The sequence below is a fragment of the Streptomyces atratus genome, assembly GCF_900119365.1.
Classification (GTDB): Bacteria; Actinomycetota; Actinomycetes; order Streptomycetales; family Streptomycetaceae; genus Streptomyces; species Streptomyces atratus_B.
On the sequence record NZ_FPJO01000016.1, the window covers coordinates 1 to 57671 of the forward strand.

At 68.3% G+C, this 57671-nt stretch carries 44 protein-coding genes and 1 tRNA gene (1 of these 45 running past the window's edge); 17 read left to right on the forward strand and 28 right to left on the reverse strand.

Translation table 11 applies throughout. The features are described 5' to 3' along the window. On the forward strand, positions 1–196 hold a 196-nt coding region (locus BT364_RS24160), incomplete at its 5' end, for a zinc ribbon domain-containing protein (protein ID WP_143166536.1). Between the two features lie 203 nt (positions 197–399). Here the strand turns inward: BT364_RS24160 and BT364_RS24165 are convergent. The 5 genes from BT364_RS24165 to BT364_RS24185 form a co-directional block, all read right to left on the reverse strand. Then, positions 400–1038, reverse strand: coding sequence for a sigma-70 family RNA polymerase sigma factor (locus BT364_RS24165; protein ID WP_072487337.1), 639 nt, complete (start codon positions 1036–1038; stop codon positions 400–402). Between the two features lie 256 nt (positions 1039–1294). After that, positions 1295–2062 (reverse strand): hypothetical protein, encoded by a 768-nt coding sequence (locus BT364_RS24170; RefSeq protein ID WP_072487338.1) that lies wholly within the window; start codon positions 2060–2062, stop codon positions 1295–1297. A gap of 243 nt (positions 2063–2305) precedes the next feature. Further along, entirely contained in the window at positions 2306–2530 is a 225-nt protein-coding gene (locus BT364_RS24175) for a hypothetical protein (protein WP_072487339.1), read from the reverse strand. A 179-nt stretch (positions 2531–2709) separates the two neighbouring features. After that, complete coding sequence (locus tag BT364_RS24180; protein ID WP_072487340.1) at positions 2710–3369, reverse strand: DUF5134 domain-containing protein; 660 nt, start codon at positions 3367–3369, stop codon at positions 2710–2712. Next, a complete protein-coding gene (locus BT364_RS24185; RefSeq protein WP_072487341.1) occupies positions 3366–4844 on the reverse strand; it encodes a PepSY-associated TM helix domain-containing protein in 1479 nt (492 codons plus the stop codon). Before BT364_RS24185 ends, BT364_RS24180 begins: the two co-directional genes overlap by 4 nt. A 1013-nt stretch (positions 4845–5857) precedes the next feature. On the opposite strand from BT364_RS24185, the gene BT364_RS24190 reads away from it, so the two are divergent. From BT364_RS24190 to BT364_RS24200, 3 genes are all read left to right on the forward strand, one after another. Then, positions 5858–6721 carry a hypothetical protein gene (locus BT364_RS24190; RefSeq protein WP_072487342.1) on the forward strand — a complete coding sequence of 288 codons (864 nt, stop codon included), beginning with the start codon at positions 5858–5860 and terminating at the stop codon, positions 6719–6721. A gap of 966 nt (positions 6722–7687) precedes the next feature. Further along, positions 7688–7960 (forward strand): hypothetical protein, encoded by a 273-nt coding sequence (locus tag BT364_RS24195; protein ID WP_072487343.1) that lies wholly within the window; start codon positions 7688–7690, stop codon positions 7958–7960. A gap of 118 nt (positions 7961–8078) precedes the next feature. Beyond that, positions 8079–8378, forward strand: coding sequence for a PIN domain-containing protein (locus BT364_RS24200; RefSeq protein WP_256260188.1), 300 nt, complete (start codon positions 8079–8081; stop codon positions 8376–8378). A 307-nt stretch (positions 8379–8685) separates the two neighbouring features. Here BT364_RS24200 and BT364_RS24205 read toward each other — a convergent pair. The 4 genes from BT364_RS24205 to BT364_RS24220 form a co-directional block, all read right to left on the reverse strand. Further along, positions 8686–8758, reverse strand: a tRNA-Arg gene (locus BT364_RS24205). A gap of 205 nt (positions 8759–8963) precedes the next feature. After that, entirely contained in the window at positions 8964–10469 is a 1506-nt protein-coding gene (locus BT364_RS43225; RefSeq protein ID WP_256260189.1) for a hypothetical protein, read from the reverse strand. Then, positions 10466–11380: a hypothetical protein gene (locus BT364_RS24215; protein ID WP_072487344.1), complete on the reverse strand. Its 915-nt coding sequence runs from the start codon at positions 11378–11380 to the stop codon at positions 10466–10468. Before BT364_RS24215 ends, BT364_RS43225 begins: the two co-directional genes overlap by 4 nt. 219 nt (positions 11381–11599) lie before the next feature. Next, positions 11600–12541, reverse strand: a complete 942-nt coding sequence (locus BT364_RS24220; protein ID WP_256260190.1) for a hypothetical protein — start codon at positions 12539–12541, stop codon at positions 11600–11602. A 125-nt stretch (positions 12542–12666) separates the two neighbouring features. On the opposite strand from BT364_RS24220, the gene BT364_RS24225 reads away from it, so the two are divergent. Further along, positions 12667–13029: a helix-turn-helix domain-containing protein gene (locus BT364_RS24225; protein ID WP_256260191.1), complete on the forward strand. Its 363-nt coding sequence runs from the start codon at positions 12667–12669 to the stop codon at positions 13027–13029. Positions 13030–13245: 216 nt separating this feature from the next. Here BT364_RS24225 and BT364_RS24230 read toward each other — a convergent pair whose 3' ends face one another. From BT364_RS24230 to BT364_RS24275, 9 genes are all read right to left on the reverse strand, one after another. Beyond that, positions 13246–13917, reverse strand: coding sequence for a hypothetical protein (locus BT364_RS24230; RefSeq protein ID WP_256260192.1), 672 nt, complete (start codon positions 13915–13917; stop codon positions 13246–13248). A gap of 1952 nt (positions 13918–15869) precedes the next feature. Next, entirely contained in the window at positions 15870–16343 is a 474-nt protein-coding gene (gene haaN, locus BT364_RS24240) for a cyclophane-containing RiPP N-acetyltransferase HaaN (RefSeq protein WP_072487349.1), read from the reverse strand. A 78-nt stretch (positions 16344–16421) separates the two neighbouring features. Further along, positions 16422–17573 carry an FxsB family cyclophane-forming radical SAM/SPASM peptide maturase gene (locus BT364_RS24245; RefSeq protein ID WP_072487350.1) on the reverse strand — a complete coding sequence of 384 codons (1152 nt, stop codon included), beginning with the start codon at positions 17571–17573 and terminating at the stop codon, positions 16422–16424. Positions 17574–17586: 13 nt separating this feature from the next. Then, on the reverse strand, positions 17587–17781 hold the full coding sequence (gene haaA, locus BT364_RS43965; protein WP_072487351.1) for a HaaA family cyclophane-containing RiPP peptide: 195 nt from the start codon (positions 17779–17781) through the stop codon (positions 17587–17589). A gap of 107 nt (positions 17782–17888) precedes the next feature. Next, positions 17889–20663: a cyclophane-containing RiPP biosynthesis TPR protein HaaT gene (haaT, locus tag BT364_RS24255; RefSeq protein ID WP_177328212.1), complete on the reverse strand. Its 2775-nt coding sequence runs from the start codon at positions 20661–20663 to the stop codon at positions 17889–17891. A 400-nt stretch (positions 20664–21063) separates the two neighbouring features. Continuing rightward, positions 21064–21900, reverse strand: a complete 837-nt coding sequence (locus BT364_RS24260) for a phosphoadenosine phosphosulfate reductase family protein (RefSeq protein WP_072487352.1) — start codon at positions 21898–21900, stop codon at positions 21064–21066. After that, complete coding sequence (locus BT364_RS24265) at positions 21897–25535, reverse strand: hypothetical protein (protein ID WP_072487353.1); 3639 nt, start codon at positions 25533–25535, stop codon at positions 21897–21899. The genes BT364_RS24260 and BT364_RS24265 overlap by 4 nt, the downstream gene beginning before the upstream one ends. After that, a complete protein-coding gene (locus BT364_RS24270; RefSeq protein WP_072487354.1) occupies positions 25532–26644 on the reverse strand; it encodes a DUF4007 family protein in 1113 nt (370 codons plus the stop codon). Before BT364_RS24270 ends, BT364_RS24265 begins: the two co-directional genes overlap by 4 nt. 52 nt (positions 26645–26696) lie before the next feature. Then, positions 26697–27872, reverse strand: a complete 1176-nt coding sequence (locus tag BT364_RS24275) for a cysteine desulfurase family protein (RefSeq protein ID WP_256260194.1) — start codon at positions 27870–27872, stop codon at positions 26697–26699. Positions 27873–28331: 459 nt separating this feature from the next. On the opposite strand from BT364_RS24275, the gene BT364_RS24280 reads away from it, so the two are divergent. Continuing rightward, positions 28332–30716: a DUF262 domain-containing protein gene (locus BT364_RS24280; protein WP_072487356.1), complete on the forward strand. Its 2385-nt coding sequence runs from the start codon at positions 28332–28334 to the stop codon at positions 30714–30716. A gap of 1251 nt (positions 30717–31967) precedes the next feature. On the opposite strand, the gene BT364_RS41055 is transcribed toward BT364_RS24280, so the two are convergent. Continuing rightward, positions 31968–32249 carry a hypothetical protein gene (locus tag BT364_RS41055; protein ID WP_143166537.1) on the reverse strand — a complete coding sequence of 94 codons (282 nt, stop codon included), beginning with the start codon at positions 32247–32249 and terminating at the stop codon, positions 31968–31970. A gap of 833 nt (positions 32250–33082) precedes the next feature. Between BT364_RS41055 and BT364_RS24290 the strand changes: the two genes are divergently transcribed. Together BT364_RS24290 and BT364_RS24295 are read left to right on the forward strand one after the other, a co-directional pair. After that, a complete protein-coding gene (locus tag BT364_RS24290) occupies positions 33083–36487 on the forward strand; it encodes a HelD family protein (protein ID WP_072487358.1) in 3405 nt (1134 codons plus the stop codon). 202 nt (positions 36488–36689) lie between these two features. Then, positions 36690–37802: an EcsC family protein gene (locus BT364_RS24295; protein WP_107408298.1), complete on the forward strand. Its 1113-nt coding sequence runs from the start codon at positions 36690–36692 to the stop codon at positions 37800–37802. Positions 37803–37874: 72 nt separating this feature from the next. Here BT364_RS24295 and BT364_RS24300 read toward each other — a convergent pair whose 3' ends face one another. Then, positions 37875–38840: a S1 family peptidase gene (locus BT364_RS24300; protein ID WP_072487360.1), complete on the reverse strand. Its 966-nt coding sequence runs from the start codon at positions 38838–38840 to the stop codon at positions 37875–37877. Between the two features lie 429 nt (positions 38841–39269). Here BT364_RS24300 and BT364_RS24305 point away from each other — a divergent pair, with 429 nt between their 5' ends. Both BT364_RS24305 and BT364_RS24310 read left to right on the forward strand, forming a co-directional pair. Continuing rightward, positions 39270–39857, forward strand: a complete 588-nt coding sequence (locus BT364_RS24305) for a TlpA family protein disulfide reductase (protein WP_072487361.1) — start codon at positions 39270–39272, stop codon at positions 39855–39857. Positions 39858–39997: 140 nt separating this feature from the next. Beyond that, positions 39998–41680: a class I adenylate-forming enzyme family protein gene (locus BT364_RS24310; protein WP_072487471.1), complete on the forward strand. Its 1683-nt coding sequence runs from the start codon at positions 39998–40000 to the stop codon at positions 41678–41680. 21 nt (positions 41681–41701) lie between these two features. On the opposite strand, the gene BT364_RS24315 is transcribed toward BT364_RS24310, so the two are convergent. Beyond that, positions 41702–42979, reverse strand: a complete 1278-nt coding sequence (locus tag BT364_RS24315) for a M6 family metalloprotease domain-containing protein (RefSeq protein ID WP_072487362.1) — start codon at positions 42977–42979, stop codon at positions 41702–41704. A gap of 295 nt (positions 42980–43274) precedes the next feature. On the opposite strand from BT364_RS24315, the gene BT364_RS24320 reads away from it, so the two are divergent. Together BT364_RS24320 and BT364_RS24325 are read left to right on the forward strand one after the other, a co-directional pair. Further along, positions 43275–43937, forward strand: a complete 663-nt coding sequence (locus BT364_RS24320; RefSeq protein WP_072487363.1) for a TetR/AcrR family transcriptional regulator — start codon at positions 43275–43277, stop codon at positions 43935–43937. Between the two features lie 193 nt (positions 43938–44130). After that, positions 44131–45663, forward strand: a complete 1533-nt coding sequence (locus tag BT364_RS24325) for an MFS transporter (RefSeq protein WP_072487364.1) — start codon at positions 44131–44133, stop codon at positions 45661–45663. Positions 45664–45798: 135 nt separating this feature from the next. On the opposite strand, the gene BT364_RS24330 is transcribed toward BT364_RS24325, so the two are convergent. Then, positions 45799–46311, reverse strand: coding sequence for a MarR family winged helix-turn-helix transcriptional regulator (locus BT364_RS24330; protein ID WP_177328213.1), 513 nt, complete (start codon positions 46309–46311; stop codon positions 45799–45801). 138 nt (positions 46312–46449) lie between these two features. Between BT364_RS24330 and BT364_RS24335 the strand changes: the two genes are divergently transcribed. Continuing rightward, positions 46450–47232, forward strand: coding sequence for a dioxygenase family protein (locus BT364_RS24335; protein ID WP_072487365.1), 783 nt, complete (start codon positions 46450–46452; stop codon positions 47230–47232). Positions 47233–47268: 36 nt separating this feature from the next. On the opposite strand, the gene BT364_RS24340 is transcribed toward BT364_RS24335, so the two are convergent. Beyond that, positions 47269–48303 (reverse strand): questin oxidase family protein, encoded by a 1035-nt coding sequence (locus tag BT364_RS24340; protein WP_072487366.1) that lies wholly within the window; start codon positions 48301–48303, stop codon positions 47269–47271. A 72-nt stretch (positions 48304–48375) separates the two neighbouring features. Continuing rightward, the gene (locus BT364_RS24345) at positions 48376–48915 is read right to left on the reverse strand and encodes a GNAT family N-acetyltransferase (protein ID WP_072487367.1); all 540 of its coding nucleotides are present in this window, start codon (positions 48913–48915) and stop codon (positions 48376–48378) included. 148 nt (positions 48916–49063) lie between these two features. On the opposite strand from BT364_RS24345, the gene BT364_RS24350 reads away from it, so the two are divergent. Next, positions 49064–50062 carry a sigma-70 family RNA polymerase sigma factor gene (locus BT364_RS24350; RefSeq protein ID WP_072487368.1) on the forward strand — a complete coding sequence of 333 codons (999 nt, stop codon included), beginning with the start codon at positions 49064–49066 and terminating at the stop codon, positions 50060–50062. Positions 50063–50185: 123 nt separating this feature from the next. Here the strand turns inward: BT364_RS24350 and BT364_RS24355 are convergent, their stop codons facing one another. Beyond that, on the reverse strand, positions 50186–51148 hold the full coding sequence (locus BT364_RS24355; protein ID WP_072487369.1) for a helix-turn-helix transcriptional regulator: 963 nt from the start codon (positions 51146–51148) through the stop codon (positions 50186–50188). Positions 51149–51239: 91 nt separating this feature from the next. Here BT364_RS24355 and BT364_RS24360 point away from each other — a divergent pair, with 91 nt between their 5' ends. Continuing rightward, positions 51240–52805 carry an MFS transporter gene (locus tag BT364_RS24360; protein WP_072487370.1) on the forward strand — a complete coding sequence of 522 codons (1566 nt, stop codon included), beginning with the start codon at positions 51240–51242 and terminating at the stop codon, positions 52803–52805. Between the two features lie 117 nt (positions 52806–52922). Here the strand turns inward: BT364_RS24360 and BT364_RS24365 are convergent, their stop codons facing one another. The 3 genes from BT364_RS24365 to BT364_RS24375 form a co-directional block, all read right to left on the reverse strand. Further along, positions 52923–53693 (reverse strand): DUF6227 family protein, encoded by a 771-nt coding sequence (locus tag BT364_RS24365; RefSeq protein WP_072487371.1) that lies wholly within the window; start codon positions 53691–53693, stop codon positions 52923–52925. A 134-nt stretch (positions 53694–53827) separates the two neighbouring features. Further along, positions 53828–55006: a P1 family peptidase gene (locus BT364_RS24370; protein WP_079179610.1), complete on the reverse strand. Its 1179-nt coding sequence runs from the start codon at positions 55004–55006 to the stop codon at positions 53828–53830. 47 nt (positions 55007–55053) lie between these two features. After that, the gene (locus BT364_RS24375; RefSeq protein WP_079179611.1) at positions 55054–56202 is read right to left on the reverse strand and encodes a low temperature requirement protein A; all 1149 of its coding nucleotides are present in this window, start codon (positions 56200–56202) and stop codon (positions 55054–55056) included. 133 nt (positions 56203–56335) lie between these two features. On the opposite strand from BT364_RS24375, the gene BT364_RS24380 reads away from it, so the two are divergent. Together BT364_RS24380 and BT364_RS24385 are read left to right on the forward strand one after the other, a co-directional pair. Continuing rightward, the gene (locus BT364_RS24380; RefSeq protein ID WP_072487373.1) at positions 56336–57490 is read left to right on the forward strand and encodes an MFS transporter; all 1155 of its coding nucleotides are present in this window, start codon (positions 56336–56338) and stop codon (positions 57488–57490) included. A gap of 2 nt (positions 57491–57492) precedes the next feature. Then, on the forward strand, positions 57493–57671 hold the start of the coding sequence (locus tag BT364_RS24385; protein WP_072487474.1) for a molybdopterin oxidoreductase family protein. Its footprint extends 2170 nt past the window's final position; 179 of the gene's 2349 nt are visible here — the first part of the coding sequence; its start codon is at positions 57493–57495; its stop codon lies beyond the right edge, outside the window.

Consider the following 57671-nt stretch of genomic DNA (forward strand, 5'->3'; position numbering starts at 1 on the left):
CGGGAAGATGCCGCTGAACGTCCGTACCTGGACGTGCGACTGCGGAACGACCCACGACCGGGACGTGAACGCAGCGAAGAACCTTCTGGCCGCCGGGCTGGCGGTAACAGTCTGTGGAGCTGGTGTAAGACCCCAACGGAGTTCTCCGGGCGGGCAGTCGGCGACGAAGCAGAAACCCCCACGGCGCGAGCCGTAGGAATCCCCCTCGTTCACGAGGGGGAGGAAGTCAACTCCCCGACTCTACGGAGGAGGTGTGCGGCCGGTTGACGCGGCCCGGACTCCGGGTCCTGGGCCGGCCCGGCCAGAAGCCCTCCCGTCAACTGGACCGAAGGGCTCCCGACTTGGTGTTTCTCCGTACTCCCGGCAGGGCCCCGCCGCAGCCGGCCCCGGGCCCGTCGGCTAGGCGGCCGGCGCGAGGCTCGCCCCGCCGGGAGCCTCTGCCTCGGCCAGTTGCTCGGTCAGCGCGTTCCGGGCGCGAGCCACTCGCGAGCGCACCGTCCCCACCGGGCAGTCCGTCACGCGGGCGGCCTCGGCGTAGGAGAGTCCGAGAACCTGGGTGAGCACGAACGCCTGCCGACGGTCGTGGGGGAGAGCGGCGAGGAGTTCCTCCAGCACCACCCCCTCCTCGAAGCCGGGCAGGGCGAGCGGCTGCGTGCGCTCGACGATCACGCGCCAGTCGTCGGTGTCGGCGAGCAGGGGGCGCGCGGCAGCCCTGCGGAAGTCGTCGACGACGGCGCGGCGCGCGATGGCGAGCAGCCAGGTACGGGCCGAGGAACGGCCCTCGAAACGGTGCAGGCTTCGCAGGGCCCGCAGGAACGTGTCCTGCGCCAGGTCCTCGGCCCTCTGCGGATCGGCGGAGAGGTGAGCGACATAGCGCACGACGTCGCGGTGCAGCGCCCGTACGAAGGCCTCGGCCGCCTCTGTGTCCCCGGCGCGGGCGGCGAGCGCCCAGCCGGTGGAGACCGTGTCCTCCTGGGTCCTGTCTTCGGGGGCGGAGGCGCGCTGTGGCCCGCGGCGGGCGGGCAGCATGGTGTTCATCGCCAGGTGTGTCCTTCACGGATCTGTCCGGCACCCGGGCATCCGGTCATGGCGCGCGTGCGGACGCGGTACCTGGTTCGGGCACGCCACAGTTCGCGGGAACGGTCCCGGGGTCTCCGGTGAATGGGGGCACCCGCACCCTTCGGGGCCGGATGTGCCGGAGGACACCCGCTTCGCGCGGGCACGATGGCCGGCGACCGGTCGTCGACGGGCCGTGTGCCATGGAAGTACGTCCTCCGGAATGCCTGCCGCGTAGTCAGAACGCGGCGAGCACCGCCGGAGGCCCGCGCCGGTCGAGCGCGCGGGCGCACCGGAGCCCCTGCGGCAGCCGGTCGCTGAGACCCCGGCTGGGGCGCAGGCGGCGGCGCGGGGGAGGGAGAGGCGCGGTGAACAGGGGGTGAAGGGGGCCGAGGAGCCGGCCCGCGACGGCGCGCAGGACCTGGAAGGTGGCCCGTTCGCCCTGGGCGAGCCACAGGCCGCAGATGAGCGCGGCGAGGAGGTGTGCGGCGAGCATTCCGGTCGAGGACATCCCGGCCATGTCGTGGCCCAGGGGACCCATCGAGCCCATGTGGTCCATGGCGCCGGATTGGTCCATGCCGGCCATGTGGTCCATGGCAGCGGAGTGGTCCGTCCCGGCCGCGTCCATCCCGCCCGTACTGCTTGTCGCAAAGACGCTGGTGCCCGCCCGAGAGCCGTACGTCCTGCCGTCCGCCGAGCAGAGGTTGTCGACGAGGAGGCGCGCGGGCGAAGACGTGGCGAGGGAGCCGAGCGAGGTCTGTGCGGCAGCGAAGGCACTGTGCAGCACGGACTGTGCCGCCACGGCGAGGCCGGTGACGAGCCAGGGGCCGCGCTCCCGGGCGGCGAACCACCAGCCGGGGACCGCGATCGCCGCGAAACCGGCGGTGAGCACCCAGAAGGGAAGGGGGCTCTCGGACATGAGGACGTGTCCTGTCGCGGCGAGCGTGACGGAGACGACGGCGAACATCGCCGCCCTCACCGCCCGTCCGACCGGCCCCGCCTCCATGGCGACTCATCCTCCCATCGCGGGGCGCCGGTGAACATGGCGCGGTGTCCGACTCGGTGCCAATGCCGGAAAAGCCCCTGCCGGTAGCGGAATCCGGCATATGCGGGAGATGCTGCCTGCCGGGGCACGCATGGTGCCAACCGCGCCTCGGCCGCGCTTTTACGCCGTCACCGTGCCAGGCCGGACGACAGTTTCGCCTCGACGGGGTCGTGGCGAGCGGCTGCGGCGCGGTCTCCTGGGGTATCAGTGACCGCCTCCATGCCCCATGCCGCCCATGTCACCCATGCCGGGGTCGTCGTCGTGGTGCGGTACCCCGTGCATGCCGGGAGCGACCGGCCCGGCGAGTCTGCCCACGCCGTACGAGACGGCGAAGAGGGCCACGAGCAGGAGCAGAGAGCCCCCGAACAGCACGTATGGCAGCGAGGAGGCGGAACGCCGGCCGACGGAGGGCGTCACCGAGTGGTCCATGAAGAGGCTCCGGCGAGAGTGCGGGCTTTGCGGTCCAGAGGTCGGCCATACCCACTCGCGAGTTCCCCGGCATATGAGTGGCGTGCGCCACATGACCAACACCTGCTCCACGCGCCTCCGTCGTACCGGAGGCATTCGCCCTCGTCGGGACGGCGAGGGCTCGCAGTGCGCTCCCGTGCTCAGATCATCACGACGAACATGACCGCCATGCCCAGGGCCATCACCCCGTGGCAGCCCAGGTCCCACGCGGCGTGCGCGCCACCGGCCGGGACCGCACCATCGGCCGGACGAGGCGCCAGGCGGCCCGTGTCGAAGCTTCTGGCCAGCCACCACAGCCCGAGCGCCAGCAGCACGAGGGCGAGGGCCCCCGCACCCCAGCGGTCACCGGTGCCGCTGAGCGTCATCGTCGCGGTCGCGCCGGGACCGGACATGTCCATCCCGGGCATGTCGTGAGCGTTCCCGCCATCCGTCGAGCCCATCGAGGTGCCCCAGGACATCGCGGCGATCATCCAGGCCATCGCCCCCGTCATCACGGCGTGCGGCAGTGCGTTCATCACCGCGCGCCCCCGGGTCTCCGGCCCGCTCGGCAGCGCCAGGGCGGTCAGCGGGAACCAGGCGGCGGCGGCCGAGAAGAACACCACCTGCGGGACGACCAGCAGGTCCATCCCCCAGGGCCACACCATGGCGAACATGGCCAGGGCCATGACGGCGTGCAGTCCCTGTGCGAACCACGCGGTCCACACATGGGCGCGGGCCGCGAGCGCGCGCCAGAGGCCGTAGGCGGCCAGCACGCAGAACAGCATCGTCAGAATCCAGCGCAGCCCGGTGGCAGCGATCATCGGGCCATCTCCTTTGCCGTTTCCTCACGCGCTTCGGTATGCGTGTACCCGCGGCGGCGCAGGGCCGCCACCACGAGGTCCCCGAGCAGGAAACAGATGAGGGGCAGTCCGAACAGGGGCAGGTAGTAGGCGAGGACAGCGGCCACGACGACGAGCGGCGCCATGACCTTGCCCGGCACCCGTCGCCAGGCCCCGCGCGCGGGCGGGCGTCCGAGCCCGGGCCCGGTCGTACGGCTGGGCCTGCGCAGCCACCACATGCGGTAGCCCCAGAAGAGCATCCCGATGAGCGCGATCGCGATGAGCGCGAGCACGATCTGGTTCGCCAGGCCGAAGAGCAGACCCATATGTGCGTCGATGCCCCAGCGGGTGAGCTTCGCGAGAACGGGAAAGTCGTCGAAGGCCAGCTTCGCGGTGACCTTGCCGGTGGCGGGATCGACAGCGACCGAGTCCTGCTGCTCCGGCCAGTGCCGGGTGTTCTCGCGCACGATGTACGCGCTCTTCGCATCGGCGGGCGGGGTGATGACGAGCTTGCCGCGCAGCCCCTCCGCACGGGCGACACGGACCGCGCCATCGAACCCGATGTCTTTTGTCCGGTGCGACGAGGACTCGCCGACGCCGCCGTGGTGAAGTGTGCTGGAGAGCGACGGGCCGGCTCCTCCGAGCGCGTCCTGGATCCTGCCGATGTTGGCACCCGCGTGCGCGGACCACGTCAGACCTGTCGCCGACAGGCCGAGGAAACCGATCGACACCCACAGCCCGATCGACCCGTGCCAGGACAGGGTCCGCTTACGCCCCTCGGGGGCGCGACGCGGCACGAAGAACTTCCGCAGCCGCGCGCGGCCACGGGGGGCACCGAGCCACAGCGCGAGCCCGCCCAGCACCTCGACCCACAACCAACTGGCGGCCATTTCACTGTAGTTGCGGCCGACTTCACCTAGCTGGAGGGTGCGGTGCAGGCTGTTGAACCAGGACCGCACCGGCAGCGACTCATCGAACGTGCGCAGCGTGCCGCGTACCTCGGCGTCATACGGATTGACGAACGCGGTCTGTGTGTAGCCCTCGGGGAGTCCCTTGACGTCGAAGGTGACCCGGGTGGTGTCGGCGTCCCCCGTGCCCTTGGTCACGGACATGAGCTGCCCGCCGGGTACCGCCTCGCGCGCCGCCTCGACCTGGGTGGCGAGCGGCTTCTGCTGCCCGTGCGGCGTGACCTTGAGCTCGTGCCGGTACACGACGGACTCGATCTGCGGGGTCGCCGTGTAGAGGAGCCCCGTCACGGCGGCGATCAGCAGGAACGGGCCCACGAGGATGCCCGCGTAGAAATGCAGACGCAGCAGGAGGGGCCGCAGCCCGCTCCATGCGCTGCCGCCGTTCTTCGGCGTGGGGGTAGCGAATTCCTCAACCGGCGCCGGCTGTTCGGCGGAGCGTTGGCGGGGCGGGGGAACGGGCGGCGACGCGGCAGGCGTGGTCTCGGTCATCGAAGCCTCCTCGGGCGTGGACCGGCGGGGGCGGTACGTGCAGGAGTCGGTGCGAGAGGCGCAAGTTCCCCGAGTGCGGTGTGAGCAGGACGTATGGGGTGTGCGGGTCTGCTGAGCGTCCGAACGGAGACGGCGTACAAGCGTGCCCGGCGGTGAAGTCCCTTCTTGGGAAGGAGCGTTGCCTTGCCAGGTAGTCGTGTCCAGGGTGCGGCTGGTTCCCGGCGGCAGGCGGGGCGATCCTCACGAGGGGGCTGCGCGTCTTCCGCGCTCCGAGGCCGGCCTGTCGGTCAGCACCCCTCGTCATGTCCGCGCGGCACTGCCCGGAACTTTCCCGCACCCGCCCCCGACCACTGCAACGGTGCCTCGAAGCACCGCACTTCATTCCGAGAAGACGCCGGGAGCCCTCCCGCCCTGACGGGCGGAAGGGCTCCTGACCTGCTGCTTTGCTGTGCCCCGGCAGGATTCGAACCTGCGGCACCCGCTTCAGGAGCGAGATGGGGCGAGTCGAGGTCCGACCCGCGGGATACCGCCTTCGGCGCTGCTGACTGTGGCCTCCGCCGGCAGCCGAAGTTCCCCGTGAGTCCCCGCCCGATCTGGCGCGGCTGTGGCACGGGAACTTCTGTTCCGCAGCTCTGGAGAGATCGGTCAGCCGGGCGGGGGCATAGAGGCCACAACGCGGTCCCACGGAGTGGCCGGCGGTCGCGGCCGGTCGCTGTGGCTGCTGTACTTCGCTGCTGTAGCGCAATGCTTCGTTGCTGTAGCGCAATCGTCGGGCGGACGCAGTGCGGCGGTGACGGAATCCAGGCTGCGGCTGCTCCGGCTGAGTCTCGGATGCTCCCTCTCGGCCATCGGACGGAAACGGCTACACCGTCCGGGCGGATCACCCTTCGAGTCGGCAACTTCCGCGTGGCGACGAGGGCACATTCAACCCGCTCCCCCCGAAATGCGGCGTCGCCGACTTGGGTGCCGGGAGCACCTTGCGGATCCGGGACTTCTGAAGGAGCCACCTGCTCATGTTCACCCGTAAGTCGTCGGCGCTCATCGCGCAGGCAATGTGTGTCGGAGCCATCGCGGCGGTCGTAGCCACCGCCACTCCCGCAACGGCACAGACGAACGTCCAGTGCAGTGAGAGTGCCCTGTCCAACGCCATCACCACCGCCAACCTCTCAGGAGGCGGAACCCTGGTGCTGGCGCCGGGCTGCACCTACGCGCTCTCTGTGCCCCTGCCGGACATCACCAGCGAGATCGTCATCAGGGCCCGGCACAGCACCCTCACTCGCTCGTCCACGGCCAGCTTCGGCATTCTCTCCGTCAGCCCCACCGGCAACCTCACGATCACCGACGCCACCATCACCAACGGCGACGCGCCCGACTTCGGCGGCGGCATCGCGAACCGCGGCATGCTGACCGTGACCGACAGCGCCATCCGCGACAACCACGCCAACTTCTCCGGCGGAATCGGCGGTGGATCGGGGACCACCACCCTGATCGAGGGAACCTCCATCATGCGCAACACCGCCAACGTGAACGGCGGCGGCGTCGCCAACGACGGAAACATGATCATTCGCAACAGCCGCATCATCGACAACACGGCCGTCAGTGGCGTCGGAGGCGGTGCGGCCAACGACGGCACCCTGCGGATCTTCCGCACCAACATCAACGAGAACAATGCCCAGCGGGCCGGAGGCGTCGCCAACGTCGGAGGCGGCACGACGACCATCACGTCCAGCAACGTCAACTCGAACACGGCCGTCACAGCCCCCGGCGGTGTCCTCAACACCAGCGGCATCGTCACCCTGAACTCATCCCGGGTCAGGGACAACCAGCCCACCAACTGTGCCGGCAGCGACATCCCCGTCCCGAACTGCACAGGCTGACAAAGGTCGGTGGGAAGACCCGAACAAGAGATCCGTCCTGTACCGAGTACGCCGATGCGTGGCTTCGGGACCGCAAGCCGACCGGCTGAAGCAGGGAACGAAACGAGGCGGTGATCCGGCCACGCATCAGGCCGACGTTCGGTTCGGGATCTCTGGCCGACGTCACCACGTCCCGCGTCCGGGCCTGGCGTGGCCAGGTGCTACGCGGGGGTCGGCTGTGACGGCCACGTCTTCCTCGGCCCCAGGGCGGACAGCCGCGGCGCGGCAACTTCCGGGGCGACTGGATCAAGGTGCGCAGGATGCGGGCATCGCTGCCGATGTCCACTTCCATGATCTGCGGCACACAGGAAACACCTTGGCCGCTGCCGGGGCGAGCACGCGTGAGCTGATGACGCGCATAGGGCACAACGTCGCCCGTGCCGCATCGATCTGTCGACACATGACCGCCGACCGAGATCGCGCGATCGCTGACCGGCTGGGGGCGGTGGTCCGCAAGCTGCAGGAAGGCGTCGGGACGTAGTGGCACGTGTGTGGCCATGCGAAAGGGCCAGTTCGAGAGGATCAAGCCTCCGGACTGGCCCTTGGTGCTGTGCCCCCGGCAGGATTCGAACCTGTGACACCCGCTTCAGGAGTCTTCCCTGGGCGAGGCTGTGACCTGCATGAACGTCGCTCCCAGCAAGCCTGACCTGCGGAAATACTCCTCCATGCTTCTCGTGTGTTCTCAGGTGTTCCCGGCTTTTATGTGTGCCGAATCCGTTCCGGTCGGCCACTGGGCTGGGGATGGGTGTCTGATGCGGGGCCTCATCGAAGAGGATCACCGGGCGCACTCCGCAAGAGCTGCCGCTGCCGCTCGACGGGTAGGAAGACGGATGCCCCGCTCTCGTCCCAGAGGTGTGAGTGGGCAGGCGGGAACCCGTAGCCTGGGACCAGCACAGTACGCAGCCTGATCAAGCGGAGGGGATGCCGATGACCACAGCTCCCAGCGGTGTGCCTCACCCGCCGCTCCCGTCGTCACACCCGCTGCGGACCATCCGCGACATCCGGGAGTCCCTGCCGGAGGACCAGCGTCGGCATTTCGACGTGGAGCTCGCCGACACGGAGATCGAGGCGCTGCCCGAGATGCTGTACCGCTGGGTGACGCTGAGCAACGACGGTTTTGAGGAGTTCCTGCTCTCCCGGCCCTTCGAGGGGCTGGAGTTCGGTGCCCGCTCCTATGACGAGCCGACGGACGCCGAGTGATCTACCTGTTCGATACCAATGCGTCGCCGAGCTCACGACCCGGGCGAAGCCCGACCCGCGCGTAATGGCCTGGTTTCGGTCCACGGCCAGGCCCAACCGCTTCCTGAGCGTGATCACTGTGGCCGAGATCGAGGCGGGGGTGGCCGCCGCCCCGGATCCCGTACGACAGGCCCGCTACGCCCAAGCCCTCGCTGCGGTACGGCACGAATTCCTTGACCGCATCGCGCCGATCGGCGAACCGGAAGCGGCCGCCTTTCTCACCATCCACAAGACGCTCAAGGCCGCCGGTACCAGCATCGACCCGCCGGACGCACTGATCGCCGCCACTGCCCTGGCCAACGGTTGGACGGTAGCCACCCGCAAGCACCTGGCCCGAACCGGGGCTCTGGTCGTCAATCCGTGGGAACAGCAACTGTGAGTGGGCTGTAACGGTCAGCGTTTCTGACTCACGGGCGACACCGCAGAAGGACAACGAGATCCTGCGCAAGGCTGCCGCCAAATTCCCCAGAAGACGACAGGCTGATCCGCTTTCGTTTCGTCGACAAGCACCGGAACGCCCACGGAGCGAGCGGGCGGGGAACAGAACTACCGGCTGACTCCGCCAGGAGAAGAAGACCACACCCGGTCGTCCCGGCGCCGGGTCAGCTCGTGCCGTATATGTGCTGTGAGCGCAGAGGCCCTGCCGCCCGCTAGGACGACAGGGCCTCTGGCCTGCTGCTCTGCTGTGCCCCCGGCAGGATTCGAACCTGCGACACCCGCTTTAGGAGAGCGGTGCTCTATCCCCTGAGCTACGAAGGCGGGGATCTGTACAAAAATGTGTCTAAAACGGCGCAATGCACGGAGCCGATTCTTGACATGTTTTGGACAGGTTGGTGATCGACCTGTGAGGGTCTGCTCGCCGCGGCCAGTGTAGCGGGTGGCGTGCTCGATGTACGGGGTGTGTGGCGGGCTGGGGATCTTGTCCTGGGGTCGGGTGCTGGGGTGGGGTGGCCTGCGGAGGGTGTCAGGAGTGGAGTGCGTTGAGTGCTCGGGTGATCGAGTTGTTCAGCCAGGCGTAGCCGAGGTAGATCAACAAGGCTCCCCGGGCGCCATATGCCGGGACTCGCTCATGGGGGTAGGCCTGGTCGAAGCGGGAGTGGATGGACTCGCTGTCCTGGCGGAAGCCTTTCAGGCGGCGGCCGGCGGGGGTGCTGGGAGGTACCTGGCGGAGATGCTCGGTGCGGTTGAAGCGCTGCTTCTTTGTCTTCGGGTCGACCTGCCTGTCCTCGTCGGTCTCGTCGACGCGGATCCGGAGCTGGTGTGTCTTGGTGGGGCAGGGGATGGTGATGCGGTGGTAGAAGCGGGTGCTGTTCTTTCCGTCACGGCACTCGAGTTCTTCGACGGGCAGAGGCGTGTAGAGCGTCTCGTTGCCGTCGATGAAGCGGCGCTCGCACACTCTGCCCTCGGCGACGTAGAGGTCGTGGGAGCAGGGGCCGTCCTTGTGGCGCAGGAGCGACTGGGGCGTGAGCCCGTCGTGCTGTGGGGTGAACACGACGAGGCCTTCGGCGATGAGGGGTGCGCGGTGCTTGCCGCGCAGGGCGGCGTCGTAGGTGACGGCCTTGGTGCCGTGGGCGCGCTTGAGAATGCGCTTGACCATGGCGACCAGGGCGACGCCTTCGGATTCGCGATCGGGGTCTTCCTTCACAGATTTGTGGCGGATGGATTCCAGGGCGAGGATCACGCGGCTGTGAGGGGTGGCGGCCAGGCGTACGGCGGTGGAGAGGAACTTGTTGCCGTAGACCTGCTTGCCGCCGCCTTCGATGCAGATGCCGGCGTCTTCGTCCACGCGGTGCTGGCGGATCTCGCCGGTCCTCTTATCGACCGTCTCGTGTCCGGAGTGCCCGGAGGGAGGTCTTGCGACGGTGGCGTCGCCGTGGAGGACCTGTTGGCGCTCGGGGCGGACGCGGCTGGTTCTTTTGCTGGTTTCGCAGAGCATGCCGTGCGCCAGGGCCTGCTCAACCCACAGGTCGCTGCTGATGTCACGGATCTTGTCGTGAGCGGGCTTGAGGTGCCGCCGGAAGTAGTGATTCCAGTTGCTGCGGGTGGGGCCGGTCGGCCGCAGTGCGTCTGCAGCCTCGTCGCCCAGGTGTGTGCGGATCGCTGAGCGGATGCGCTTCCACCAGTCCTCATCCTGGAAGTGGGCAGCGGTCGCGCGTGCGGAGCCGAAGACGGAGATCGAGCACAGGAAGATCAGGTAGATGACGGGGGGATGGTGCGGAGGTCGGCCGACTGGTCGGGGCCCGGGCAGGGTATCGGCCGCGGCGTAGAGGTCCGGGTTATTGATCAGGTAGGCGAAACGGCGGTCGGTGATCAGGTGCGGGGCTTGCGGCCCGTGCAGTTCTGGTGGGTCGCTCTTCGCTCCGAAGGTGTCGTCGGGGATCGTTCCGTAGATGTACGGCGGCGAGGTGTTCTTGGGCTTGCGGGTGGTCTTGGACGTGCGCTTGGGGCGCGTGGCCCTGTGGGGTGTCATCGCGGATCTCCGCCGATCTTCCAGGCCAGTCCGGCGAGGTCGGCGGCGTTGTCTAGGGACGAGAGGCCGAGCCTTCGGGCGACTTCGGAGATCTGGCCGGTCTGCAGCAGCACCTGGCGGGCGACGTAGCGGGTGATGTCGCGGGGTTCGACCCTGCGGGCGGTGGTGGCGAGGCCCGAGAGCCGTGCGATGTCGTTGAAGCCAGCGCCGACACTGGCCTGCGCCGCGTACGGGGTGGAGGAGTCGCTGGTGACGAGGCGGCGCCGGCCCGGCCGGTGCTCGGCTAGGTAGTCGGTGCGCAGACGGAGGGCGCGGACGGCCCAGGGGCTGAGCGGGCAGGTTCTGGGGGTGGTGCGTGTGCTGCCTTCTGTGGTCACGGTGGCTAGTGCGAGGTCCAGGTCGCCGGGGGTCGCCTGAGCGGTCTCGGCGCTGCCGAGGCCTGACAGCAGCAGAGCCAGCAGGGCAGCATGCCGGGTCGCAGGCATGCCGCGTTCGGAGTGGAACTGGAGTTCCTCGATTTCCGCGTCGGTCAGTTCGGCGCCTGTGCTGCGAGGCGGCCGCGGGATGGGAGGGGAGTCGAGCAGGGGCACGGCCTGGGTCATGCCGAGGGCCCGGGCGTGCGCGAAGAGGGAGGCGAGGGCGGAGCGGCGCTGCCGCCGTGTGCCGTCTTTCGGAACGAGGGTGATGTTGTCGTGGCGGTCGCGGCCGGGCGCGCCCATGAACGAGTCGGTCAGTTGTCCGGTGACATCATCCATTCGGTGGATACCCTGGGCGTCGGCGAAGACGTCGAACCGTTCACTGATCTGGATGTAGAGGTCGACTGTCTCGATGGCCATGTCGCCGTCGGCTGCCTGCTGCAGCCACTGACGGCTGACTTCGAGCAGCACCCGGCGGATGGTGGGCCTAGCCATGCCGGACCACCCCCTGAAGAGGGCCGGAACTCGCGCGAACGTGGGCGGGCCCGCGATCGATCGCGCTACGGTGGTTGTTCCTCGCCTTATGTGAGGACATGCCGAAGCCCCCTTCCTGCACGGCGCTGCCGGGCGGGTCGTCGGGTGGAGGTGGGAGTCCGGCAGCGCCGCACCGGCCAAGGAAGCTGGCGCTGCCGGACTGTTTTTGTGTCCCGGGGCCTAGGTGACGCGATGGCCCCGGAGTTTGGCGGTGAGGGCCGTGACGGCCGTCAGATGACTGTGGAGTTCGAGGACCTCCGCCGAAGTCAGATGAGTCAAGTCCGCCAGCAGAACCGGTGGCAGCAGAAGTGACAAGAGATCCTGATCGGGGCCCGTTCCCCCAGGCGGCTGGCCGCCGGGGGCCTCAGTGCGCGGGCGAGGTACCTCCGTCTGCGGCTGCTCGTCACCGTCTTGCACGCCCTCGGAGTCAGGCTGTCGGGTGCTGCCGGACTGACACTCGTCCTGAGGCAACGGTTCCTCGGCTGCACTCGGCTCGTCGTCCTCGTTGGCAGTCTGCGGTGCCTCGTGAGGCGTGTCGGTGTTCTGGGTGCCTGTGGGCGGGGCGTCTGTGTGACTGGCGCCCTCGAAATAGTTCAGCTCGCCGGACTTCTCCACCGTGACGAGACCGACCGCGACCATCAGATCGAGTAGAACGTGGGCCTGCTTGATGCGCTCAGGCCCGGCTTTGGCCGCCACCATGAGGGCGGCCACCAGGCCCTCACGGGAGACGGGGCCGTGTCGGCAACGGTCTCTGACCGTTCGCGCGAACCATTGCCCCCTCCACTTCGTCCTCAGCGCTCCAAGCCCTTCGGCTTCACCGCGCGCGAAGGCACGTGCGATGTACCGACCCTTCTCGCTGGGCAGATATGTCGCTCGCCGGTGCCCCTTGGTGAGCAGTCCGGTGTTCATGATGAACACCGGCACCAGTCCGCAGTTCTTGGCATAGACCCCAGTCGCCGCTGCCAGTTCCTCGGCCCCTACCGGGTTGACCGCCGAGCAGGCGGCCACGGTGACTAGGAGGTACTGCTCCGCCCGCAGCTTGGGCGACGGCATCAGCCGCTCTTCAGGCCTCAGCCTGGCGCGGCCGTTGGTCGGCGGTGTTCCCGCCTGGCGAGTCGACACTGTAGATACCAATCCTTTCAAACCGGCCGGGATGGAAGCGCGACCAATCATGGGTTGCTATTGTTATAGCAACCCATGATTGTGCGGGGTGAGCAAGTCGGCATCCCGTCCGTCACACTGGTCGCATGCCCGGAGGAACGAGACGTGGAAAGAAGCCGCGCGACTATGCCGTGTCCGGCCACTGGCCGTACGCAGTGATGGACAGTGCCCGGCAGGCACAGGTCGGGCAGGCCGTAGCCCGGGCCCTGGTGGAGGCGATGGAGCGGCGCGGCTTGTCGGCCAACGCGCTGGCGACTGCGTCCGGCGTCAACCGGCAAGTCATTTCCAACATCCTTGCCGGAACCGTTTGGCCCGACATGTTTACGCTCGCAAGCATCGAGGAGACGCTCGACGAAATGCTCTGGCCGCGTCACACCGATTGGCCCGCAGGCGATGACGGTGCCCGTCACCAGCCCATTCCCTCGCATCGGCGAAGCGGCGAGGAGTAGTAGCCGGCCGGGTCGGATAGCCGGGAAAAGTCCGATGATGCGCCTGTCATGCGAGGGTCGGCCTCTCGATCGAGGGAACGCAGGCCGAATTGGCCCCTCGCCCGGGAATTGCCCGGTAGCGTGGGGGTACGGCCCAGAGTCGTCAGACCGCCTCCCGCGTTGATGCGTCGGCCTAGGAACCATGCCAGCGCGGGAGGCGGTCGCCTTGGGGTGCCTCTAGGCGGCCTCCGTTGCCGCGGCCGCGACGAAGTAGCAGCGACGACCATCATCCGAGTACATCTTCGCCACGAGCTGCTTCTTTGCCAGGTCGTCCATGAGCGTCCGCGCGCGATTGTGCGCCTTCCCGTCGGCCTCGACCTCCTGGCCTTCCAGCCGTACCGCGAGCAGCTTCCCGGTCCACTGCAGCGTGGGCTCACTGTTGATGATCTGCATGGCCTGCATGCCGCGAGGGCCGAGCTTCGATGCGTCAAACGCTGTCGAAGCCTTGCCGGTGTGGCTGCCTTCTTCAGCCGACGTGGCCGCCGCATCCGAACTGTCCGCAGCCTCATCGGCGCAGGCGTCGGCCCCCTTGCATTCGTCAGGATCCGGCACGTCCTTGAAACTGGACCCGCCCTCGCGCTGCCCGCTACGAAGAGCGGCTCCAGCCCGGGCCGCAGCGTGGAGCATCTCCTGAACGCGCAGCGCCTCCTCGCGAGTGAGCACCACCTGCTGGCGCGCGGAGCGCACCGCTTGCTTCTCAGCTTCCAGCGCGGCGACTCCCGACGTCAGTCGGTCGAGCATGGCGTCGTGCTGTGCCAACTCGGCATCGCACTGGTGAATCAGGGCACCCATATCCACCGCGACCCAGCTGGGATTGGCGGACGCGGCGCCACTGTCGGTGGGCTGCATGGCGATCACCATAGGGCCTCGACAGCACCGGCTCGCCCGCTTTGATAGTCATCGGGGGATCCGCCGGCAGCCCAGGGCGCGTCAGAGAGGCCGGGAGCGTGATGCCTCAGGCCCCGGAAACCGTCGGAGAACGGTAGCTCTGACCTCGTGTGACGGCCCTTAAAACTTGACGCGACTCCTGTGCGCGAGTACTTGAGAACCCGACCACAGCTCAGTCTGTGAGAGGCACTCAGGAGAACGGCCCAGCCCGGATTCCCTAGGCGGGATAGGAGACAGCCACCGGAGAGCTCGCTCGGCTAGCTGGCTCCTGCCGCAAGGCATTGGTGACAGGTGCTCACATCCTGAAGGGTTGAACACCACCTGGGCTCAACAACCGTGAGCAACCACGCGTGGGTCCTGAGAGGCTCATTCCCACTTCATCTTCCGACCCCTCAGTGCCCTGATTCTTCCCTTCACCCTATAGAGGGGCAAGAGGGGTACGTAGGTGACAGACAGAATTCGTGTGTTGCATCGTGAGGGGCGCAAGCCCTACATGACTTCCGGTCAGTCATCCCGCGCTCTCTACGGGCCCCTGGGCTCCAGTGTCTATGTCCCGCCCGGCGTGAACCTGGGCAAGGACAAGGGCGCGAGGTGCCCTGGTTGCCGGGTTGATACTCCGAGCGCGTTCCTCGCCACGTACAGGACCCTCCGTGTGATGCGCCTGCTGAAGGGCGGGGTAGCCGCCAGCCGAGACACGGCCTGGAACTCCGCTTCGCAAGTCCGATAGCTGGCCTGAACCGGCGCTTGCCACCAGGGCCGCTACCGCCGCCAACGGCAAGGCCGTTACCAGGCATGGGAGTGGGCCCACCCGCAACTGACCACCGCGCCACCTGACTGAACCATGAAGGCGAACTCCATCTGGTCGAGGACGCATTGGTCCCAATCGAAGCAACGAGTTCAGGTCCCGGGTGCTGGTCCCCAGGCTGCCGATTCCTCTGCCGTGAGGATGTAGACGACGGGGCAGCCCCATGCGGCACCAGGCGTGTCGGGTTCGAGCAGCACGAGTCCGCACGCCCGGAAGAACGCCCGGCGGCCGGTGGCCTTGTCGCCGTCCTGAAGGACGAGGGCAAGGAACGTCCGACCAGCGGCGTGAGCCGGCGGCGGTGTGCCGCGTCATCTTCGGCACGCCAAGCGCGGCTGTGCGCTTGGCGAGGCCGCCAGCTCGGAGGGCTGGGGTGCAACCGCGCGTATCTCCATCTCGATGCGCAGATCACCCTCTCTGTGAGCCTTGGGTGAGACCCGAGTCCTGCACCTGGAAGCCGTGAAGGTCATGCACAGCTCGACCAGCACTTGCAGCCGCCGCGCGGCTGTCCCCACTGCTGGAGTTTGACCTGGGCGCAGGCGGCCGACCAAGCCGCTGTCCTGACCACGATGGGGGAGCGGGGCCGCCGTAAGCAAAGGCGGCTGCGCGACATGGACCACCGACCGGAAAGCAAAGGCATGTCCACACCCAAACCCGCAGGGCTGCAGCGTCCGGCTGCAGCCCTGCGCACGGTCACCTGGCGAGCCCAGGTCGGTCACGTGCGACCGTGCCTACGGCGGCTTACATCACGACAATGCCGACTGGCACTCCTCGCACCGTCGTACCGCCTGCCGTGTGGTGTTCCCCTCTGTCGCGGTCGCTGGGTGGCTGCTGCTCAACCGGTCCCAGAGCCCGTGCGGCGGTTCGGGGATCCAGCCCCAGCGCGGGGCCGTCACCAACTCCTCGGTCAGGTGGGCGCAGGCCCCGGGCAGGTGCGCGTACCGCGTCGGCGAGATCAGGATCGTCTCCGCGGGGAAGCGCCGCCACTCCTGCCTGTGCTGCGGTACAGCACGTCTTTCCGATACGACCCCGCCTGACAAGCAGGCGCATCCCAGCCCGACGATGCATTCACACCGGTCGCACCGCTCTTCCTTCACAGTCGCACCCGCCCTCAGCCCTTATGAGCGTCCACCCGGTAGACGATCTTCCCATCGAACTCCGTGAATCCCAGCGACTTGTAGAAGGCACGTGCGTTCGGGTTGTCGCGGTCCGTCATCCACTCGACACGGCTGCACCCAGAGCGTGCGGCGGCCAGGGCACGGAGCTCGTCCATGAGGCGGGCGCCTACGCCCTGGCGGCGGAGGGTGTCGCGGACGTAGAGCTCCTTCAGAAACAGGGAGTGGGAGGAGCCGGCCGCCGGCCAGAGGAACGAGTAGGCGGCGAGCCCGACGAGGTTGCCGGCCCCGTCCTCGACCAGGAGCGCGGACGCCAGCGGCGGCGATCCGAAGAGCGCCTCCTCCACCTGGGAGTGGCGTTCCTCGAGCGGCTGGATCTCGGTCGATCCGTAGAACCGCTCGATCTCCTCGATCAGTTCGGCTACGGCCACGATGTCCCGCCTGTCGGCGGGTCGGATCGTCACGGTCATCGACATCTCCTGTCGCTCTTCCATCGCTTCACTCGCTCATTCCAACGCGTGATCCTGCCGTGGCGGCACGGCTCATGGCTACGGGGGCGGGGCCGCCGGGTCCCAGCCGTGCCAGCGTAGGGAGCCCTGGACATGCCGGATGAGGTACTCCAGGTCTGCGCAGTAGACGGAGGGATTCTGGTAGCCACGGGCGGTGCTGAAGCGATGCGGGAGGTAGCCTCCGCCGCACACCTCCACCAGAGGGCAGCTCTGGCACTGTTCAGCGAGCGCGACCTTCCCGTACTGCCGGTGCAGGAGCTTTGGATGGTGAAGGACCTCGTCGAAGGACTGCCTGAAGACGTCGAGCCCCAGCCAGGAGGCGCCTTCCTCGACGGACCGCAGGGTGTCCACGCCCTCGATCGTGCCGTCGGACTCGATCACGACACTCGTCGGCGGGGCCAGACCCAGGGATTCCACCGAGCCGCGCACGCCGGAGCTGAGCGCCACGATGTCCTCCAGCATCCGTATGCCGTGCCTGTCTTCGGGCCGGGCAAGCCAGGTGTCGTAGACGCGGCTCATCCACACCCCGTACTCGGGCACGCTCGGATCGCCACGGTGCGGTGGCTCGTCGTGCGTCCCGTGCGGCAGACCGAAGTCGATCACCGGAGGCTCGAACGACGCCAGGTAGTCGTGGACCTCGACCGGGTCGTTGGCCAGGTCCACAACGGCGAGCACTCCTGCGAACAGGTGGGGTCGGGACCGCAGGAGGTCGATGCCGCGTACGGCCGAGGCGGCGCTCGACCGGGAGGCATGGGTCAGCCGATGCCGATCGTTCGCGGACGGCGGCCCGTCGAGGCTGACGCCCACGACAACCTCGTACCGCTCGAAGAGGTCCAGCCACGGCTCCGTGAGAAGCGTCCCGTTGGTCTGGAGCTCGAAACGTACCTCCACACCGGCCGGAACACTTTCCCGTACGACGCCGAGCAGGTCAGCCATGTGTCGGGGGCCGGCGAGTAGGGGCTCTCCACCGTGCAGAACGACATGCGCGCTCGGCAGGCCGTGCGCCACGGCGTGCTCACCGATCCTCCGCCCGGCAGTCTGGGCAACATCCACACTCATCCGGGCGGGTAGACGCTGCCACGCCTGGTCCGCGGAGTTGAAGACGTAGCAGTAGTCGCAGTCGATGTTGCAGCGATTGGCGACCTTGAGAATGAAGGACCGAAAGGGAGCGATGTTCTCGCGCGGCGTCATCGAGCGGGAGAGCTCACAGGGGCCAGGTCCAGATCAGTGAAGCCTGGTGACCACCTTCGCCTGTACTGTTCGCCGCGGTCCGCTCGGCTGCCAGTCGCTGCCGTACACGGGCGGCGACGGGGTCCAGGACAACCGAGCTCTGCGTGGGTTCCGGGGCCACGGGCGTCACCGGGGCGTGCGGCGTGGGAACGGACGTGCGTGACAGCATTCAACGCTCCTCGTAACAGTGCGACGGCGGTTGAGTCGGCAGATCGGCCCGCAATGTAGCAGTCCCACTACCTACGATGGTATACCCAATCCGGCCACAAGCTCGGCTCACCCCGCCTGCGACGCAAGCAGCCGCTCGAGAGTGTCGGCGGCCCCGTTCACGCCCAACCGCCGGTACACGGCAAGTGCTTCGCTCAGCGAGCCCTCAGCCTGCGCGGGTCCGTCTGCCATCCAGTCGCAGCGTCCGATCCCTTCCAGCGCCCGCGCTTGCTCCAACGGACAGCGGATGTCCCGAGCCAACCCCAGCGCCTGCTCGAAATATCCCCGCGAGGCGGTCCAGTCACCAGAAGCGTGCAGCAGCATCCCCCAGTGGTTCAGGACCTCAGCCTCCCCGCACCGGTCGCCGAGCTCCCGCAGAATCTCCAGGCTCTGCTGGAACGCTTCGACAGCGTGGTCCTGCTCCGCGACGATTCCGTGCGCCACACCCAACTCGCCCAACGAGGCAGCCTCGCCGCCACGGCTACCGAGATCGCGGTACGAATCCAGGGCATCCTCCAACACACGGATCGCCTCGGTGACGTTCCCTTCCACGCGGTCCAGCACCCCGAGGTGGCGGACGCTGTTCGCGCGCCCGAACCGCTCGCCGAGCTCCGTGTAGTGCTCCAGCGCCTGGGCATGGGCCTCCCGTGCCCCGGGCAGGTCGCCGGTCAGCCGCCGTACGACGCCGAGTTCGTTGAGGGCGTACGCTTGGTGGACCCGGTCGTCGAGCTCCTGATAGATGTCGAACGCCTGACGGTGCCGCCGCGTGGCCAGCTCATACTCACCCATGAGGCAGTGCACGATGCCCAGGTCCCGCAGCGAGTTGGCCTCTCCGTAGCGGTCACCCAGCTCGCGATAGATCGACAGGGCCTCGGTCTGCTCCTCCACCGCCACGTCGAACTGGCTTGTCTGCCGGCGCACCATGCCGAGGTCCGCGAGCGCGTTCGCCTGGCCGAGCCGGTCGCCGATGTCGCGGTAGAGGGCAAGGGCCTCGGTCTGGGCGCGGGCCGCGGCGTCGTTGTCCGCGATCATGTACGAGACGATGCCCGCCTGGTTCAGAGCGTCCGCCTTGCCGCGTCGTTCGCCGACTGCCTCGTACTCCGTCACCGCCTCGTTCAGGGCTTCGATCGCCTCAGGGTAGGCGGCCATGAAGCGCCGTACGACTCCGACCTCGGCGAGCGCGCCAGCCAGCGCGCGCCGGTTGCCGGTGTGCCGGGCGGCCTCGGCGGCCGTGCGGTGAAGGCTGACGGCCTGGTCCCACGGGCCGGCCTGCCGCAGGAAGGGGGCCATGGCCGCGGCCATACGGACGACCAGCTCATGCAGCGCGAGACTGTTCGCTCGCCGGATGCAGGCAAGGACGTTCGCCCGCTCGTTCTCCAGCCAGCCCAGGGCCGCCGTACGCGACTCCATGGGTGGCGTCTCCACCTGCGCGGCGACGCCTGGTGGCGCCGGTGTGGCAGTGCCACCGCGAAGGATGTGTCCGTTCGCGACAGAGAGGGCGGCCAAGTAGTAGGTGCACACGCGCTGAACGGCCTGAACTTGTTCCATGGTGCCTCCCTCGTCGGCGAGACCGCGGGCGTAGTCGCGTAAGAGGTCATGAAGCCGATAACGGCTTCCAGGGTGTTCGTCGATCAGATGGGCGTCGTAGAGCGCGTCGAGTTGCTCGCGCGCCGCGGCCACCGAGACTGAGCCGAGCGCGGCACCGGCATAGGCGTCGAGGTCGGTACCAGGGTAGAAGCCGAGACGCTGGAAGAAGCGCTGCCGCTCCGGCGCGAGGTCACGGTAGGACAGGTCGAACGTCGCGGCGACTGCGCGCTCCCCGGCCCGGAGTTCTCCCAGCCGGTCCCGTGCCGCCACCAGCCGCGCCCGCAGGTCCTCGGCGCTCCACAACGGATGATGGCGCAGCCGCGCTGCGAGCAACGAAACCCCCAGCGGCAAATACCCGCACAGTCCCACCAGCTCCGCGAGCACGGCATGGTCGAGCGAGTCCGCCGGCCGCCCGCTGAGGCGTACGAAGAGGTCGACCGAGTGCTCCGGCGGCAACGCCGCCACAGGCAGGACCACCTCCTCGTACGCCGCCAGCCGCTTCCGGCTGGTCACCAGCACGAGACAGCCGCTCCCGCCCGGGAGTAGAGGCTCAAACTGGCGATAGCTGGCCGCGTTGTCGAGGATGAGTAGCGCCTTCTTGTCCGCGAGCCGACTCCGCCACATGGCCGCTCGCGCCTCGGCGACCGCGCCCACGTCGTCGCCGACGGGAATCCGCTGCACAGGCACCCCGGTCGCGGCCAGCAACGAAGCCAGCGCCTCGGTGGCCTGCACCGGCGCGCGCCCCGTCGTGTGACCGTTGAGGTTCACGAACAGCTGCCCGTCCGGGAATCGTTCCGACAGCACATGGCCGGCGTGCACGGCGAACGTTGTTTTGCCGACCCCTGGCATTCCGTCGATCACATGCACGGGCAGCGCCGAGCCGCTCTCCTGCGAGATCCTCACGGACCGTACCAGCGACTCGAGTTCGGCGCTCCGGTCGGTGAACGCCGCGGTGTCGCGCGGTAGCGACCGCAGCACCAAGGCGGCCCCTGGAGGCTCCGTCCCGCTCCCCGGCTGATGCGGCTCAGGGGACTGCTGGGGCGTGCGGGTCTCCGACAGTGCGGCGAGCAGCATGGTCAGCCCGACCGTGGCCCCGCCCAGCATTGCGAACGAGAACCAGGCATGCCGCTGTAACCACCCCAACCAGCCTGGCCACTCCGACTCGGACACCGCGTTCGTGACGAGTCCCACGAGCATCGTTGTCACGGCACCCCCGGCTGCCACGACGCCGATCGTGATCCCCCGCCGGAGTCTCATGCGCGGGCCGCCCGTCCACCGAGCGGAAAGACCGAATCCGTCTTGCTACCGAGGGCACGACACATCGAACCGAGAATAGCCCTGACCACGAAGCCCCCCGAGTCCGACACCCCAACTCCCCAAGCGCATCAGCTATGGAGGACCTTGGCAAGGCCACCTCTACGCCAATAAACGCCCTGCTTCAGGCCGCTTGCCTCAGAGGAGGAAGGCGCCCGGGCTTTCCCCGGCTCGGATTTCTAAGGTGGCTCCGTCCCACCCGGCCCGTTCGGCGGTCGATGCGCCTAGATTCCGGGCTGGACGACATGACTCTGGAGGTCCTTAGAGAGGTCAGTGGCCTGCTGCACCAATAAGCCAGCGTGCCCGGTTGCGAAGCCGCAGACCGGGCACTGGCTGTTACCTATCAGAGATGGCAAACCGCGCAGGCGGCATCGTCGTCGTCATCGTCTAGTGCGTTGGACAGGATTTCCAGCAACGGACGGTTCGGCTTCTGCCGCTTAGCCGCACGCTCAAGTGCCACCTGATGCTTAGCCTCGATGTCCTCTCGCCGCTCTATCAATTCGTCGAGAGACTCCCCCTGTGACCAGGTGTACTTGCGGTCCTGCATGGCCGTGTCCTGGTGTTTGACCTTGTTCTCGTAAGCTATGGCCTTCTCAAAGAGCTCCGGATGCCGGTCCTTCAGTCCAACCCACTCATGCTTACGCTGGAAGAAGCAGAAGTAGCAGCCGGATCGGGTGCGCCACTCGTAGTAGCCGGGGAGGCCGATGCCAGCCTCGTCGAGGATTCGATCCACTCCCGCGCGATCAATACCGTCCTCGCGGAAGGGGAAGACGGCGGTGATGTTCGGCTTGGTGCTGACGTAGCCGAGTCGGTTCTCGTCGGCCCGGATCGCCACGTACGAGATGGCCTCGTCGTCGCCGATCCATTCCTCAAGAGGCTTGATCTTCAGGTTCTTGGTGCACCAGCGCATCTGGGGGCTGGGCAGCGTTCCCTGGTAGACCTCAAGCCAGTGATCGAAGTCCCGGGACGAGTTGAGTCGCTCGATGGGCTTGCCGAGGGCGCCTTCGAGACGGTTGAGGTACTCATATGTCTCGGGCAGCTCGGCGCCGGTGTCGCAGAAGAAGTACTCCATCTCCGGTACGCGGTCTCGCATGTAGATCGCGAGAGATGAGGAGTCCTTGCCTCCCGAGATACCGAGTACGTGGCGCTTCTTGCTGTTGGAGCTGTCGGTGTCTGTCACAGCTGCTCCTTCTGCTCGGATGCGACGCTGTCCTGGCCGGACAGGTGCTCGGCCAGGGCGGCAAGCAGGATGCGTGCGCCGTCGGGGCCCAGTGCTTCCTCAGCTTGCCTGATGACACTGACAACGAGCTCGTCTGCGGCATTCCGCGACTTCTTCGGGACATGGATAAGCGTGCGCTCTTCCGTTCCCTGTGGGGTGGTGAGGGTCAGCAGGCGAGTGTCGATCTGGCGCTGCTTCGGCTTAGAGCGCTTGCTGACTTCCCTGACGGCCTCGTCGGCCGGCTCCTCCTCCACGGCGTTGTAGAGGTGGCTCACGCGGTCCAGCGCGCGCGCCCTGTCCCGTACTACTCGGGGGAAGACGTCCACGTCACGGTCTGTCCAGTCGCCGAGTGCCTGGTTGACGAGTTGGACCACAACCGTCCCGAGCCAGTCGTCATCGGGAAGCATCTCGTTGAGCACTCGAGTCACAAAGCCGTGGAGGCTGACTTCGAGCGAGGCGTCGGCGAAGCCGCGCATGCGCTCAGCCAGGCCAACCCGCAGTTCGCCGATACTCGACGCGGGGAGTCGAAATTCCTGCGCCAACGTATTCACCACGTGCTGGCACAAGCTCGCGCTGGCGTCGGTGAGCTCGTTTAGCGCAGCCGTGAGGCGTACGACGTATGCCTCCGCTGTCTCGGAGTCCTTCCGCGTGCTTGGGGTGACCTTCTCAAAGCCGAGTGCCTCGGGGAGTTCCTCGAAGACCAACTGGTCCGGGTCGGTCGCTTCGGATAGCACCTTGCGGACCACGAGGGTGTCTTCGCTGAGTCGGCGGGTCTTGCGCGAGTATTGGTCCAGGACCATCACTCGTTCCAGCATCCCGCGGGTGACCGCCAGCAGTGCCGGGTTCCGGTTGGCTCGGCTACGGGGGATGTCGACGCCAAGCGACGTGACGAGGCCATCGAGTACGAGTCGGCGCTGGCCGCGGTCGGCCGGAGTCGCCTTGAGCGCGAAACGCTCCGGATTGACGTTCAGGCGCTCCATGATCGGGGCGGTGAGACGAGGGCAGTAGTTGCCTTCCTCGAAGACCGCAACGTCGTTGCCGCGCAAGACGAGCGCTGCGACGACCAGGATCGGGACAACGCCAGCCTTCACGCCGTACGGAGGAGCCATGAGCCGCTCGTAGATCTCTACGAGGTTGGTTGGCTCCGTGGCTTCGCTCAGTGCCGCCTCGAGAGCCTCCCAGACAGGCATGATGCTCTCGTTCGTGGCAGCACTCGGGCGGGACATGCCGTGTGTGTGGATGCTGCCTTCAGAGTTCTGACCGCCGTTGACCTCGCCAGCGGCGCGATGCAGTCCGAGGTGCTCAACGACGCCGTCGTACAAGGCACGTTCTGCGGGGAACTTGTCGTGAGGCCAACCGAGCAGGGGCAGCCCTGTCTTCTCGATCATCGACGTGAGGACTTCGCGGCGCGTGCGGGCTGCGTTGCTGGTGAGCTGGTGGCGGCCCACCATCTCGTTCCGTACGTGAGGGGTCTGGTGATAGACCACGTTGCACGCTTCGGATACGAGCCCTGCGTAGCTGCGGGCCTTGAGCTGCTGGGCCGGTTGCCCGTCGGTCTCCTCGCCGCTCTTCCACAAGTACCAGCTCGACTCATCGCTTCCCGGGCGGAATGCTTCGGCGAGCATGGCGGTGATGCGCTGGGAGAACTCTCCGGCCCGTTCGTTGATCTCCCGCCGGGCGACGTGGTCGAGCTCCTCATCGCTCATAAGGTCCTGAAGCGCCACGAGGGTGTTGCCGACGTCCAGTACCGCCTGGGGGTTCTTGGTCACACCGATGACGACCGGGAGCGGTGAGTCGACCCGGGGGGTGCTCTTCAGATCACCGAAGTGGAAGACGAGCATCCCGTCGGCCGCATCCTGCACGACCTTGGGGCCTCGTAGCTTCTCGGTCTGGTGGCTGACGGCGGTCACGAAGTGCCGCTGCATGCCGGTGAGCTGGCTGTGCGCGCCCGCAGCAACCGCGTTCGGGAGGACATTTGTCCCGAGGTGCTTGTTGAAGTAGCGCACTACGTCGTCGGGTTGGAGCTGGATAGCGATCTCGCGCACCCGGGCATCGATGTCGACGTCGGTGCCTTGCCAGATCCGGTATTCGTCGCTGTATGAGCGGTGGACGACGAGCCCGTCCTCCACCAGCTTGTCGAGCCTCTTCTTCAGCTGGTCGAACCGCTTTGTGTCGGTCGCGTCGGTCGGGTCGTTCAGTGCGAACTGGATCATCGCCGGCGTGGCGCGCAGGAGTCCGTCGGCGTCGATGAGGTTGAGTACGCCGATCGCCTTGAGTAGTTCCTGATCGGCTTCGGGGAGCCCGTGGGCTTCCTCGAGGCGGGCGTTGATCTCCAGCCATCGGCTCGCCTTGGAGGAGGCGAGGATCGTGGTGCGCCCGGCGGAGAAGAAGAAGTCGTACAGCTGCGGGATCCGGATCGTCGAAGCGCGCTCCGGCGCCTCGTCCGCGCAGGTGTCGAGAGTGCGTCGCACCGTGTGGGGCTCGTCGTTGACGAGGAAGCCACTGAGGCTTCGGTCGTTCTGGCCGATCTGTGTCGCCATGAGTGGGGCTGCTACGGCGGTGAGCGGGTGCAGCGGGTACAGGTTGGCGAATGACTCCGCGGTGATATCGACGACGGAGTGCAGAGAATGCTGGCGCCAGATGCCGTGGGCCGCCTGCGCCTGCGCGGCTACGAGCTTCCTCCCCTGTTCCTGCACCGATGCGTGGGCCAGTTTCCTCTGTAGAAGGTAGACCGCGTCACCGAGGTTGGGGGCGAAGGTGACGTCCTCGAAGCGCCCTTGGATCTTGGCCCATTCCTGGGTCTGGACGGAGTTGGACTGAGAGGCGTAGTCCGTAAAAGCCAGGTGCTGCAGGGTGAACATGAAGAGCGGCAGCCCCTTGGCGCCGGCGCTCTTCTCCGCGAGGATTTGGAGCAAGTAGACATCGCTCTCGGCATGGCTGCCCTCGCCGCTGGAGACGAGATATTCCAGCGTCTTGCCGAACTCATCGATGATCAGGAGAAGCGGTGCCTTGCCGCACAGCGTGGTGACTGCGTGCAGCAGGCTGTCGGTCGTCGGGATGTCGGTCTCCGCGCAGGCAGCCATGGCCGTCGCGACGTCCTTCGGTACGCGCTTCCTCCACCTGCGGTCCACAGCGGTCTGAAGGGCCCGGTGGATGGTGTCGGCCAGTGGTTCTCTGCGTGCTGTGGTGACAGCTCCCAGGAAACCTTCTGCCGCGAGCGCCTCACGGTTCTCTGCGATCTCCTGCGCCAATGCGGCGTTGGTCGCAGCTACCGCCTCGTAAGCAGTGGTTCGACGCTCAGCGTCGTGACCCAGGAATGCGTCGATCAGGTTCGACAGAGTCGACTTGCCGGAGCCGTAGGGCCCGGTGAAGGACCAGGCGCGATTGCGCTTGAGATCTCCCAGGGCATTGCCAACGCGGTCCAGGACGTCGCCAGCGCGCACGCCGACGTACGGGGAGTGGAGGTCCTGGACTCGGACGTCGCGTTCCAGGTTGGTGGAACGGAACTCCGTTCCGACGAAGCTGATTCCTGTAGGGATCTGGATTCCCGCGCCCTTCCGCTTGGTGCGGGAAGTTGGCTTGGTGGCCGTGGTCACGCGAGCTCCTTGATCATGTCGGGCTGCTGGGGGATCTGCCCCTGTGCGGCCTCAGCGTCGTCGGCCGTGGTCTTATTCAGGCCGGGGTTCTGCTGTGCCCACTCCTCGGGAGAGGGGAAGCCTTCGCGGTCACGCACGCGGCCGTACTGCTCGTCGAGGATGTCCCAAGCGAGGGTCTCCGGGTTGTCCGCGAAGCGCAGGCTCCGCTGCCCGAGCGACTCCACGATCTCAAGCTGAGGGTGGCTCTCGACGAGGGCTTCGATCGACCTACCAAGCTCCGGCTCGCGCATGTGGAAAGCGCGGCCAGGCGCACCGGGCTCGCTGGCGAGACGGGCAAGCGAGATGGAGTCCGGCTTACGACTGAAGCGAGCCGCGTAGTCGAGACAAGCGTGCACGAGGACACGGGGCGGGAGGCTGGGGCGGATGCCGCTGGTAAAGCGGTACGTGCGCTCCTTGCCGCGGCCTCCTTGGAACTCCAGAAGTCCCAACTCACGGAAGGGGCACAGGAGGGAGTCCTCGAAGCTGCCGGGCGAGAGCGGGTTCGCGTCGGGGTCCGGCGCGTACATCTTGATGAAGCACTCGACGTCTCGGCTGATCGACTCAGGCGCCGGCCACTTGTCGCGGTCGAAGCTGTTGTGTACTTCACGCGTGATGAGGGTGGTCATTTCCTCGACCGTGACCCGAGCGAGCGGCGCGAGGTGGAACATCACGTACCAGCTTGGGGCGAGGCACTTGGCCTCCTTGCTTCCTGATACCAGCCACCAGTGCAACAACCAGAGGCTGCCCGTGTCCTCGAGGTAGGGGTCGGCGCCCTCTTCGTCCAGGAGCCATCGGGCACGCCATGTCGGGGTGGCTGCAAGCGCCCGCGCCTGTAGGTCGGCGCTGCGGTACTCGTGGCTGAGCTTGAACGCCTGCGACCAGTAACGCATGGAATAGACCATGTTCTTGCCCACCCCCAAGCGCACGAGCGCATCAGGGGAGTGGAAGAGCATCTCGTCCTTCTTGACCTGCAGGTATGCCTTGTGCAGCCAGCCGAAGCGCGGGGGGAAGCTCTCGTGCCTGTTGAATTTCAGTCCGACGATGTCGGAGGAGAGGCGGCCTTCTGGCATTACGGTCGAACCCTTCAGTTCAAGGTGAGAGTGCGAAGTCTTGGGGCGCCGGTCAAGGGCTGTCGGTGGGATACATAGCGGTGTGTACAGAGGTGACAGCCCCAACTGTGGCTTCAACGGCGCGGCGAATTTCCTGCTCCGTCGTGGCATAGCCCAACGAGAAGCGGATGGTGGAGTCGGCGTCCTCCCGGCTGAGACCCATGGCGACCAAGACATGGCTCGGGCTCGGTGCCCCGGCGGAGCACGCACTGCCATCGGATGCGGCTACGTCAGGCATCGCAGCGAGAAGCGCGTCGGCTGGGACACCCGGAAAGCTGATGCTCGTGACGCCGGGTAGCCGTGGTGCCGCTGCGCCATTGACGTGGCTTCCAGGGAGCTGCGCCAGGAGTTCGCCCTCCAGGAGATCGCGCAGCTTGGTGATGCGGGGTGCTTCATCGTCGAGCTGTCGGTGAACGGCCTCGGCTGCGGCTCCCATGCCGGCGATGCCAGGGACATTGAGCGTTCCAGCGCGCCAGCCGCGCTCATGGCCTCCGCCGAAGACCAGTGGGCGTTGAGTCAGAGGAGTGTTGCGACGAATGAACAGTGCGCCAACCCCCTGTGGCCCGCCGAACTTGTGGGCAGACAGTGAGAGTAGATCGACGTCGAGGTCACCCAGGTCGAGGGGAAGGCGGCCAACGTACTGTGTCGCGTCCGTGTGGACGAGCGCGCCTGCCAAGTGTGCGGCCTCGATCACGGGAACAAGATCGACGATCACTCCGGTCTCATTGTTCGCCAGCATGATGGAGACGAGGGCCACCCCGCCCTGTTGAAGCGCAGACCTGAAGGCATTCAGGCCGATCTGCCCCTCGCTGCCGACGGGCAAGATCGCGAGGCGCCCCGGAGCGTCCCCTGTGAGCGCTCGGGCGGTTTCCAGGACAGCCGGGTGCTCGACCGCCGAGGTGATGATGCAACCGCTCTGGGCATAAGCAGCCTGCAGCGCAAGGTTATTGGCTTCGGTTGCCCCCGAGGTGAAGATGAGCTCACCGGGGGAGCAGTTCAGCAGTTCAGCGACCTGACGACGTGCTTTGTCTACCCTGGTCGCAGCGTCACGGCCAGGGTGATGGATGCTGGAAGCATTGCCTACGGCGGTGAGGGCTTCGTATGTAGCCTTGAGTGCCGCCGGGCGCATTGGAGTGGTGGCGTTGTAGTCGAGGTACACCGACTGCACGCTGTATGCGTCTGATGCCATAGAGTGCCCCACCTGCCGCGATTCGCTCCTTACGTCACTCCTGGTGGCTGTTCTCGCCGGTAGCTCATGCTCCACCAGGAGCGCCCTGAGATCCTAACGGACGCACGTACCCCTTGAGGCAAGCTCGCTGGAACAACGCCTTTCAGCCACGCGGAGCATCGACATCGCTACGGTCCGAGCCGAAGATTTTCCGAGCGGCCCCCGAATGCCAGCACCCCGGTCTAGGCTTGATCGAGTGTTGCAGCTCATACGCGTCCGATGGTCATGGCGTGCGCCCTTGTCAAAGGGGGGTGGGTATGCGGTCGAGGTCGGGGGGCTCGCATCGCAGCACAAGCCGGATAGTGATGCATCCCTAGCGTGCGCGTCACAACACCGGTTTTCTCCCCGGCGGATGGTAAGGGTGCTGCGGCGGCTCTGCAGGTTCGCGGTGTCGTCAGACGAGATCACGGGAGATCATGGATGGAAGCGCGGGAGATCTTCGATGCTGCGCCGCGGGCAGTGGCAGAATTCCTCAGCGAAACGGGGCAGGGACTGTACATCCCGCCCTATCAGCGGGCGTATAGCTGGGAAAATGCGAAGGTCAAACGGTTGATCGCTGACGTCGCCCACGGACTTGAGCAGATCACGGAGTTTGAAGACTCGATCTGCTTCCTCGGAACCGTGATTGCGTTGCGAGATCTGCAGTACACGACAGTCGAGCCAATCGATCGCCCCATGGTGCCCCCCAAGGTCATGACCATCATCGACGGGCAGCAACGACTCACTACGCTGCTACTGCTGACCACGGTGTTGCACGAAGAGATCAGTGTCCGCGCCGGCAAGTTGCCCAAGACCGACGGTGAAGCGAGAGATTGGTGCTACAACCAGGCCATCGACGTTACGAGTCGATTGACCGACACCTTCGAAGAAGACATGCGGTACGGCAAGGGCGACTTTCGCTACTACCCCCGCATGGTTCGCTCGTACCACGACGTCTGGTCCCGAGATTCAGGTAGGGCAAAGTACGACTCCCCCATCGGGTACTACCTGCATCAGTACGGTCGGTACGCGCGCGACGAGTCAAACCCGAAGGACTACAAGCACGTCTCTTTTGTCGAGGGCGAAGCCGCGGACGCCAACTCTCAGGCCCACAAGACACTTGAGAGTATCCGGGCCTTCGTTCGCAGGACACTTCGCAGTGCTGTCTCTCCATCGAGAAACACGCGAGAAGACGAAACCGAGATTCCGTCGACCAGGGCAATTGGCGAGTCTCAGAAGCTGCAGGAAGCTCTGTTCAACAGCCCGTTCCCCGCAGCCGTGGTGGAGGCCGCGAACGGCGACGATCGTATTGGCTCACTCCTCCGCCTGATCGTGTTCGCCAACTACCTGTTGAACCGAGTGACTGTCGCCGTAGTGACTGCCAAGCGCGAAGACTACGGGTTCGATATGTTTGAAGCTCTCAATACGACGGGGCAGCCACTCACTGCCATCGAAACGTTCAAGCCAAAGGCGATTCAGAACGAGGGCCTCAACGAGTGGAATGGATCTGATTCCTACACCTACTTCGACACCGTCGAAAAATACCTCGACGGGGCAACCTCGGCTGATCAGCGGCAGACTGCAACAAGTAACATCCTAATCCCCTTCGCCCTACTCCATGATGGCCAGCGACTGAGTAAGAGGCTCAGTGAGCAACGGCGGTACCTGCGAACTGCTTTCGACAAAGAGCCGGACAAGGTGGGGCGCCGAACTTTCCTGCACGCCTTGGCCGAGGTAACCCGCTTCGTATCAGGTCCCTGGGGCGCTCCAGAGAGCCTCCCGGAATATGCCGACGACGCGCTACGTCAACAAGCGGCGCTGTGCTTGCAGGTACTCGGCGAAGCGAAGCATGACATTGTGATCGCCCCGCTTACCCGGTACTTCGCTGCGCACCAGCTGAGCTCTGGTGAACACCTCGACCGGCAGGCCAGCGAGTATCTAACGGCCGTACGGGCCTGCGGAGCCTTCTTCGCCCTGTGGCGTGGTGCGTTCGGAGGCACACATGGCATTGACAACGTCTACCGCAAGCTCATGACGTACCACGCCACGAGTAGTGGTCCTCGATTCCCACGCTTCGGCCAGCAACTCACGACCGTCCCACCGGTTGAGGACATGCTGGGCTTCCTACGTCAACAGCTGCAAGCTGAGGGCATTGATGGCAAGAGCCAGTGGGTTGCCAAGGCAGCAGCCACACCGGTCTACACCAGCAATCGCCCCCTCTCCAGGCTGCTGCTGCTCGCAGCCTCAAGTGACTCCGCTCCAGACGAGGGAAGCCCTGGCCTGGTGACACAGGGAAGGAGGGGACTCCTCAGCACGCTGAACCTGAATCGCTGGAACAGCACTGACTTCGCCACCATCGAGCACATCGCGCCCCAGAATCCCGGAGCCAACGGCTGGGACATCAAGATCTACGATGACTCGACAACTGTGCATACCCTCGGAAACCTCACGCTTTTGCCGACAGTCGAGAACTCGTCAGCCAGCGACCGGTCGTGGGAGTTGAAGCGGCTGATGTTCCGCGCCCTTTCCGCCACCACGATGGAGGAGGCGGAGAAGACTCTCGCGATGGCTTCCCGTGAAGGGATCTCTTTGGGGCAAGGAGCAGAAGCAATCATCCACCGGGCACGCTACCTCCCCCTCGTGTCGTCTCTTGCTAGGCGAGACGAGGATTGGACCGAGGAGTTCATTCGTGAACGGTCTAATCGGCTTTGCGGCCTAGCATGGGATTCCCTTGCGCCATGGATTGGCCTTGAGGTGGAATCGCAAGGTTCTACTATTCCTGGACAGCGAGATTCGCTCCTTATCCCCGGTTCCGACCGCGCATAGCTTGCGTGGGGTCCGCCAGTAGTCTGGCGGACCCCACACAAGCCAGCGCGTAAAGTTGGGGCTTCGCCCAGGTGCTTTCCGCCTGTGCCAGACAATGCGATTCGTGGCACGTTGATGGGCCATGCGTCCCCGAGTCGCTTCCAGATTTTCGGTATGACGCGCTGTTCGTCTCGCACGGTCGGCAGGGTTGCGAGGCTGCTGTCGCCGCTGACCGAGCCAAGTTTCATTCCGATGGAGTCCTGCGCTGCCTTCAGCTCGATCGATTGAATGGTGCGAGTCAGGGCGATCTTGATGGCATATGGTGACATCTCTCTCTAGTTCGAAATCAGTAAAGAGAAATCGGCCCATCGGGGATCCAGCCCTCTACGTAACCGATGGTGAGTAGTACCACCCCCTCCGGATGAATTTGCCGCCTACGCCTCCTCAAGTCCGTGAGTTCCCACCGAGTGTGGGACGCGGATTTACGTGTGACTTCCCTGCTCTGCTCATCGCTGATGCGGACGATAAATGTGCGAGTTGCTGTGACGCGATCGAATTCCCAGTTGTCGCCGAACCGGGACTGTCGCAAGCCGTATGTGGATTCGAAGCGGGGGTCCTTGAGTTGGAATCGCTCGGCGAGAAATTCGACAGCGGCCCTCCGGAAGTCCGAGCCTGCGTTGATGCGCACCTGTGGGACCGTCCAGCCACTACAGCACCCACCGCACAGCAGGAGCCGGTGCTGGTCGTCGAGGAGCAGCAGGTAGGCGCGACGGTCGAGCCGGGGCCACGGAATGAAGGGCGAGGGCGTAGGCACAGCTGTAACCCTGCATCCATGCTACTAGAGTAGCAACCTGCGGGATGGCACCTGGGTGACGACGCCGGTGCAGGATCCGCGACCGCACCTGTGGCGCTCGTGCACTGTCAGGCGAGGTGGGGGCGGTCGGTGGAGTTACCTCGTTGCAGCTGTCGTGACCCGCAGAAACTCTGGGGAGGCGTTTTGGAAACGTGCGATCGCGTTTGGTGGCGTCGCAGCTCGCCGGCTCTGACCTGGGACGACGGAGTTTTCGACAGATCCCACGAAGGCGGACGAAGGCGAAGGCGGGGATCTGTAGGAAAATGTGTGGGAAATTGCGGCGGAAGCCGCGATCCCGGACGCATCGATCCACTGATCCACCAGTGCGCCAGTGGACTGGCGCGCCGCCGTCAGTGTAGCGGGTGGGGATGCGCAGGTGAGGGGGTTACCCGCCCGACGCCGGGAGGGCAGCTGCCCGGTCAGCGCCGGGCGCGGGTCACCCTGCGAGGCTCTCCTGCTGTGCCGACGGCGATTCCGCGGGCGACGAGCCTGGCTCGGTGGGTTCCGCGCCAGGCGGTGTCGAGCACGGCGGCGACGACGCCTGGCGCGCGGTCGAGGATCTCGTGGGCGAGGCGCAGGGCTGTACTTGCCTCTTCCTTCCTGTCCGGGTCCTCTTCCGGGGACCGGTGGCGGGCGCCGTCGGCGTTCAGGATGATCCGGCTACGAGGCGGAGGGGCTGCCCATCGAAGGTTCGAGCGCACCGGACAGTGTGGGGTAAGCGGCGTCGCCCGCCTCTGTTGCCAGCCGGATGGGGCGGGAACGCCTCGTAAGGCCCGTTGAGAGTGCTCGCCTTGCAAACTCAAGGCGAGCACCCGTACCTGCATCCATGGCAGCTCACGTCACGCCGGCGTCGTCTGGCACTCCTCGCACCGCCGTACCGCCTGCCGCGCGGTGTTTCCCTCTGTCGCGGTTGCCGGGTAGCTGCTGCTCAACCGGTCCCAGAGTCCGGCCGGAGGTGTGGGGATCCAGCCCCAACGTGGTGCGGTCACCAGATCCTCGGTCAGGTGGGTACAGGCTCCGGGAAGGTGTGCGTACTGCGTAGGGGAGATCAGAATCGTGTCCGCAGGGAAGCGCCGCCACTCCTGCCGGGGCGAGGCTGCGGGACGCGCCTTTGGCGCGGATCCGTCGGGCGGGCACGCACAGCCCATTCCGATGACGAAGTCACATCGATCGCAGCGCACTTCTGCCATGGCTCCGCCCCATCCTCACGTCGTACCAGTGTCCACACGATAGACAAATTTCCCGCCCGCACCACGGGCGCGCCGAGCTGCTCCTCCTGCACTCCGTCGCGTCGGCGGAGACGGCCTGACGGGCGAAGGCCCTCTGGTCCCGGCTGAGTCCGGGGTGCCACTACCGCCTGTACGAGCTCGGGCCCACGTACGACCAGGTACGGGCCTGGCGGACCGAGGCCGACGGCCTCGTCCTGAAACTGATCCACTGACTGTTCGTCACCGTCTGGTTTCTGATAGTTGTTTCAGCGGGGAACGGGCACATGCCCGTGGCGGTGTCCCCCGGCACCGCAGGGAGGACGCACATGAGCACCACCACTCGGGACGAGATCCTCGCCGGCGAGCAGCGGGCGGTGGACCACGCGTACGACTGCTACACCACGAAACTGGCTGAACTGAGCGGCACCTCGGCCGCCACCGCCTCGGCGAGCGGCAAGGACGGGATCGCCAACCGGGCCGACGCGGAGGCTCGCGCAGAGGCCTACGGAGGGCTCGGCGACGAAGCCCTGGTCTTTTCCCGCGTCGACGCGCCGGAAGACCCGGGAGGAGACCCCCGTCCCTGGTACATCGGGCGCCGCGGCGTGCACGACGCCTCGCACGAGCCGGTGGTCCTGATGTGGACCAGCCCCCTGGCGAAGAAGTGGATCGAGACCCGGCCCGAGAACCCGGGCGAGGTGGTCCTGCGTCGGCAGCTCCGCTGCGTGCAGCAGATCGTCGAGAGTTATTTCGACGAGATCTCCCTGCCGACGCCCGCTCCCGTGCCCTCGGCCGTACCCGAGCCCGCCGCCGTACCGGAGCCCCGTCAGGCCGTCGACGACAGCGCGGCGGATGAGATGGACGCGTCCCCCGCCCCGGAGCGTACGTCGGCCCCCACCCCTGGCGATGTCGTACGACGCCAGCGGCGGAAGACGCTCCAGCCGGACGACTTCCTGCTGCGGGAGCTCCAGCGCTCGCGCGGCGGCCGGATGCGGGACATCGTCGAGACCATCCGCCGTGACCAGATGGAGCTGGTCACCGGCTCGCCCTCGGACATCCTCGTCGTGCAGGGCGGCCCTGGTACCGGCAAGTCGGCGGTCGGTCTCCACCGGGTGACCTGGCTCGTCAACAACGAGCACTTCAGGGCCCAGGACATCCTCGTCATCGGCCCCCATCAGCGGTTCCTCGACTATGTCGGACAGGTCCTCCCCACCCTCGGCACCCGGGACGTCAACGCCGTCCAGCTGGACCGCCTGTGGGAGGGCGAGATTCTCGGCACCGACTCCCCGAAGGCGCGCCTCGTGAAGTCGGACGAGCGCATGGCGGCCGTGCTGCGGCGCCGCGTCGAGAGCGACTACCGCCCTGAGGCTCTCGACGCCCTCACCGTCGACCCCTCTTTCGAGGGCGACGAGCCCGCGATCGTCGTCACCGCCGGCAGTACGACCCTTCGCGTGCCGAAGACCGAGGTCCTCGCCCTCCTCGACCGGGCCCGGACCGGCGACGGGCCCTTCCGGGAGCGGCGCGACCGTTTCCGCGGCCTCTTCGTCGACCGGCTCCTCCAGGAGCTCGCCGACATCGCGCCGCGCCGCGGGCAGGCCGGTACGATCCGCCGCGACCTGGAACGCAACCGCCGGGTCGAGCGCCTTGTCGAACGCGTCTGGTCGTCCCCCGGCCCCCGGGAGGCCTTGCGCAGCCTCTACGACTCGGCCGACCTCCTCCGGGACTGCGCCGACGGCATCCTCGACGAGGACGAGCAGGCGGCCCTGCTGCGGGCCCGCGCTGCCAACGCCGACGCAGATCCGTGGACCCTCGACGACCACGTCTGCCTCGAAGAGCTCCGAGTGCTGATCAGCGGCGACACCCCACCGCGATACGGCCACATCGTCGTCGACGAGGCCCAGGACCTGACGCCCATGCAGGCCCGCTCCCTACGGCGGCGCTGTGCCGTGGGCGGCTCCATGACCGTCCTGGGCGACCTCGCGCAGGCGACGGGCGCCCACATCCCGACGAGCTGGGACCTGCTCGGCGCGCTCCTCTCCGACCACGGCGACTGGAGCGTGGCTCAGCTCACCACCAGCTACCGCGTTCCTGCCGAGATCATGGAGTTCGTTGCTCCGCTCGCACGGACGATCGCTCCGGCCCTGCCGTACCCGCAGGCTGTCCGGGAGGCGGGAGCGAACGTCGTACGGACCGTGGCGACCGAGCCGTGGAAGCTGCTCGACGACACCGTCGCCCACGTGGCCCGGCTTGTGGACACCAGTGATGGCAGCACCCCCCGCTCCGTGGCCGTCATCGTTCCCGACGACTCGGACTGGCTGGACGCCATCAGCCGCAGGATCGGCGAGGACGGCGACGTCGGCGAGCGGAACCGCGAGGCCGTCTCCGTGCTGGCCGCAGCCCAGGTCAAGGGTATGGAGTACGACCACGTCCTGGTCGTCGAGCCCGCAACGATCGCCGACCGCGGTCCCGCCGGGCTGCGCCAGTTGTACGTGGCCCTCACCCGCAGCACCCAGAGCCTGACCGTCCTGCACACCGCCCCGCTGCCGGAGGCGCTCACCGGTTCCGGGGACGCCCAGGCACCGACGGTGCCCCATGCCCGGCCGGAGGGCGGCGAGGTCGGAAGGCTTCCCCGGATCGGTGCTGATGTCCGGGTCGAGGTCGTGGACCGGGCCCCGGGCGGTCGCTTCAAGGTCAAGCCGTTGTCGCCGGTGATCGACCGACCACTCGTCCTCACCGTCCGCCATGGATCGGTTCCTCCGCTGCGGGGCGAGAAGCTGGACTGCTGGGTGCTTGCCAACGAGACGACCCAGACGGTACTCACTGCCGACCAGCGCGGTCGGTCGCCCGTTTCAGAGCGGATGGCAGGGCGCTACCTCGCCGCACTGGATGTTCTCGGAGAACTGACCGAGAGCGACGGCGACGTCCCCGACGCCCGCAACCGGCTCTCCGAACTCCAAGGCATGGCCAACCGCATCCTCCGACGGGACCAGGCCGACTGGGTTGACGTGCTCCACCTGTTCGGCGATCCGAACAGAGAACGACTCGGAGTTCTTCGCGACCTCGCCGCGACAACCAACCGTGCGCTCAAGGAGGGCACTTTCGACGTGGACCGGCTCGCGGAGGGGCTGGCAGCTTCCGATTGGGCGGGGCCTCTCGCTGAAGCGCGGCGAGAGCTCCAGGAGCGCTTCGGCGCGACGACGAAGCCTGACTCCGGCGGCGCGGTCCCCGTCGTCCCGACGCAACCCGATCAGAAGGAAGAAGTGCAGATGACCACTGCGGACACCACCGCCGCAACACCGGCTGTGACTACGAAGGACGGCTTCCTTCGCGCGCTGGAGACGGCCGCCGGCACCGACCGCGCGTGCAAGAAGCACGAAGCGGTTCGTCACGCGCTGAAGGCATCGCTCCTCTGGGCGGACCTCCAGCCGGTCGACTCACCGATCGTCGACGTCAGCTGCGTCACCCAGCACGGTCTCTTCCTCTACGAGGCCCTGGGCGCAGGCTGCTCCGCCTATGCGGACCTGCGATCGGGCGCGACCCGCCTGCTCGAGATCAACCACACGCTGCCCGCGGCGGCCGACGGTCTCTACCTCGTTCTCTCCGAACCGCCTGCCGAGGACTGGTCTGCAGACACGATTCGCGACGTCTTCCGTGTCAATGTCATCTGGCGCAGCCCGGCCGGCTGGGGCGGCGAGAACGCAGACGTCGCTTTTGGCTCCTCCGGGGGTGAGTAATTGTCAATAGTTTTCGATCAGTTCGCACCTGCGCCCTGCCGGAGCGGACGACGCAGGCACAGGTGGTGCCGCGTGGGTTGGTGGTGCAGTCGAGCGGCATCCGCGACCCGCACGCTCCGCAGTGCGGCAGTCCCGTTGTGCGCGTGAACCGGTGTGCAGCATTACGGCACTGCGCGGAGGTCTTGGCCACTAGCATCGCGGTATGGCAGATCCCTCGGACTACGAGCTCGCGGCATGGCGTGACATCCAACGGTTCAAGGGTCGCCCACTGTCACGAGCGATGAGAAACGCCGGTGAGCAAGTGGCCACCGGCGCCGCGGAACTCGGCAAGCGTGCCACGAAGTACCTGGAGAACCACCCACGGGCTCAATCGGCGGTTTCGCGTGGGCAGGAAGTCGCTGCCAAGGGCGCTCGCAAGGTCAGCGCCGGGGCTCACGGAGCCGTCGACGCCCTCCCCGACTGGAGCGGCACCGCTCTTCAGTCCATGCGGCAGACGGTGGGACGGGTCTCGCGAGCGGGGCTCTCCTCCAAACGCGTGGTGACGCTCCACAAGAAGCGCGGGCACGACATCGCATCGCTGTCCGATCTGCGCCGCCTCGACCTCGAGCAGATCGACGCTGTCCGTGGACGAGCGGCGAGTTGGTACTACCCGGCCGCCGCAGCGCTCTCGGGAGCGGGTGCAGGGCTCGTGATCTCCGGAGGGCAGCTCGCCGTCGCCGCCTCCGCCGGCGCCGCGGCAGCGCCTTCAGGAGGTGCAATCGTCGGCGCTTTCACCGCTGATGCCGCGGTCGTCCTCGGACTCGCGTCTCGCTCCGTCGGCCAGATCTCGCTGCTCTACGGCTATGACCCCGAAGAGCCCGCCGAGAAGCTCTTCGTGATGTCTGTCGTCAACGCCGGGACGGCGACGTCGGCCACCGCCAAGAGCGCTGCGATGGCCGACATCTCACGGCTCACCCAAGCACTCGTCCGCGGCAAGGCATGGGACGTCCTGAACGAGGCAGTTGTCGCCAAGGTCTCCACGCGGTTCGCGAAGGCATTCGGCTTTCGCCTCACCAAGAAGGGACTCGGCAAGGCCGTACCCGCGTTCGGGATCCTCGTCGGAGGCACCCTCAACTGGACCACCCTGGAGGCGATCGTCGACGCCGCCGACACGGCGTACCGGCGGCGGTTCCTCCTTGAGAAGTACCCACATCTCGGTGACGGGGAAGAATCCGGATCGTTCCCCGATGTCGGCCCGGACACCCCGGACGACGCCGACGAGGAGATCAGCTTGCTCGGCGAGCTCGCAGAGGCGGGCGGACCCGACCTCCGCTGAACCGACGCGGTTCACATGCCCGGCGCGGGTCGAAGAAGGGGTGCCGCCCTTGGGCTGCGCCGCTTCTTCCGCTCAGGCGGTGCGGCGGGTCTTGCGGCGGCGTACCGCGACGGCGGTGCCGCCACCGGCGGCGATCAGCGCGGCGGCCACACCGGCGATCGCCGCGGTGTTGTCGTTCGTTCCGGTCTCGGCGAGGTCGGAGCCCTTGGCCGCAGTCGGCTGGGCGCTGTTGGTCTTCATGGTCCTGTCGATCCAGCCCGCGTAGGCGGGCGCGCTGGTGTAGAGGCCGGGGCCCTGCGAGCACGGCACGTTCGGGGCGCCGGGCCCCGAGGTGACGCCGATCAGTTCCCAGCGGCCGTCCCGGCCCTTTTGGACCTGCGGTCCGCCGGAGTCCCCGAAGCACGCCATGGCCTTGGGCACGGTGGTGATGGTGCACAGCCGGGTCCGGTCCGCCCAGCCGGGCGCGCACTCGGACTCGGCGCCCCTGCGGGTGTTCAGTTCCTGCAGCCGGTCGGGGAACTTGAAGTCGGTGTCGACGGTGGTGCCGAAGCCCAGGAGCCGGGTCGGCGTGCCGGGCTTCCCTGCCTGCTTGGCGATCTTGATGGGTTGCTGGGCGACCGGGCGGTCCAGGCGTATCAGCGCGATGTCGTTCTTGTTGGCGGCCTTGTTGTCGCCGTTCACGTAGCCGGGGTGGACGAAGGTCCGGTCGATCTTCCGGACGGTGCCGCCGGACTTGCGGTGGTCGCTGCCGACCCGCACGATGCCGTCCAGCTTGATGCCCTCGACCTTCAGGCAGTGGGCCGCCGTCAGCACCCACTGCTGATCGATCAGCGACGCCCCACAGTTCCCGTCGATCAGACCCTGCTCCGGGGCCGACTCCGGGATGGTCGCCATGAACGGGTAGCTCTCGGTGGAGTCCGACCCGTTGACGATGGCTGAGGCGCTGCCGGCCATGACGGTGGCGCAAGCCGCGGCGGCGAGAGCGCCGACGGCAGCGGTGCGGGCGGTACGGCGGCGCGACAATTTGAAGCTGAACACAGAGGTTCCCTTTTGCTTGGTGGATCCGTATGCATTCAGCCTCGTTGTCTGAAACCTGCCGCACCATCCGGGCAACAGGCCGGTCGATGGTATGGCCGGCCCCCCTCTCCGTACTGGGGAAAACGTGTCCGCCCGGTGGGGAGGCCGGTGCGGGGGAGAGGTTCGTAAGGGGGCTGTTCGTGAGGGGAGTTGGGGGTGGGCGTACGGTTCTGACTGACCAGCAAGAACCGTTGTTCAACATGCGCGGGGGTGTTCCCGCATGCCCGCATGCCGTGTCCGCACCGCACCGCACCGCGGATTCCGGCGCCTCTCGGGGGTGCCGGGTGTTGCCGTACGGGCGGCCGGGGGAAGCGGCGTGGTGCGGGGTCGGGAGCCCCCGGGCCCGGACGTCGGGTGGCGCCTGACCGACGCCGCCCCGAAGGACCCCCCATGAAACGCCCTCTTGTTCCCTTTCTGGCCGCCCTTGCCTGTGCCGTCGCGCTCATCGTCGGGATCTCGATCGGAGGCAGTCCGGGTACGCCCGCGGGCTTCCACCGCGGCAAGGACGGCACGCTGACGATAGACAGTGCGCACCGTCCCGCCGCGCCGGACCTCATCGGGATGGATGCCGACGGGCGCCCGGTGCGGCTCGCCGACTACGCGGGGAAGACCGTCGTGGTCAACGCGTGGGCCTCCTGGTGCGAACCCTGCCGCAAGGAGACCCCGGCCCTGGTGCGCTACCACGAGAAGATGAAGGACCGGGGCGTCGTCGTCCTGGGGCTGAACCGGGACGGTTCCGCCAATGCGGCGCGCGCCTTCGCCCGTGAGTTCCACATGCCCTACCCCAGCGTTCTCGACCCCGGGGGCAAGCACTTCCTCTCGCTGCCCAAGGGTGTGCTGAACACCCAGGGGCTGCCCGTCACCCTTGTCGTGGACGAGCGGGGGCGGGTCGCCGCCACGGTGTCCGGGCCCCTTGGTGAAGGGACGCTGGAGGGCCTTGTCGCCGCCGCACGGGCCGGTTCCCCTGCCGCGCGCTGAGTGGGACGGGGCACCTTGACGGGGGGCGGGAGCGGGCATAGCGTCGCGAATGTACCGATGGCTGAGCAAGCGCTTAGATGCTGGAGAGGTCGTTCGTGCCGCACCCCGACCCCGCCCCCGCCGCCCCCGACCGTGCCCCGATGGACGCCGGGCGTATCGAAGCCGCGCTGACCGGGCCGGGAGCCCCGTTCGCCGTGGTGCGGGTGGAGGACGGGGTGCACGCCGGCTCGCTCGTGTACGCGGACGGGCCGAGGACGCTCCGTGAGTTCGTGGAGACCACCTGGGCCTTCGGGGACCGGCCGTTCCTGATCTCGGGGGAGCGCAGCTACTCGTACGCCGAGTTCTTCGCCGCCGCCTCCGCGCTGGCGTGCCGGATGACCGGGACGTACGGGCTGCGCCGGGGCGACCGGGCTGTTGTCGCGATGCGCAACCACCCCGAGTGGCAGATCGCCTTCTGGGCGGCGCAGCTGGCCGGCCTGGTCGCCGTACCGCTCAACGCCTGGTGGACCGAGGACGAGTTCGCGTACGCGCTGGACGACTGCGGGCCGCGGCTGCTCCTGGTGGACGGGGAGCGGCTGCCCGGGGTCGCCGGGTGGGCGGCGGAGAACGGGGCGCGCGTGCTCGTCTTCCACGGGGAGGAGACGGTCCCGGAGGGTGTCGAGCGGTACGAGGACCTGCCCGCACCCGATCCGCTCGCCGCGCCCCCCGAGGTCGAGATCCGGCCCGAGGACGACGCGACGATCATCTACACCTCCGGCACCACCGGCCGGCCCAAGGGTGCGGTCGCCACCCATCTCGCCCAGGTGGGGGCGGCGATCAACCCGCGGTTCCATGCGGCGGCCTCCGCGCTCGGCCGCGGGGCCATCCCGGGGCAGGGGCCCGCCCCGGTGTCGCTGCTGACGTTCCCGTTCTTCCACGTCGCCGCGTTCACCGGCTTCTACGCGGCGATGGCGGCGGGCGGCGCCCTCGTCCTGATGCGGAAGTGGGACGCCGAGGAGGCGCTGCGGCTGATCCGCGCACACGGCGTCACCCACTACGCCGGTGTCCCGGCGACCGCGCTCCAGCTGCTCGCCGCGGCCGAGCAGGCGGGCGACGGCCTGGAGAGTCTGCAGATGCTGAACACCGGCGGGGCCGCCGCCCCGCCCGATCTGGTCGCCCGGCTGACCGCCCGGCACGGCGACCGCATCGAACCCCGCAACGGCTACGGGCTGACCGAGACCAGCGGCGGTGTCCTGGCGAACTTCGGCGCCGAGTACCGGCTCCACCCGGACAGCGTCGGCCGTCCGACCCCCACCACTGAGGTGCGGATCGCCGGGCCCGCGGGCGAGACGCTGCCCGAGGGCGAGGTCGGTGAGCTGTGGCTGCGCGGTCAGTCCCTGGCCCGCGGCTACTGGCGCGACGAGGCGGCGACCGCGCGGGCGTTCGCCGGCGGATGGTTCCGTACCGGTGATCTCGCGGTGGTGCGGGAGGGGCGGGTCGACGTCGTCGACCGGATCAAGGACATGGTGATCCGCGGCGGGGAGAACGTGTACTGCGTGGAGGTCGAGGCGGTGCTGCACGACCACCCGGACATCGAGGACGCGGCGGTGCTGGGGGTGGCGCACCCGGTCCTGGGCGAGGAGGTCGCCGCCGTCGTCCGGCTGCGGGCCGGTGCCACTGTCACGGCCGAGGAGCTGAGGGCGCACGTCGGGCGCAGTCTGGCCGCGTTCAAGGTTCCGGCCCATGTGCTCGTACGGGAGGAGCCGCTGCCCCGGAATCCGACCGGGAAGATTCTCAAGCGTGAGCTGCGCGGGACCGTCGATGCGGAGGTCCGGGGCGGGTGAGTGGTGCGGGCGCGGGAGTTGTCAGGGGCGGGTCACGCGGATTCGGTAGTTGCCCTTCTTGTCCTTGTCGACCACGGATATGCGTATCCCGCGGGCCCGGTCGGTGAAGGTCTCGCCGGGCTGGAAGGTGGCGTCGGAGAGTTCGGCGTGCACATTGGGCAGCCGGGTGCAGCCGGTGCTGCCCTTGGTGCTGTCCGTGACGGACATCGGGCCCTGTCCGGTGTCGACGTCCGAGCTCACCTTGTAGATCAGTACGCCCGGCTTGCAGACCGCCTGGTCGTTGCCGGCCTTGGTGCGTACCTCCACCGCGTAACCGGACTTGCTGTTCAGCGGTATGAACGCCAGCTTGGTGCCGCCGCGGATGGCCAGCGGGCCGAGTACGTGGTCGCTGGTGCCGGACCGGGTGGCGCAGCTGATCTGGCTGTTGTCCAGCCAGCGGAGCTTCCACTTGTGCCAGCCCAGCAGGTCGTTGTCGGCCCCCCAGTCCTCGGACATGATGTCCCAGTGCCCGACCGAGCCGCCGCCCTCCATCGTGTACAGGTCGGGGAGGCCGAAGACATGGCCGTTCTCGTGCGGCAGGACGCGGAATCCGGTCTGTTTGAACGATCCCGAGCCGTCGTCCTGGCGGCTGTAGATGAAGGACGTGTTGGAGAGCGGGACGCCGTCCGCCCGCGGGGCGTCGTCGTTGCCGGAGAAGGTCACGGACAGGACGGTGTCCAGGGCGGAGGGCCCGGCGTTCGGTGTGACCAGGATGTTGACCAGGTCGTACGCGGCGAAGTCCACCTTGGGATCGGCGGTGGAGACGATGTCCTCGACGAGGTGGCGGTAGCCCGGTTCGTACGGTGAGCCTCGGTCCATCCCGTACTCGGAGAACGGCAGTGGCATCCGCAGCCAGGACTTCAGCGGGGTCTCGGGGACGTAGGTGAGCCGTCCGTACGACGCGGTCCGGAACCAGTCGGTGGTCTGCGGGAAGAATTCGGCGTACCGGTCCATCGCGGAACCGGCGCCCGGCGCGTCCGGGAAGTCGATCATCAGGGTGAGGGCGCGGACCTTGCCCGTGGAGCGGGCATAGCCCTCGGGTGTCGGCATGCCTTCCGACATCTGTACGCCCATGGTCGCGGGTATCCGGCACGGGGCTATGCCTGCCGGCCGGGCGGTGGCCACCGGGCCCGCCGAGGCTCTGCTGGCTATCGGGAGAGTGTTGCTGGCCGTGGCCATCGCGGCTATGACCAGGGCTGTTGCGGAGGCGAGCGCGATCGGGTGGCGGTGGTTGCGTATCCGGTGGCGGGGCTTTTGCATACAGGCGCCTCGGGGTCCGCGGCAGTCGGCCGACCCTGACTGCGCTCTGCGGATCAGCCTGTTGCGGGTGGTGCGGGGTCGCTCGTTGGGTGCGCCGTTCGGCTGATCTTCCGCCCGGGATATGTGACTCAGGTCACCTTGCGGTGGGGAAATAACCGGGGACTGTTTCCCCGTTTGAACTCGTGTCCCCCGCGAAACGGGGAGGCGGTCCCCGGTTACGGGAAGGGTCGCCAAGGGGTCGATGTGCGGTCGCCGTGGAGAACGGGGATCGTCGTAGGGGAAGAGGGCAGCCGTCGTGGACACCGTCAGCCGCACCGCCACCGGAGCGCCGCAGCCCCGGACGCCGCGTCCGCGGGCCGATGCGCTGCGCAACCGGGAGCGGATCGTGACGGCCGCGCGCGAGATGTTCGTCGAGTTCGGGCCCGATGTGCCGCTCGACGAGGTCGCCAGGCGCGCCGGTGTCGGCAACGCCACCCTCTACCGGAACTTCCCCGACCGGGCCGCGCTGGTGCACGAGGTCGTGCTCGCGGTCACCTCCCGGACCACCGACCGCGCGGAAGAGGCGGTGGCCGCGGAGGCCGACCCCTTCGCCGCGCTCAGCCGCTTCGTGCACGCGGCGGCCGACGAGCGGATCGGGGCGTTGTGCCCGATGCTCTCCGGCGGCTTCGACAAGGACCATCCCGAATTGCTCGCCGAGCGCCGGCGCCTCGAAGAGGCCGTCGAGGGGCTCGTGTCGCGCGCCATGTCAGCGGGGCGGCTGCGCACCGACATCGCCGTCGGTGACGTACTCGTCGCCCTCTCCCAGCTCACCCGGCCGCTGCCCGGCATCGGCTGCCTGGACATCGACCGGTTCACGCACCGTCATCTACAGCTGTTCCTGGACGGACTTCAGGCCCCGGCCCGGTCCGAACTGCCGGGAACGGCTGCGACCTTGGAGGATCTGCGGCGCAGGCCATGACATCCGCACCGGGCTTCTGAAGCCGGGCTTCCGAGCCGGGCTCCAGAACCGGGCGCCCGGTGACGTGTCAGCCGCGCCTCGACCATCCCTTCCCTTTCACCGTCCCTTTCGCCACTCGACCTTTCACCGACATCTCGGTTCACGACTCTTCGCGTGCGTGCGCGTGCATGTGCGTCCTTAGGTGGATACCCCCATGTCAAAAACAGCCGATATCCGACTCCCGGACCCCAGCCGCTGGAAAGCGCTGGCGTTCATCGCTCTCGCGCAGCTGATGGTCGTGCTCGACGCCACGATCGTGAACATCGCGCTGCCGCACGCCCAGACGGCCCTGGGGATTTCCGATGCCAACAAGCAGTGGGTCATCACGGCGTACGCCCTCGCCTTCGGCGGGCTGCTGCTCTTCGGCGGCCGGATAGCCGACCTCTGGGGCCGTAAGCGGACCTTCGTCGTCGGTCTCATCGGCTTCGCGCTGGCGTCCGCGCTCGGTGGCGCGGCGCAGAACCAGGGCATGCTCTTCGGTTCCCGTGCGCTCCAGGGCGTCTTCGGGGCGCTGCTCGCCCCGGCGGCCCTGTCGCTGCTCGCCGTGATGTTCACCGATGCCAAGGAGCGCGCCAAGGCGTTCGGCATCTACGGTGCGATCGCCGGTGGCGGCGGCGCCGTCGGCCTGATCCTCGGCGGCTTCCTGACCCAGGTGCTGAACTGGCGCTGGACCTTCTTCGTCAACATCCCGTTCGCCGTCATCGCGGCCGCGGGCGCGTACTTCGTGATCCGTGAGCCGGCCGGCAGCCGCAACCGCTCGCCGCTCGACGTCCCGGGTGTCGTCCTGTCCGCGCTGGGTCTGGTCTCGCTGGTGTACGGATTCACCCGGGCCGAGTCCGCCGGCTGGTCGGACGCGCTGACCATCGGCATGTTCGTCGCGTCCGGTGTGCTGCTGCTGTCCTTCGTCCTGACCGAGTCCAGGGTCAAGTCGCCGCTGCTGCCGCTGCGCGTGGTGCTGGACCGCAACCGCGGTGGTGTCTACCTCTCGCTGGGGCTGGCCATCATCGCGATGTTCGGGCTGTTCCTCTTCCTGACGTACTACCTCCAGGTCGTGAAGGGCTACTCGCCGATCAGGACCGGTTTCGCCTTCCTGCCGATGATCGCGGGCATGATCACGGGCTCGACGCAGATCGGTGCCCGGCTGATGACCCGGGTCCCGGCGCGCAAGCTCATGGGCCCCGGCTTCCTGACCGCCGCCGTCGGCATGCTGCTGCTGACGCAGCTGGAGATCGGCACCTCCTACGTCGGGCTCATCCTGCCCGCGCAGCTGCTGCTGGGGCTGGGCATGGGTACGGCGTTCATGCCGGCGATGTCGCTGGCCACGCACGGCGTCGAGCCCCGTGACTCGGGCGTCGCGTCCGCGATGGTCAACACCTCGCAGCAGGTGGGCGGTGCGATCGGTACGGCGCTGCTGAACACCATCGCCGCGTCGGCCGCGACGGCGTACGCCTCCTCGCACGCCGCGCTCGGCGCCAGGAACCCGGAGCTGCTGAAGCTCCAGTCGATGGTGCACGGCTTCACCGGTGCCATCTGGTGGGCCGTCGGCATCCTGGTGGTGGCCTCCGCGATCGCGGTGACCTTCATCAACGCCGGGCGTCCCTCGGCGGGCCCGGCGACCGGATCCTCCGGTTCGGGTGACGCGGACGGTGTCGAGGACGAGTTCAAGGTCCCGGTCGTCGCCCACTGAACGCCGACGCGTGACGCGCAACGTGACACATGGGGTGCGATGTGACACGAAGGTGAAGTGAACGCGGCTGTGCCCCGGCTCCTGTTCGAAGTCTCGGACGGGACCGGGGCACAGCCGTGTCGGTACGTGTGCGGCTCAGCGCAGCCAGGGCAGGTCCGCGTCCGTGCCCTCCGGCTGCAGCCCGGCGGCGACGACCTGCATGATCTCGCCCAGCGAGCGCACCTGCTCGGGCGTGAGCCGGTCGAACATCGCCTGGCGTACGGCGTCGACATGGCCCGGAGCGGATCGGCGCAGCATCTCGAAGCCCTCGTCGGTGAGGACCGCGTTCTGGCCCCGCTTGTCGGAGGGGCAGTCCTCGCGGCGCACCCACCCGCTCCTCTCCAGCCGCGCGACGGCGTGCGAGAGCCGCGAGCGGGTGATCTTGGCGTCCTTGGCCAGTTCCGTCATCCGCTTCTGGCGGCGGGGGGCCTGGGAGAGCTGGACGAGCAGTCCGTAATAGATGTGTGGCATGCCGGCATCGCGCTGCAACTGGCGGTCGAGGTGGTCCTCCATGAGCGTGGTGGCGTGGAGATACGCGCGCCAGACGCTCTGCTCTTCGTCGGAGAGCCAGCGGGGCTCACCGGTGGATGCCGTGGTCATGTACTCCACTGTACGACCTTTTCTTGAAAGTTGAACTAGATAGAGCTAAGGTCTCCGGAGGGGGAAGCTTGAACATTAAAGAACCCTTCCTTCTCAAAAAGACGCCAGTAGAAGACTTACCCGGATCAGCAGTGGATGGGGAGTGCCATGACAGTCACCGCGGAGCGCATGCCCGCCCTCTATCTCTCCCACGGCGCCCCGCCGCTGGCCGACGACCCGGTCTGGCCCGGTGAACTGGCCGCCTGGTCCGCCGGGCTGCCCCGCCCCCGCGCGATCCTGATGGTCTCCGCGCACTGGGAGGAGGCCCCGCTGGCCCTCGGGGCCACGGAGACGATCCCGCTCGTCCACGACTTCTGGGGCTTCCCCGAGCACTACTACCGGGTGCGGTACGCCGCCCCCGGCGCCCCGGAACTGGCCGAGAACGTACGCAAGCTGCTGCGCGGCGCCGGTACGCCGGTCCAGGACATCCCGGACCGCGGGCTCGACCACGGGGCGTACGTCCCGCTCGTGGAGATGTTCCCGGGCGCCGACATCCCCGTGCTCCAGATCTCCATGCCGACGCTGGACCCGCAGAAGCTCATGGACATCGGGCGCAGGCTCGCGCCGCTGCGCGACGAGGGCGTGCTGATCGTCGGCAGCGGCTTCTTCACCCACAACCTGGCCGCCCTGCGGCACGCGGGCGGCGGCGTCCCCGGCTGGTCGGCGGAGTTCGACGACTGGGGGAGCCGGGCGCTCCAGGCGCAGGACATCGACGCGCTCCTCGACTTCGAGCACAAGTCCCCGGCCGGCCGGCTGGCCCACCCGCGCACCGAGCACTTCGCACCGCTCTTCGTGACGCTCGGCGCCTCGGAGGGCGAGCTGGACCAGGGGCGCAGCGTCATCGACGGGTTCTGGATGGGGCTCGCGAAGCGCTCGGTGCAGTTCGGCTGAGCCCGGTCCCTGTCCGGGCGCCGGTCCGGGCCCCGGTCACAGGGCCGGCGGGTTCAGTTCGATCGAGCGGAGTGCGGCGGCGAGGGCCGTCTCGTCGCCGACGTCCAGCGCGGTGTCGGTGAACTTGATGGTGTGGTCGTCGCCGTGCGCCGCCGCCCGCGCGAACAGCTCCTCGGCGGACGCGCCCGCCGGTGCGTACGGGGCGGCCTCGGCCGGGCTGTACGCGGCGGTGACCGCGGCGCTCGCCGCCCACGCGGCCTCCAGGCTCGGCGCCCACAGTGTGCGGGGGAGCGCGGGCAGGGCGCGCAGCACGGCATTGGGCGCGGTCGCGGCGTGCACCAGCATGATCGGTTCGCCGTGCCCGTGCGTGGCGAACCGGTGGGTCGCGGCCCGCACCAGCTCCGTCAGCCGGGCCCGCGCGTCGTCCGGGTCGCCGGTGAATCGCTGCGGCCACACCGGGAACGCGGTGAGCTGCGCCAGCCGGTCCCGGATGCCGCCGTCCTGCTCGGGTACCGGCGGTACGGCGTCCAGCGCGGCCGCGGCGGTGGGCGCGGGCGCCAGCGGGGCCAGTGCGGGCAGCGGCTGGTGGCGGGCGGCCCAGTAGCCGAGGCCGTGGGCCAGCTCGGCGATCCGGGGCGCGGTCGCCTCGCCGACGAGCAGGGTGCGTACGCAGTGGCCGACCCGGATCACGGGGTGGGTGGCGCCCGCCGCGATGCCGGGGAGCAGCCGAGGCCACCACTCGGCGAGGACGTCCCGCCAGGGGCGCTCGGTGGTCTCCCGCTCGAAGTGCGCCGTCCAGTCGGCGATCCGGCGCGGGTCGCCGAGGGCCTCGCGCCAGTTCTCCGCCGTCACCCGGGCCGAGATGTCCGGCATGTCCTCCAGCTTGTGGCTGTAGTGGTCGAGCCAGCGGTGCACGGTCGGTGCCTGACCGTTCCGGACCAGCGCCTCGACGGCCATCGGGCCGTGATTGCTCAGCCAGCCGTTGCGTTCGGGGCCCGAGGCGTGGAGGCGCTCCAGCGCCTCGTCGAGCGTGCCGGTGGTGTCGTCCACGGTGTTCCTCGTGTCGTCCATACGGGAGCACGCTAGGCGCGGGGCCCGCGCGGCGTAACGGACCGGGGACCCGGATAGGCACCTGCCCGGGGACTAGGCCTGTGGCCCCAGTCGCTTCTCGTACCAGGCCACGTCCCAGTACCTGCCGAACTTCCGGCCCACCTCGGCGTACGTGCCGACATGGCGGAAACCGAAGCGCTCGTGGAGCCGGCCGGAGGCGTCGTTGGGCTGGGCGATGCCCGCGTACGCCCGATGCAGGTCCTCGCCCGCGAGCGCCGCGAACAGGGACGTGTAGAGCAGCGTGCCGACGCCGCGGCCGGTGGCCCAGGGGGCGCAGTACACGCTCACCTCGACCGAGGTCGCGTAGGCCGCCTTGGGGCGGAAAGCGCTGCTGGTGGCGTATCCCAGGACCGAAGCGGGGCCGACAACCCGGACATCCTGAGCAACCAGAAGACGGTGCGGGCCGTCTTCAGGGTGGGAACGCAACCACGGCAGCCGCTGTTCGGGAGTGAAGGGGGTCGTGTCGAATGTGAGCGCGGTCTCACGTACGTAATGGTTGTAGATGTCCGTGAGCGCCACCAAATCACCCTCGACGCCCGGCCTGACCTGCACTTCTGTGGGACTCTCCAGCATGCGCACCCCCCTCGCGGCGGCACAGGGTACTGCATGATCGAGAAAATGAATGCCAGGCGTGGGAATTCTGTCCGGATTCCAGTCGTTGTTTCCATCGGATGCAGGGCACCCGGAAGGGTGTCGCGACCTACTCAGCAAGGGAGCACGCATGGCAACCCGTGCCGTCGCCCGTCGTTCGTCCGCCACCGGTGGGACCAACCGGGCAAGCAGTGTTCGCGCCTCGGGCGGGGAGATCGCCGATCGCGACCTGGTCGGCATGTACCTGGACGAGATCGCGCGTACGCCGCTGCTCGACGCCGCCAAGGAGGTCGAGCTGTCGCAGACCGTCGAGGCGGGTGTCTACGCCCGGCAGATACTCGGCGGCGAGGTGGACAGCGAAGCCGGCGGAGCCACGCGCGAGGAGCTGGAGGCGCTGGTCGCCGAGGGTGAGCGCGCCAAGGACATATTCATCCGTTCCAACCTCCGGCTCGTCGTTGCCGTCGCCCGCCGCTATCCGCGGGCCGGGCTGCCCCTGCTCGACCTGATCCAGGAGGGCAATGCCGGCCTGGTGCGCGCGGTCGAGAAGTTCGACTACGCCAAGGGCTTCAAGTTCTCCACGTACGCGACGTGGTGGATCCGTCAGGCCATCACCCGCTCCATAGCCGACCAGTCCCGTACGATCCGGCTCCCCGTCCACCTGGTGGAGGAGCTCGGCCGGATCCGCCGGGTGCAGCGCGAGTTCAACCGTGAGCACGGCCGCGAGCCGGAGCACGCGGAGATCGCGGCCGAGCTGGACTCCACGCCGGAGCGCGTGGGCGACGTCCTGGACTGGGCCCGTGACCCGGTCAGCCTCAACATGTCCGTGGACGACGAGGGCGAGACCCAGTTCGGCGATCTGCTGGAGGACACCTCCGCGGTGTCCCCCGAGCAGTCGGTGATGACGCTGCTGCGCAGCGAGGAGCTCGAAGACCTGATCGGCAAGCTCGACAACCGCACCGCCTCCATCATCCGTATGAGGTACGGCATCGAGGACGGCCGCGAGCGGACCCTCACCGAGGTCGGCAAGCAGCATGGCCTGACCCGGGAGCGGATCCGCCAGATCGAGAAGCATGCGCTGCTCGAACTGAAGCGAATGGCCCACGACACGGGTTTTGACGCTGCGGCGTGAGCCTTCGTCCGGTAACCTCCGAAATAGGTCGCTTCGCGTGACCCCCTGAGCTGAGTCCCGGCGCCCACCCCCCCTGGCGCCGGGGCTCATTCTTTTCATGACCGGTGTGCCCCGGAGGCCGGGTCAGCGGGCTGCCGCGCGGGCCAGGCGGGCGCCCAGATCGCCCAGGTAGTCCACCAGCTGCGGTGGCTCGTGCGCGGTGAACTCGCAGTCCACCAGCGCCAGTCGGAGCGCCACCCACTCCAGCGAGTCCGCGAGCACCGCCCGCAGCCGGCAACTGTTCTCGCCGGTCGGCTCCAACGGGCCGACCGACGCCGGCAGCCGCGCGGACACGAAGTCCGCCGGGGCCGCGAAGCTCACGTCGACCGCCAGCTCCGGCTGCCGCCGGGCGATGGAACCGGCGAGGAACTCCGACGCGTCACCCGCGGGCAGCTCGCGCGGTGCGAACCGGGCCCCGGTCGCGAACGGCTCGCTCACCCGGTCGACCCGGAACGTACGCCAGGCCTCGCGCCCCAGGTCGTAAGCGACGAGATACCAGCGCCACCCCGTGCTCACCAGCCGGTACGGCTCGGCCTCCCGCTTCGTCTCGGCGCCGTCGCCCGCGCGGTACGCGAACCGCAGCCGCTCCTGCGCGGTGACCGCCGACGCGATCACGGTCAGCGTCCTCGGGTCGATGGTCGAGCCGTCGCCCCGGGTCAGCGGCATCGTCGCGTTCTGCAGGGTCGAGACACGGTGCCGCAGCCGCGAGGGCAGCACCTGCTCCAACTTCGCCAACGCCCGTACGGACGCCTCGTCCACCCCCTCGATGGCATGCCCGGCCCCCGCCCGCAGACCCACCGCGATGGCCACCGCCTCCTCGTCGTCGAGGAGCAGCGGCGGCATCGCGGTGCCCGCGACGAGCCGGTAGCCGCCGACGGATCCGCGCGAGGCCTCGACCGGATAGCCCAGCTCGCGGAGCCGGTCGATGTCGCGGCGGATGGTGCGCGGGCTGACGTCGAGCCGCTCGGCGAGCTCGCTGCCCGGCCACTCGCGGGGGGTCTGGAGGAGCGACAGCAGATTCAGCAGTCGTGCCGGGGTGTCGGTCATGGCCTCGCCTTCTGCCGGGGTGTCGGTCGTCTCACCAGGATGCGTACCTATTAGGTCATGGACCGGCCTAATGAGTGTCTAACTTCTTCCCATGACTTCTTCCTCATCTCTGCCGTCCACGGCATCCGGGCCCGCGGTGTCCTCGGACCCGTCGGACCGGCGACGCTGGTTCGCGCTCGCCATCGTGATGACCGCGGCCTTCATGGACCTGGTCGACGTCACGATCGTCAATATCGCCATCCCGAGCATCCGCGAGGACACCGGCGCCTCGTTCAGCTCGATCCAGTGGATCACCGCCGGCTACTCGCTGGCCTTCGCGGCCGGTCTGATCACCGGCGGCCGACTGGGCGACATCTACGGCCGCAAGCGGCTGTTCCTCATCGGTATAGGCGGCTTCACCCTGGCCTCCGCGCTCTGCGGCTTCGCCGCCAACCCGGAGATGCTGGTCGTCTCCCGGATCCTCCAGGGCGGCACCGCCGCGCTGATGGTTCCGCAGGTGCTGTCGATCGTGCACGCCACCTTCCCGGCGCACGAGCGGGGCAAGGTCTTCGGTCTCTTCGGCGCGATCGTCGGCCTCGGCGCGGTGCTGGGGCCGCTGCTGGGCGCGCTGCTCACCGAGTGGAACATCGCCGGTCTCGAATGGCGGCCGATCTTCCTGATCAACCTGCCCGTCGGCATCGCGGGCCTGATCCTCGGCCGGAAGTTCATCACCGAGTCCAAGGCCCCGAAGGCGCTCCGGCTCGACCTGGTCGGCGTCGCCCTGGTGACCCTGGGGATGCTGATGCTGATCTACCCGCTGACCCGTGGCCACGAGCTGGGCTGGCCGCTGTGGGGCCACGTGTCGATGGTGGGCAGCCTGCTGGTGTTCCTGTTCCTGGTGCTGTTCGAACGGTCGAAGGCGCGCAAGGACGGTTCGCCGCTGGTCGAGCTGTCGCTGTTCCGGGTCAAGAGCTTCGCGGCGGGCATCGCCGTGCAGCTGACCTTCGGCATCGGGCTCGGCATCTTCTTCCTGGTCTGGACGCTCTACATGCAGATGGGCCTCGGCTGGAGCGCGCTGCGGGCCGGCACGACCGGTATCCCGTTCTCGATCGCCGTGTCGTTCGCCGCCGGGATCTCCGTACAGAAGCTGGTGCCCCGCTTCGGTCGCAAGGTCCTCCAGACGGGCGCGCTGCTGATGATCGCCGGCCTGCTCCTCTACATCTGGGAGTCCGACCGTTACGGCATGGGCATCACGTCCTGGCAGATGGCGCTGCCGCTGGTGGTCATGGGCCTCGGGATGGGCCTGATCGTGGCGCCGCTGACGGACGCGGTGCTCTCCGAGGTGCCCAAGGAGCACTCCGGTTCGGCCTCCGGGCTCATCAACACCGTGCAGCAGATGGGCAATGCGCTCGGGCTCGGACTGGTCTCGGTGGTCTTCCTCGGCGCGATCGGTGAGCGGCTGGCGCCGCAGGAAGTGGGCCCGGCGTTCGCGGAGGCGTTCCGGCACTCGCTGTGGTGGGTGGCCGGGGTGCTCGCGGTGATCTTCCTGGTGATGTTCGCGCTGCCCGCGCGGCCGCGGCAGCACGTGGAGGGCGGCGACGAGGCCGTGGACGCGGTGGGTGTCGTGGACGCGGCGGGCGGCTCCGGGAGCGTCAAGGAGCCCGCGCTGACGCCCTGACCGACCTCCGTCGGGACGGACGAGGGATGAGAAGGACGGTGCCCGCACCCCGGGAGGGTGCGGGCACCTGCGTGTCTGCGTCTGTGTCGGCTCAGGGCCCCGGAGCCCCAACCCCGGTCAGCAGATGCGCGTACGGCTCTCCATGGCCCCGCGTGCGGTGTCCTCGTCGCCGTACACCTCGCACATGTGGCGGCCGTCCGGCGTGGCCGTGTGCTCGACCTCCCACAGGCTCGTCTCGCTGCCGTCGAGGAGCAGGAAGGCGTGCTCGTACAGGGTGAATCCGGCGTGCCGCCCGTCCACCCGGCACTGCCGGCCGAAGACCTGGGTGATGTGGTGGGCGAAGGCGGCGCGCAGCAGCCGGGCGGTCTCCTCGCCGGGACCGTCGCTGTTCTCCGCGCGGCGCAGGACACGGCGGGCGTGGTCGGCGGAGTTGTCCGGGGCGTACATCCGGGGCAGCGGGGCCGGGGGAGCCGCCATCAGGACCGTCAGTATCTCCAGGTCGGCCTGGGGCCCGTCGTCCCCGAACACCGGGACCTCGCCGAAGCTGCCGGTCAGCCGGGCGGCCGCGACATGGGCATCGGCCTCGTCGTCGTACAGCTCGTGGTGCATGAGGTCGGGCTCCGTACGGAACCGCGGGTCCGTCGCGCTCCGCGGACCGCCGTGCACCAGCTCCCACAGGGTGAGAGGGGTGCCGTCGGACAGCAGATATGTGTGCTGGTAGGTCTCCCGGTGGAGTACGGAACTGTGGTGCGAGGAGTGCAGGGAACTGCTGTGGGCGAGCGCGGTACCGAGTCTCTCGACCGTGCTGTCGGGCAGGTCGAAAGAGTTGAGTGCCCGTCGCAGGAGTCGCTCGAGGTGCTGCTCGGTTGTCTCGTACGGATCGCTCAAGGTGCTGTCTCCAGGCCGTTGCCGCGTGTTACTTGCTGCGTGCATAACGTAGTCCCTGGGTCCGACATCGTGACCGGGGTTCAGGAAAACGTATGGCGCACGCAGATGGTTCCTGACGATTCGTCCGAACTTCCTTACCCGGCGGGCGAGTCCGGTTCCGCGCGGCCGTCCGCCGACGGCTCCGGGGGGCCGGGGCTGATGGCGTAGAGGTCGCTGTACGAGGGGTAACAGCCGCCGCCGGGGCGGCCGTCCACGCTCTGAGCTGCCCGGACGGCCTTCACGATGGCGCGCGTGAGCACGTCCGCGCCTGCCGCCAGCAGCTCGTTGAGGGCGATCGGATTCCGCGGATCCAGCGGCCGGGCGCCGGTGGCCAGCGCGAAAACGGTGTCCCCGTCGGTGAGCAGATGTACGGGGCGGACGGCGCGCGCCAGTCCGTCGTGCGCCGTGCCCGCGAGCTTCTGCGCCTGGGCCCGGGTGAGTTCGGCGTCCGTGGCGACGACGGCGAGCGTGGTGTTGAGCGGGGGCCGTGCGTCCGCCTCCCGCGCCTCGGCAAGGCGCCGATCCGCCGCGCGGAGCACCTCGGGCGCCGGGTGCACCGGAGGTTCGGCGGCGCCGTACTCCCCGTACAGCACCCCGGTACGCGGATCGACCACCGAGCCCGCCGCGTTCACCACGACGAGCGCGCCCACCGTGATCCCGGAGGCCAGGCGGATGCTCGCGGTGCCCACGCCGCCCTTGAGCCGGCCGGCGACCGCGCCCGTACCGGCGCCGACGCCACCCTCGGCCACCGGCGCCCCCGGCTCCGCGGCCGCCGCGTCCTCCACCGCCGCGCGGCCCGTCGAGGCGTCGGGGCGGGCCCGCCAGTCGCCGCCGCGCCCCAGGTCGAAGACGCAGGCGGCGGGGACCACCGGCACCACCTGCGCCGGATCGGGGCCGACCCGCACCCCGCGCCCCCGCTCCTCCAGCCAGGCCATCACACCGGACGCCGCGTCCAGGCCGTACGCGCTGCCGCCCGTCAGCACCACGGCGTCGACGCGCTGCACCAGATTGCGGGGATCGAGCGCGTCGGTCTCCCGGGTGCCGGGGCCGCCGCCGCGTACGTCGACGGCCGCGACCGCACCGCCCTCGGGGGCGAGGACCACGGTGGTGCCGCTCAACGCGCCCTCGCCCGGCACCTGCGCGTGGCCGACGCGCAGCCCCGCGACATCGGTCAGCGCGTCGAGCGGACCGGTGGCGTCCGGACCCGGCGTGCCCGGACCGGACGCGTTCGGCGGGGCGGCGGGGGCCGTCGGCCGTCGGGGTTCTTCTGTCATCGCGTGCTCCTCCACTGCGCGAGCCGTCGCCGGCCGTCCATGTGTACTCACCCGGCCACGGCGGGCCGCCGTGACAGCAGCTCCCCCACGGCCACGGTCGCCGCGGCCACCAGACCGGCGGCGAACACCGCCCACCCGCCGGCGAACGTGCAGGCCAGGATCGCCAGCGCGGCCACGGGGAGGGACAGTTGCTCCGCGAAGTCGCGCTTGAAGTGGCGGGCGTGCAGCGCCCACACCGTGAGCAGGAAGAGCGCGGAGGGAAGGGTCACCGCGGCGGCGGCCACCGTGTCCGGGACATGGGCCTTGCCCACGGCCTCCTCCACCGCGACCTCGATGCCCGCGCCGATGGCGGCCGCGGAACCGAAGATCAGGAAGTGTCCGTATCCCCAGATGAACGCTTCCCTGCTGCCGCGCAGGTAGTCATGGATCGGCACGGCGAAATAGATCCACCAGGCGGAGAAGACGATCAGCAGCCCGCCCGCGGCGATCGGCAGCAGTTCGCCGAGCGCGTCCTGCTCGTACACCGCCTCCTGGACCGCGACCGTGGCCGCCGCGATGGTCTCGCCCAGCACGATGATCGTGAACAGCCCGTACCGCTCACCGATGTGGTGCGGATGCCAGCTCGTCGAGCGGTCGCGCTCGGCGAGCGCCGGAACGGACAGCTCCGCCAGCACGAGCACGACGAAGGCGGCGGTACGGGCTCCGCGCGATTCGGCGGGCACCAGCAGCATGGCGATCCAGCCCAGCTGCACCACCGAGATCCCGACGGCGTACCGCAGCGCGACGCGCCGCTCCCCGTCCTGGGTGCAGTGCGCGGCGCGCAGCCACTGGCTGGTCAGCGCGAGCCGCATCACCACGTAGCCGATGACGACGACCGTCCAGTCGCCCGCGTCGAAGGCGCGCGGCACCCCGGCGGCGAGGACGAGCACACCGGTGATCTGGACGAGCGTGACGACGCGGTACAGCGGGTCGTCGGTGTCGTAGGCCGAGGCGAACCAGCTGAAGTTGACCCAGGCCCACCAGATCGCGAAGAAGACGGCCGCGTAGCTGCCGATTCCGGTGAGGGCGTGCCCTTCGGCGACGGCATGGACCAGCCGTGCGCCCGCCTGGGCCACGGCGACCACGAAACAGAGGTCGAAGAAGAGTTCCAGCGGGGTCGAGGCGCGATGTTTCTCGGTGCGGCTGCGAGCCGTCATTACGGGCATGGGAGCCAGCACACCAGACGGGCTCGGCCACGCCGAACGGGGCACGCCCCGGATGGGCAGCGGGGCTCACCCGGCTGAGCCGTAAAACAGGACCAACCGTCATGTAAGACCCTACGGTGACGGGGTGACAGAGCCGCCAGAGCCCTCCGCCGCAGCCGCGCGGCCCGCCCCCGGTGCCCGCACCGGCTCCGCGGGGGCGCCGGGCTCGCCACCGCACGCCGGGCCCCGGACCGCCGTGAGGCCGGGCGCCGGGCGCCGCTCCGTCACCGGCCGTGCGACCGCGGCCGGTGTCATCGTCTCCGCCCTGCTGATCCTCGCGATCGTTTTCGGCAGCCGGCTGCTGGAGAACTTCGACTCCGCCCTCCTCCCGTACGCCGTCGCCACCGTCTTCCTCGCCTTCGGCGTCGCCTACCGCTACACGGTCTGGGTCTCCGCGCCCGGCGCCCGGCGGCTGTTCAAGCAGGGGTGGCGGAGCTTCTTCTCGGTGGCCAACTTCCGCAAGGCCCCCACCGCGCTGCCCCGGATGATCGCCACGTACCTGGCCTTCCAGAAATTCCTCGGCGCCCGCTCGCACGCCCGCTGGGCCGCCCATCAACTGATCTTCTGGGGCTGCATCCTCGCCGCCCTGATCACCTTCCCGCTGACCTGGGGCTGGTTCACCTTCACCTCGAACAGCGGCTCGGGGCCCGGTTACGAGATGCGCATCTGGGGCTTCAAGATCATCGGATTCGACTCCCTGGACTTCCTGGGCCGGCTGATGTTCCACGGCCTGGACATCGCCGCCGTGCTCGTCATCCCCGGCGCCTCGTACTTCCTGTGGCGGCGGATGAAGGACCGCGGCGCCATCACCGGCCAGCGCTTCGCCTACGACCTGGTGCCGCTGATCGCTCTCGTCGTCATCTCGGTGACCGGTCTGCTGCTCACCTTCTCGTCGATCTTCCTGCACGGCGGCGGATACGAGTTCCTGGCGGTCCTCCACATGGTGTCGGTGGTCTTCACCCTCATCTACATCCCGTTCGGGAAGTTCTTCCACATCGTCCAGCGCCCGGCCGCGGTCGGCATGCAGCTGTTCAAGTACACCGCCCGGCAGGACCAGGAGGTACTCGGCTGCCGCCGCTGCGAGGAGCCCATCGACACCGGGCCGTACGTCGAGAACCTCCGCAGCACCATGCGCGACCTCGGCCTCGACTTCGACGAGTGGGCCGAATACTGCCCGCGCTGCAAGCGGGTACTGCGCGGCAGTGCCTATCTCTCCCAGGTGAAGAGGGGCTTCAAGTGACCGTGGATCCGCGTGCGGCCGGCCCCGGCACGGCAGACCCCCGTACGACCGACCCCCGTGCGGCCGTTCCTCTCGACCCCTCTCTCGCTCCGCCCGGCACCCGGGCCTTCCGGGACGCGGGCGGCATCCCCGCCGACCGGTGGCACGCCGACCAGGAGGGCGAGACGCTCGTCCCCACCCA

Excerpts from the sequence above, each read along its gene's own strand:
- BT364_RS24360 (WP_072487370.1), top strand. The coding sequence starts at position 51,240 with ATGACTTCTTCCTCATCTCTGCCGTCCACGGCATCCGGGCCCGCGGTG.
- BT364_RS24295 (WP_107408298.1), top strand. The coding sequence starts at position 36,690 with ATGGCAGATCCCTCGGACTACGAGCTCGCGGCATGGCGTGACATCCAA.
- BT364_RS24335 (WP_072487365.1), top strand. The coding sequence starts at position 46,450 with ATGACAGTCACCGCGGAGCGCATGCCCGCCCTCTATCTCTCCCACGGC.
- BT364_RS24345 (WP_072487367.1), bottom strand. The coding sequence starts at position 48,915 with ATGCTGGAGAGTCCCACAGAAGTGCAGGTCAGGCCGGGCGTCGAGGGT.
- BT364_RS24315 (WP_072487362.1), bottom strand. The coding sequence starts at position 42,979 with ATGCAAAAGCCCCGCCACCGGATACGCAACCACCGCCACCCGATCGCG.
- haaA (WP_072487351.1), bottom strand. The coding sequence starts at position 17,781 with ATGCTGTCACGCACGTCCGTTCCCACGCCGCACGCCCCGGTGACGCCC.
- BT364_RS24310 (WP_072487471.1), top strand. The coding sequence starts at position 39,998 with ATGGACGCCGGGCGTATCGAAGCCGCGCTGACCGGGCCGGGAGCCCCG.
- BT364_RS24170 (WP_072487338.1), bottom strand. The coding sequence starts at position 2,062 with ATGGAGGCGGGGCCGGTCGGACGGGCGGTGAGGGCGGCGATGTTCGCC.
- BT364_RS24290 (WP_072487358.1), top strand. The coding sequence starts at position 33,083 with ATGAGCACCACCACTCGGGACGAGATCCTCGCCGGCGAGCAGCGGGCG.
- BT364_RS24270 (WP_072487354.1), bottom strand. The coding sequence starts at position 26,644 with ATGCCAGAAGGCCGCCTCTCCTCCGACATCGTCGGACTGAAATTCAAC.
- BT364_RS24325 (WP_072487364.1), top strand. The coding sequence starts at position 44,131 with ATGTCAAAAACAGCCGATATCCGACTCCCGGACCCCAGCCGCTGGAAA.
- BT364_RS24245 (WP_072487350.1), bottom strand. The coding sequence starts at position 17,573 with ATGACGCCGCGCGAGAACATCGCTCCCTTTCGGTCCTTCATTCTCAAG.
- BT364_RS24350 (WP_072487368.1), top strand. The coding sequence starts at position 49,064 with ATGGCAACCCGTGCCGTCGCCCGTCGTTCGTCCGCCACCGGTGGGACC.
- BT364_RS24165 (WP_072487337.1), bottom strand. The coding sequence starts at position 1,038 with ATGAACACCATGCTGCCCGCCCGCCGCGGGCCACAGCGCGCCTCCGCC.
- BT364_RS24340 (WP_072487366.1), bottom strand. The coding sequence starts at position 48,303 with ATGGACGACACGAGGAACACCGTGGACGACACCACCGGCACGCTCGAC.
- BT364_RS24190 (WP_072487342.1), top strand. The coding sequence starts at position 5,858 with ATGTTCACCCGTAAGTCGTCGGCGCTCATCGCGCAGGCAATGTGTGTC.
- BT364_RS24275 (WP_256260194.1), bottom strand. The coding sequence starts at position 27,872 with ATGGCATCAGACGCATACAGCGTGCAGTCGGTGTACCTCGACTACAAC.
- BT364_RS24370 (WP_079179610.1), bottom strand. The coding sequence starts at position 55,006 with ATGACAGAAGAACCCCGACGGCCGACGGCCCCCGCCGCCCCGCCGAAC.
- BT364_RS24375 (WP_079179611.1), bottom strand. The coding sequence starts at position 56,202 with ATGACGGCTCGCAGCCGCACCGAGAAACATCGCGCCTCGACCCCGCTG.
- BT364_RS24215 (WP_072487344.1), bottom strand. The coding sequence starts at position 11,380 with ATGGCTAGGCCCACCATCCGCCGGGTGCTGCTCGAAGTCAGCCGTCAG.
- BT364_RS43225 (WP_256260189.1), bottom strand. The coding sequence starts at position 10,469 with ATGACACCCCACAGGGCCACGCGCCCCAAGCGCACGTCCAAGACCACC.
- BT364_RS24175 (WP_072487339.1), bottom strand. The coding sequence starts at position 2,530 with ATGGACCACTCGGTGACGCCCTCCGTCGGCCGGCGTTCCGCCTCCTCG.
- BT364_RS24195 (WP_072487343.1), top strand. The coding sequence starts at position 7,688 with ATGACCACAGCTCCCAGCGGTGTGCCTCACCCGCCGCTCCCGTCGTCA.
- haaT (WP_177328212.1), bottom strand. The coding sequence starts at position 20,663 with ATGAGACTCCGGCGGGGGATCACGATCGGCGTCGTGGCAGCCGGGGGT.
- BT364_RS24225 (WP_256260191.1), top strand. The coding sequence starts at position 12,667 with ATGCCCGGAGGAACGAGACGTGGAAAGAAGCCGCGCGACTATGCCGTG.
- BT364_RS24185 (WP_072487341.1), bottom strand. The coding sequence starts at position 4,844 with ATGACCGAGACCACGCCTGCCGCGTCGCCGCCCGTTCCCCCGCCCCGC.
- BT364_RS24305 (WP_072487361.1), top strand. The coding sequence starts at position 39,270 with ATGAAACGCCCTCTTGTTCCCTTTCTGGCCGCCCTTGCCTGTGCCGTC.
- BT364_RS24230 (WP_256260192.1), bottom strand. The coding sequence starts at position 13,917 with ATGCAGCCCACCGACAGTGGCGCCGCGTCCGCCAATCCCAGCTGGGTC.
- BT364_RS24280 (WP_072487356.1), top strand. The coding sequence starts at position 28,332 with ATGGAAGCGCGGGAGATCTTCGATGCTGCGCCGCGGGCAGTGGCAGAA.
- BT364_RS24180 (WP_072487340.1), bottom strand. The coding sequence starts at position 3,369 with ATGATCGCTGCCACCGGGCTGCGCTGGATTCTGACGATGCTGTTCTGC.
- BT364_RS24355 (WP_072487369.1), bottom strand. The coding sequence starts at position 51,148 with ATGACCGACACCCCGGCACGACTGCTGAATCTGCTGTCGCTCCTCCAG.
- haaN (WP_072487349.1), bottom strand. The coding sequence starts at position 16,343 with ATGACCGTGACGATCCGACCCGCCGACAGGCGGGACATCGTGGCCGTA.